We start from the raw sequence: 57,671 nt of genomic DNA, 5'->3' as shown, positions 1-57,671 counted from the left end.
AGCAACTTTCAAAGCATGGGTCGATTTGATTGGACGTGCGGGCGTGACATTCAAATACACAGAAACAGGGCCTGTCGGACTGATGGAAGGCAAGCGTGCTATTATTGCATTGGCTTCAGGTGGTACACCGTCGGGAAGTGAGATTGATTTTGTCACACCATATGTGCGTCACATTCTGGGCTTTATCGGCATAACAGACGTTACGTTTATAATTGCGGACGCAATGGGCCAGCAGGCGGAAGAAAAAATTGCAGCAGCAATGGCGTCAATTAAACAGATTTAAAAAGGAAAATTGTGATGAGTACTCTAAATCTTATTCCTCAAGATGCTTTTACATTACGTCCGGCAGCCGAACGCGGACATGTAAATATGGGCTGGTTGCGTTCAGCTCATTCCTTTAGCTTTGGAAGCTATTTTGATCGTGCCCACATGCATTTTGAATCCCTTCGCGTGATCAATGATGACTATATTGAAGGTGGAAAAGGATTTGGAGAGCATCCGCATCAGAATGCAGAAATTTTCTCATATGTTCTTCAAGGTGCTTTGGCGCACAAGGACAGCATATGAAGACGGTGGCCAGCCTCGATATGAAACCCTAGACCTAACGAAAGAAGATAAGGACGGTAAATTGAAACTGTTTCTTTCAAAGGATGGCCGTCATGGTTCTATTCAGATGAAAGCAAATGCTGATGTTTATGCGGCTAATCTTGATGGAGATCAGTCAGTTCAGTTTGAAATTTCAGACGGGCATAAAGCTTGGGTTCAAGTTGCGCTGGGTGAAGTTGAAGTGAATGGTATGCGTTTGCAGCAAGGTGACGGTCTAGCAATTCCGACGGATGGATTGCTTGAGTTCACCAATGGAAAAGAAGCTGATTTTGTCTTCTTTGATTTTGAAGCAGAGCCATTCAACTAAGCTGTGGAATGAGAATAAAAATAAGAGTGAGCCTTCCGTAGGGGAGGCTCACTTTTGTGTGATTTGGAGATGAAATTTCGGCTTATCATTTGTAAAGCTGAGCAATGGACATAAGTATAGTGCATACAATTCCTCGGTTTCTAAATCCTCGGATGGCCAAACACTTATAGAATTTCACCAATGGACATATGCTCATGACAGACAAGCAAACATATACACCACCTGCCGTTTGGACTTGGGAACAGGGTAATGGCGGAAAATTTGCGAATATAAATCGTCCAATTTCTGGAGCGACACACGAAAAAGAACTGCCCATCGGTCAGCATCCTTTTCAATTATATTCATTAGCAACGCCTAATGGTGTGAAAGTGACTGTGATGTTTGAAGAGCTTCTAGCGCTTGGCCATAAAGGTGCGGAATATGATGGTTGGATCATTGATATTTCCGAGGGTGACCAATTCTCATCTGGTTTTGTTGAGGTGAATCCAAATTCGAAAATCCCAGCTTTGATGGATCGCAGCGGTGTAGAGCCAGTTCGCGTTTTTGAATCTGGTTCTATTCTGGTGCATCTAGCCGAAAAATTTGGTGAGTTTTTACCAAAAGACGGTGCAAAACGCACGGAAGTCATGAATTGGCTGTTTTGGCAAATGGGGTCTGCGCCTTATTTGGGCGGCGGATTCGGGCATTTTTACGCATATGCACCCGAGAAATTTGAATATCCGATCAATCGTTTTTCTATGGAAGTGAAACGAGAGCTGGATGTTCTGGATAAGGCGCTTGAGAAAAGCAAATTTATTGCGGGTGATGAATATACGATTGCAGATATCGCTATCTGGCCGTGGTATGGGGCGCTTGCCCTTGGTCATTTATATGAAGCGGCTGAATTTTTGTCAGTGCATGAATATAAAAATCTTCAACGTTGGGCCAAAGAAATTTCCGAACGTCCGGCTGTAATCCGTGGTCGCCGTGTAAACCGCGTATGGGGCGAAGAAAGCAAGCAGCTTAAGGAGCGTCACTCTGCAGCTGATTTGGATTAACTCAAACCAGTGCCACTCGCTGATCTAGTTTGCCACCAGTTTTGAGATCCTCACTTCGACGCCGTTCAAAACGGCGTTGCCGGAGAGTGGGTCTTTGGTCGCTGGATCGGTGAGGTCGTTGATTGAGACACCTGGTTTTTCACCGGCGACAGAGAGTTTAGTGCCTTCTCGTGCGTGGCCGTAACCATGGGGAATTGACACCACGCCGCGCATGACATCGGTTGTGACTTCGGCAATTATTTCTACGCTTCCAACATGGTTTTGCACGCGAACCATATCGCCGGTTTCCACATCATATTTCACAGCGTCGTCTGGATGTATCATCAAAGTACAACGATCTGGTCCTTTAAGGAGGCGATGACTATTGTGCAGCCAGCTATTATTGCTGCGCACGTGCCTGCGGCCAATCAATGTGAGGTCTGGAATATTTGTGGTCACAAGTTCGTGCTTGAAACGTTCCAAATCTGTTAGGCATTCTTCAGGGGCGCAGTGAATTTTCTTGTCAGGTGTTTGTAATCGCTCTGGAAGTTGAGAATAGAGCGCACCTAGATCAACACCGTTGGGACTGTTTTCCAATTGCTCTAAAGTAAGGTCATAAGAAGAGGCTTTGAGCATGGCCGCCAATGCGTCTCTTGGAGTAATAATTGGTGGTGGTTCTTTCCCTGTTGCTGTGCTGATTGCAGCAGAGAGGCCGGCAACGATTTCCCAGTCTTCGCGTTCATCGTCTTGTCTAGGCAAAAGAGCGGGGGAGTAAGCTGCAAAATTACGGACTGCCATTGGAGCGAGCAATAATGGATAATGGTCGTTTTCTAATGGTCCACATGGCGGCAATATATAATCGGCATGTCGCGATGTTTCTGTAACATACATGTCGACACAGACCAGCATGTCTAATGATTCTAAAGCGGCATCCAATTGTCGTCCACCGGGGGCTGAGATGACTGGATTACCTGCAATTGTGAAGAGGGCACCAATTTGGCCTGCGCCTTTTGTGGTGATTTCCTGAGCGAGTTCGACGGTCGGAAGTTCACCCAAGACCTCAGGGCTGTTGCTCACGCGTGTGCTATAGCGTCCGTAGGAACCATTGCCTGCATTTTCAACTGGATCAATTGCGGGCTTACCAAACATCATGCCGCCTTCACGGTCGAGATTGCCAGTCGCAATATTGAGCAATTGGATCAGCCATTGATTGACCGTGCCAAATGTCTGTACCGAAACACCCATCCGGCCATACACAATCGCTGGTTTGCCGCTGCCCAGCTCAGCTGCAATGTCGTTAAGTGTTTCAACGCTTACGCCGCAATGTTTGGAGAGGACGTTTAGATCATATTTTCTGATTTCGTCCCATGCTTTATCCCAGCCATTATCTAGCATTGGAGCTAGCCTTTCTGGGTTCACAAGGTCTGCATTATCTAGTGCTAGAAGTAATCCAAGGAAAAACGCGGTATCACTGCCCGGACGGATAAAATGATGCTCATTGGAAATTTTCGCGGTTTCGGTTTTTCTGGGATCAATAACCACGAGCTTCCCGCCGCGTTTTTGCATGCGTTGAATACGTTTTTTTACATTGGGCACCGTCCACAAACTGCCATTGGATGCCAATGGATTGCCGCCAACGATCAGCATGTATTGACTGCGATCAATATCAGCAACGGGGAAAAGGGCGTTATGCCCATAGACCCATCTTTGCGCGATCATGTGCGGAAGCTGGTCTAGGGTGGAGGCCGAATATATGCCGCGTACACCAAGGCTTTTTATGAAATTTCTTATCTGAGTTGTTTTGCTGTAATCATGCGTTCCGGGGTTTCCTAGATAAACAGCTGGTATTTTTTCGCTTGATACAATATTGGCAAAACGTTCTGCAATTTCAGTGAACGCTGTGTCCCAATCAATTTCTTCCCAGCCATTTTCAGTCTTTTTGAGAGGGTGATGTAACCTATCTGGATCGTCTTGAATGTCTGGAATAGCCGTTGCCTTGGGGCAGATATAGCCCTCGCTCAAAACGTGATCGGGATTGCCTTTGATGGATACAACCCGACGCTCATCAAGTTCGACAAGGATGCCGCAATTTGCTTCACAAATGTGGCATGTGCGTGCGTGAATTGTTGTCATGATGTGGCCTCGGGTTGGATCTGGTGCGGGTGTTTAGTCGATTGTTACGACGACTTTACCGATTGCCTTTCGGTCTACGAGCCATTGAATGGCATCGCCGCCCTTTTCCAGCGGCCAAGTTTTGCCAACTTTAGGGTTGATCTTACCTTCTCCCCAGAGGCGCATAAGTTCATTGACGTTTGCTAGGTTTTTTTCTGGTGAGCGTGCTGTAAAGGCACCCCAGAAAACACCGCGAATATCACACCCTTTTAAAAGCGTAAGGTTGAGAGGCGGTGATGGAATACCAGCAGCAAAACCTATAACGAGGTAACGCCCTTCCCAAGCGCAGGCACGCAGAGCTGGTTCACAATAATCACCGCCAACAGGGTCATAAATGACGTCTGCTCCATTGCTTCCAAGAACATCTTTAAATTGCTTGGCGAGTTCTTTGGACTGCGCTTTATCAAATGGCTGGCGGGCGTAAACGATTGTGTCATCTGCGCCAGCATCTTTGGCGGCTTGCGCTTTATCTTCACTGGAAACAGCGGCTACGACACGCGCACCCATAGCTTTACCCAGTTCGATTGCGGCGAGGCCAACACCTCCAGCTGCGCCAAGAACAAGTAGCGTTTCACCTGGTTTCAAGTTTCCGCGGTCTGCAAGTGCATGATATGTTGTTCCATACACGAGCAATAGAGCAGATGCTTGATTGAAATCTTTGTCAGCAGGTAGTGGAAAAGCCAGATTTTCTGGAACACTTATGTATTCAGCAAATCCGCCATGGGGAACTGTTGCGACGACACGGTCACCAACTTCCCAGCCAGATGTATTCTCTCCCACTTTTTCAACAACACCGGCGATTTCACTGCCGGGTGCAAAAGGGCGAGGTGGTTTAAATTGGTATCTGTCTTCGATGACGAGAGAGTCTGGAAAGTTCACGCCACAAGCATGGATACGCACAACTAATTCATTCGCAGCAGCGTCTGGTTTTGGTAATTCAACGAGCTCCAGCGAGTCTGGACCGCCGGGTGTTTTTGATACGAGTGCTTTCATTGGACGTTTCCTCTTTTTGTCCCGCAGCGTGTATGATGGCGCGTTTTTATTTGGAAATTTTGTGCGCCACCACATTGCACGCAATGTTGCCCTAAGGTGATAAGGCTGTATTGATAGTGCCTTGTTTTGGAAAGTTATTGATACTCTTCTTGTTAGCCCGCAGGCTGGCATAATTTGTACATATGTTCAATATGTGTTTTTGTAGAAGGGTTTTTTAGAGTTGTATTCTCGGGAGTTCGTCTGTGTTAGAAGAAAAAAAAGCTCAGTTAACGATATCTCGATCTGCAAAAATGCGTCGTAAATTACGTGATGCTGTCATCTTGGATATAGCCGAGTTTGGATTGTCACGTACAACGCATAGAAGTGTTGCTAAGCGGGCCAATGTCTCGTTAGCGTCGACAACATATTATTATGAAACCAAGATGGATATGATCAAGGACGCGTCTTACGTGCTTGCGAAGAAAAATCTTGAAAGTATGAAAGCTGTCCCAAAACGTAGATTATCGGACCCGCAATTTGCGGTCACATTTCGAGATTTTTGTGTTCGTTCCATTGCTGCTGGGGTCGCAAAGAAATTCAGAACCCCCACCATTGCTTGGCAAGAAATAATGATCGAAGCGGCGCGCAATGATGATTTAAGGTCTGTAGCTATAGAATGGTTTGACGGGCTTGAAGCGATTTGGTTGAAGCTTGCCAATGAATTTCCCGGCGAATTTAGTGAGTCTTTGATCCGTTCAGCATTAGATTCGACAATTGGACAGATTTTTCTTGCTCAACAATTTGGGTTCAACTCTGGTGATATTTATAACATTCTGGATAAGAATAATAATGTTGCAGAATGTATAAAAAACAAGAAATATAACAATCAATTACTTGATGATCCATCACTTGAGAAGGATGGGAAAAAAGCGCAAGCAACTCGTGCTAAAATTTTAGATGCTGCGATTGGGCTGATCGAAGATTATGGCGTTTCAGGGGTCACACACCGAGCGATAGCGGCGCGTGCAGGGTTGGCTCCAACTGCTCCAGTTTATTATTTTAAAAATTTGGAAAGCCTATTGCAAGCAACACAAGTACAGATTTTTGCACGTGCAAAAGCGCGGTACAGACATGTAATGGCGGGGATAGACTATGATGCCCTGAAGATTGATCAGCTTGCAGATCTGACAAGTGCAGTTTTTATGCGCGAAGTCACGGAGTTCAAATCTGTCAATCTTGCCGAATTATCTGTGTTTATGGATTTTCAGCGAAATCCTGCGCTTGGGCCGGTAATGCGGGATGTGAGCCTTGATCAGTATCTAGCTTGGGATCGCCTACTGAAGAGGATAGGCTATGGTGCAAGATCAATGGATGCTTATCTGATCTATGGCCTTTTTATTGGAAAAAAGCTTAGAATTCTGGCGACTGGCGTACAGACACATGACCTAGGGAGAGTTCGTCAGGAGTTTTGTGAGGATATAACCGCCATGATAGATGGGAAATATCTGATATAAGATTTTTCAGTAGTACGTTTGTTAAAAAAAATTTGACTTTGGGTGTGTCTCTGTAGAATAAATGTGTTGAATTGATAGTTCTGATTGTCAGTTTTTGATCAACTTCTAGCAGGAGAGCGCGTATGGATTGGCATAATAAAGTTGCAATTGTCACGGGCGGAAGTCGCGGAATAGGCAAAGCCTACGCTGAAGCGCTTCATGCTGCTGGAGCAAAAGTTGCTGTTGCAGATCTTGTCCAATCCGAAGCAGATGCCGTTGGCAAAGCCTGTGGCGGGTTTGGTGCGAGTGTGAATGTTGCTGATGAGGGTGAAGTTGCTTCTTTCATCACTGAAGTGACGAAACAGCTTGGCCCAGTCGACATATATGTTTCCAATGCTGGTATAGGATCTTCTGATGGACCGCTTTTTGGAGCAGCATCTGCTCCTAATTCGTCTTGGGAAAAATCTTGGCAAGTGAATGTTATGGCGTCGGTTTATGCTGCTCGCCATGTGGTTCCTGATATGGTCAAGCGTGGTGGTGGTAGTTTTGTTATCGTTGCGTCGGCTGCTGGTTTACTCGCTCAGTTGGGATGTACGTCCTACACAGTGACAAAGCACGCGGCTGTCGCCTTCGCGGAAAGTCTGGCTGTTGCGCATGGTGATGACGGGATATCAGTGGCCTGTGTCTGCCCTCAAGCTGTGAATACGCGCATGATTGAAGATGCAAAAGAAAGTCTTCTATCTGTTGGCGGCGTGGTTGAGCCAAAAATTGTCGCAGAGATGACCTTAACTGCCTTGGACGACGGGAAGTTCTTTGTGTTTCCGCATGAAGAAGTCGCCGAATATATCAAAGGCAAAGCCGCTGAACCAGACCGCTGGTTGGGTGGGATGCGCAAACTACGACGCGGTTTGATGGCAAAGAATAATAGGCCCATGTAGGCCAAAATACATTCGATAATAATAAATAAGGGAGGATGCTTAAAATGGCACGGCAGGATTTAACAGGAAAAGTCGCACTTATCGCGGGAGCTAGTCGCGGTATTGGTGAAGAAACGGCCAAAGCATTTGCAGAGCAAGGCGCGATGGTTATCGTAACCAGCCGTAAGCTAGATGCTTGTACTGAAGTTGCCGAAAAGATTATTGCCGCCGGCGGTAAGGCGCGTGCAATGACGCTCCACCTTGGAGAATTAGCTCATCATGACGCTGTGATCGCTTCTATTGAAAAAGAGGAGGGGCGCCTGGATATTTTGGTCAATAATGGCGCAACGAACCCGCATTTTGGTCCTGCAATTGAAACGCCTGTGGATGCGTGGAGCAAGACAATCGATGTGAACCTGAAAGGCCCATATTATCTGACAGTGAAAGCTGTTCCTTTGATGAAAAAATCTGGTGGCGGGTCGATTATCAATGTGGCGTCAGTAAACGGATTTAGACCGGGTATGGGGCAAGGTGTCTATTCAATGACAAAAGCTGGTATTATCAGCATGACGCAAGTATTTGCGCAGGAGCTTGGATCTGACGGCATCCGCGTGAATGCTTTGGCACCGGGCCTAACCCAGACAAAGATTGCATCGGCTTTGATGGCAGATGAAGAAGCGACCAAAGCCATTGTGAACAGAAACTTCTCGCTGAAACGTGTGGGTCAACCCGAGGATATGGCAGAAGCTATTCTCTACCTTGCATCAGATGAATCTTCTTATGTGACAGGACACACATTGGTTGTGGATGGTGGTTTGACACAGCGCGGTCCGCTATGAGCCAAGCAGCTGAAAACATAGGTTCTGAAGTTCGCGCAGAAGATGCTTTTGATGTGGATGCCGTTGACGGTGTTCTAAAGCAAGAAATAGAGGGCCTGAAAGGTCAGCCTCAGGTGACGCAGTTTTCTAGCGGGGCTTCCAATCTAACATTCATGCTTAGATACCCTGACCGTGATTTGGTTTTGCGGCGTCCTCCGCGCGGGGCAAAGCCTAAATCGGGTCATTCGATGATCCGTGAATATAGTGTGATGAAAGCACTTAAATCCGAATATCCTAAAGTGCCAGACGTATTGTATTACGCGCCACACGAAGACTCCATTATTGGTGCTGAATTCTATGTTATGGAAAAAGTGCCGGGGCGACTTGTTCTGGATGCTTTTCCCAAAGAATGGAATTGGGGCCCTCAGGAAGTGCGCAGTTTCTGTGAGCGTTTTTGGGATAAGCTGATCGAGCTACACGCTGTGGATCCCAAGAGTGTCGGGCTGGAAGATTTTGGTAAATCTGAAGGCTATGTTGAACGTCAAATTTTAGGATGGAATAAGCGTTATGAAAAAGCGCTTACACCCGATGCAGATCCATTTGAAGATGTGCGACAATGGTTAGAGGATAACCGACCTTCCACAGAGTCGGGCAGTGCGATTTTGCATGGTGATTTCCGGATCGATAATATGATCATGGATGAAAAAGAACCCCATGAAATCCGCGCAGTGCTTGATTGGGAAATTTCAGCGCTTGGTGATCCATTGATGGATTTGGGCGCAAGCCTCGCATATTGGGTTCAAGCAGACGATCCGATGGAATTGCAAGCATTGAAACGTCAGCCTTCTGATGTTGAAGGCATGATGACACGTCAAGAAATCGTCGATTATTACGCTAAGAAATCAGGCCGTAAGATTGATAATTATCTGTTTTATTATGCCTATGGACAGTTCCGTTTAGCTGGAATCGCGCAGCAAATTTATTACCGTTATTACCACAAACAAACGACGAATGAGCGGTATGCCGTCTTTGGTTTGGGGGCAAAAAATCTGGGTAATTATGTCCGCAAATTGATAGCTGAAAATACAAGATAAGTCCTGCAGCCAACGCTATGGCTGGAGACGATAATAATAGGAAAAGGGAAACGAGAATGACGAGTATGGATTTAGGCCCAAGCGAAAAAGTCAAACCACTTATCGCTGCGGTGCGGGAAATTGTTCGCGAAAAAGTTCTTCCTTTGGAAGTCGAATTTCATAATGAGGTGGGTAAAGCTGAAGGTGGTCGATTTGCACATACCGAGCGCCAGAAAGAAATTCTCGATGAGATTAAAAAGGAGCCTAAAGAACGTGGCCTCTGGAATTTCTGGCTAACAGGATCAGACCGAGGATATGGCCTATCTACTGTTGAATACGCTTATCTAGCTGAAGAAATGGGTTGGTCTCCCCAGCTTGGAGCGGAAGCTTTTAACTGTTCAGCGCCAGACACTGGGAATATGGAAGTTCTCGAACGCTATGGCAATGAAGAGCAGAAAAATGCTTGGCTTTCTGATCTGCTTCAAGGCAATATTCGTTCAGCCTATCTTATGACAGAACCAGATGTTGCGTCTTCAGATGCAACAGCATTGCAATTTGAAGCAAAGCTTGATGGTGATGAGTGGGTTTTAAACGGTGAGAAGCACTGGGCGTCAGGTGCCGGTGATCCGCGTTGCAGTGTTTATATTCTCATGGCGAAAACTGAAGATGATAGTGCTGGCCGTCACGGACGTCATTCAATGTTTGCAATTTCATCTGACCATGAAGGCATTGAGATTATCAGGCCCATGCAGGTCTTTGGTCATGATGATGCACCCCATGGCCACATGCATATCCGCTTTACAAATGTTCGCGTTCCTAAAGATGCGCTTTTGCTAGGCCGGGGCCGTGGTTTTGAAGTCAGCCAAGGTCGCTTAGGGCCGGGCCGTATTCACCATTGTATGCGTGCGATTGGTCAAGCGGAACGTGCGCTTGAATTACTTTGTAAACGCGCCACATCTCGTGAAGCATTTGGGCGTCCATTGCACAAGCTTGGTGCCAATTATGACATTATCGCCGAAGCACGCATTTCTATCGAGCAAGCACGTTTGCTTTGTCTGAAAGCGGCTTGGATGATGGATCAAGGAGATGCAAAAGCGGCTGGTATTTGGATTAGTCAGATTAAAGTTCAAGCGCCGCGTATGGCATTGAAAGTTATTGATGAAGCAATGCAGATGCATGGTGGCTTGGGTATCTCACAAGATACACCGTTGGCAGAGATGTATACGGGTGTGAGAACACTTCGTTTTGCTGATGGTCCAGATGCAGTGCACCGTATGGTCATCGCGCGGGATGAATTGAAAAAATATACGAATAGATAGGTAGGTATCTGGAACAGGTGTCACGTCCTGTTCCAATTGCCTGTTTTTAAAAGAAATTGTGAAAAGGGAACATAGCAATGGATCTGGCATTCACGAAAGAGAACGAAGAGTTCCGTCAAGAAATCAGAGATTTTCTTGATGAAAACTGGCCCGAAGAGAAACGCACGGGTGAAGTGACTGAGTTTGGCCGTGATGAATACGTCGCTTGGCATAAAAAACTGGCTGCTAAAGGTTGGGTAGCCCCATCTTGGCCCAAAGAATATGGCGGTCCGGGTTGGACACCAACGCAGAAATATATCTTTGCAGAAGAGATGGCGAAAGCGGAAACATTTAATGTGCTGCCGTTTAATATCGGGATGGTTGGTCCTGTTATTTATACCTTCGCTAATGAAGAGCAGAAAAAGCGTTTTCTTCCTGCGACACTAAACTGTGACATCTGGTGGTGTCAGGGTTATTCTGAGCCTGGCTCTGGATCTGACCTCGCATCTCTGCGTACTAAAGCTGTACGTGATGGTGATCATTATGTTGTTAACGGCTCTAAGACATGGACAACATTAGCTCAGCACGCTGACTGGATTTTTTGTCTTGTAAAAACAGACTCTGAAGCCAAGGCTCAGGAAAGTATTTCTTTCCTTCTGATCGACATGAAAACGCCGGGCATTACGGTTCGTCCAATCATTACAATGGGCGGTGACCATGAAGTCAATGAAGTCTTCCTTGAAGATGTGCGTGTGCCGGTGGAGAACCTGATCGGTGAAGAGAATAAAGGTTGGACTTACGCAAAATTCTTATTGATGCATGAACGTTCGGGTATTGCAGGAACACATGTGTGTAAGAAAGCCTTATCTCGTTTACGTGAAGTGGCCAGCGATAAAAGCCTTTATGGTGATGCGCCCATCTTAATGGATGACGCAGAGTTTCGCCGAAAAGTGTCTGAGATCGAGATGGATCTTATGGCGCTTGAATATACCGAGCTACGCGCACTTGCAGGTGAAGAAGCGGGTAAGGGACCGGGTGCTGAAAGCTCGATCTTGAAAATTCGCGGAACAGAATTACAGCAACGTATTTCTCACCTTGCTGTGGAAGTGGCGGGCTATTACGCCATGCCATTCCAGCGTGGTCTGACGGGTAATGAAACACCTTCTGGTCCAGAGCACACTGTTGATGCAGCTGCGGGATATTTCAATAAACGTAAGACCTCCATTTATGGGGGATCAAATGAGATCCAGCGCAACATTATCGCTAAAGCAATTTTGGGGCTCTAGGGCATAGATTCGAGGAAAGATTATGGATTTTTTGTTCACTGAAGAACAGGACATGTTCAGAGATTCAATCTCGCGTTATGTCCGTGAAAAATATGACTTTGAAACACGTCAAAAGATTATTGCGTCCACTGATGGGTGGAGCAAAGAGGTCTGGGCTGATTTCGCAGAAATGGGTCTTTTAAGCGTACCATTTGCAGAAGAATATGATGGTCTTGGCGGCGGTGCTGTCGATATTATGGTCATTATGGAAGAGCTTGGCAAAGGTAATATCGTTGAACCTTTTCTGCCAACTGTCGTACTAGGCGGTGGCGTGTTGTCTGAAGTTGGCGGCGATCAAGCCAAAACACTTATCCCGCAAATTGCGACAGGCGAGTTGATTGTTGGTTTTGGTGTTGCCGAACCGCGTAGCCGCTTTGATCTGTTTCATGTTGAAGCAAGCGCCAAAAAAGATGGTGACTCATACGTTCTTAATGGACGCAAAGCTGTTGTTTTGGGCGCACCAATTGCTGACAAGCTTATCTTGTCATTGCGCACAGGCGGTAATACGCGCGATGAGGATGGTATCAGCCTATTTGTTGTTGATGCAAAAGCAGAAGGTGTGACAATTGAAAGCTATTCCACAATTGACGGTCACCGTGCTGGGGATGTCATTTTGGAAGATGTGAAAGTGACAGCTGCTGATTTGCTTGGCGAAGAAGGAAAAGCCCTTCCTATCATCGAGAAAGTCACAGATCAGGGTATTTCCGCGATTGCTGCAGAGGCCATGGGTGTTTGCCGTAAAATGACGGAACTTACCACAGCTTACACGCGTGAGCGTAAGCAATTTGGTACGGCCATTTCAAATTTTCAAGTTCTGCAACACCGTATGGTGGATATGCTGATCCACACCGAAGAGATGATTTCCATGGCGTATCTTGGTGCGCTCAAACTGGATGAACACCCAGATGAACGCAAAAAAATTCTGTCAGCTGTGAAAGTGCAATTGGGCAAAAGCGTTAAATTCTGTGGTGAATCCGCAATCCAGCTTCATGGTGGAATGGGGATGACAGAAGAAATGGCGGTTGCGCACTATTTCATGCACGGCACGATGCTGGATGTGATGTTTGGAAATGCAGATCATCACCGCAAAAGATATGAAAGCCTCATGTAAGGCTAGGGGAGAGAGACATGACAAGTTTAGCTGAATTACAGTCCAAAGTTGGTGAAACACTTGGGACATCTGACTGGATTGAAATTGGACAAGATCGCATCAACACATTTGCGGATGTCACTGAAGATCACCAATTCATACATTTGGATGCAGAAGCTGCTGCCAAAACACCCTTTGGCGGAACGATTGCTCACGGTTTCCTAACACTCTCACTCATGAGCAAAATGAGTGAGGATGCAATGCCTGTGCTGGATGGGATCGCAATGGCCGTGAATTACGGGTCAGATAAAGTTCGCTTTATCCACCCAGTGCCATCAGGCAGTCGCATACGGGGACATTTCAAACTTTTGAATGTGGATGTGAAAAACCCAAAGCAAATTCTCATAAAAGCTGAAGGCACAGTCGAAATTGAAAACATCGAAAAGCCGGCAATGATTGTCGAAATGCTGACGATGCAATTTTTGAAATAATAGAAAAATATAACGGGAAATATACGCCATGAGTAATCTGGATTTTACAGGCAAAGTTGCCATCATCACCGGAGCCGGTAATGGTCTAGGCAAAAGCCACGCACTAGAGCTTGCACGTCGCGGTGCGAAAGTTGTGGTCAATGATCTTGGTGGTGCAAGAGACGGAACGGGTGGTTCTTTGTCTGCAGCAGAAGAAGTCGTGAAGGCAATCGAAGCTGCTGGTGGCGAAGCCATCGCCAACGGTGCCAATGTAACGAAGATGGACGAAGTTGAAGCCATGGTAGCAAGCGCCATGGACAAATGGGGGCGTGTCGACATCCTCATCAATAATGCTGGTATCTTGCGTGATAAAAGCTTCTCTAAAATGACAATGGATGATTACCGTCTTGTTATTGATGTGCATTTAATGGGTAGCGCAAACTGTTCAAAAGCAGTTTGGGAGATCATGAAAGAACAAAAACACGGACGTATCATGATGACCTCATCGCCATCAGGTCTCTATGGTATTTTTGGTCAGGCAAACTATTCGGCAGCAAAAGCCGGTGTTGTTGGTTTGATGAATGCGCTCACACTGGAAGGCCGCAAATACGACATTCGCGTTAACGCTTTGGCACCAACTGCTGCCACGCGTATGACAATGGATATCGGTATTCCTGAAGCATTGTTGGAGCAAATGCAGCCGGAATCAATCACAGCTGGTGTTGTGTATCTTGTGAGTGAAGATGCGCCGTCTAAATGTATCTTGTCTGCTGCTGGTGGCGGTTTTGCGCGTGCCTATATGGTTGAAACTCAGGGCATTTATTTAAAACCTAATGAACAAACAGCTGAGAATGTTGCAGCTCAATTTGATGCCATCAGCGCCAAAGACAATATTCAATATTACGAAGACACTAACGGTCCAATCGCAAACTTTATGGGGCAGGCGCAAGCCGCTCAAAAATCATAAAATACATAAATATACGGGAGATAAATTATGAGAGAAGCAGTTATTGTTTCCACGGCGAGAACGCCAATTGGACGCGCTTATAAAGGGGCGTTCAACAATACACCTTCGCCAACGCTTGCGGGGCATGCAATCAAAAATGCCGTCGAACGTGCGGGTATTGACGGTGCTGAAGTGGAAGATGTTGTTTTTGGTGCAGCGCTTCAACAAGGCGTGCAGGGCGGCAATATTGCGCGCAACGCCACATTACGCTCAGGCCTACCTGTGACTGTGTCTGCGCAAAGCCTTGACCGTCAATGTGCGTCTGGCATGATGGCCATTGCAACAGCAGCTAAGCAGGTTGTGCTTGATGGTATGGATGTGGCTATTGGCGGCGGTGTTGAATCCATCTCTATGGTTCAAACGCCAGAATTGCGCATGAAAGCAGACCCAGAATTGCTGGCCATGCACCCCAAAGCGTATATCTCAATGATCGAAACTGCCGAAATCGTCAGCGCGCGTTATGGTATTTCCCGTGAAGCACAAGACGAGTATGCATTGCAATCACAGCAACGCACGGCTGCGGCTCAGGCTGCTGGCGCATTTGATCAAGAGATCGTGCCAATGGCATCGAAAATGCTGGTCAAAGATAAAGCGACTGGCGACATTTCAGAAAAAGCAGTGACCCTTGAAAAAGACGAAGGCAACCGTCCTGAAACAACACTAGAAGGTCTAAACAGCCTTAAGCCTGTTGTTGGGCCAGATGCTTTCATCACAGCGGGAAATGCGTCTCAATTGTCTGATGGTGCATCTGCATCTGTCATCATGGAAGCCAAGCTCGCTGAAAAGCGCGGCTTGTCTCCTTTGGGTATCTATCGCGGCATGGCTGTCGCAGGTCTTGAGCCTGATGAAATGGGTATTGGTCCAGTGTTTGCCATTCCTAAGCTTTTAAAAGCTAATGGCCTGACAATGGATGATATTGGGCTATGGGAACTCAACGAAGCATTTGCATGTCAGGTTATCTATTGCCGTGACAAGCTTGGCATTCCTGATGAACTACTAAATGTGAATGGCGGCGCGATTTCGGTGGGTCACCCATATGGAATGTCTGGTGCCCGCATGACAGGACACGCGCTTATCGAAGGTAAGAAGCGCGGCGCAAAATATGTTGTCTGCACAATGTGTGTTGGCGGCGGAATGGGCGCAGCCGGCCTCTTTGAAGTTGCCTAATAAACATTAGGACACAGAATGATATTGTTGGATGTCTTCAGAAGTCCAACAATATCCGCGGCAGCTATTATTGGGAGTAGCTGCCGCATTTTTTGTAGTTTGGGGAGGGGGCTAGCCAATAAACAGTCCTCAATTAATGTTTTGAGAGAAAATTTCAGCCGAACCTGTGGTGTCGATTAGCTAGCTGCTTCTAGGCCAAGCCAAAGGGAATACAAGATATAGGTGGACAGTAAAACAGCTCCCTCTATCCGAGTAATTCTCCAACGTGTGACTGCAATGATTAAGAGTAATATAGTCACAGCAAGCATCACATAAATGTCTATCGAAGCGATTGTCTTTGGCACTTGTATAGGTTTGATCAAGGCTGTTGAACCAAGAATAAACAAGATATTGAAAATGTTGCTACCAACGATATTGCCAAAAGCTATGTCCGATTGTCCGCGTTTAGCAGCAGCAATTGTTGTGACAAGTTCTGGCAGCGACGTTCCAACGGCAACAATTGTCAAACCAATGACAGCTTCAGAAACGCCGAAGTTTGAAGCAATATTGATTGCACCCGAAACTAGAAATTTCGCGCCAAAAATTGTCATGGTTAAACCAGCAATTACGAATAAGATATTTATCCATAGCTTGCCTTGAGGTGGGCTTTCTTGATCACTGATAGCCGGTGAAGGTGTCGCGGTTTGTGAACTGCGTTCTTGTACCACTGTATAAATCACATAGCTTAATAATGCGGCTATGAAGATTGCACCAATCAATGGGCTTAGTTGGCCATATTGGATCGCAGCAAAGCACATCAATGTCGAGATCAGCAGTACTATTCCATCTCGCCGAAACGCGATCTTATCTATTGCCAATGGTGCAAGTACAGCAGCGAAACCGAGTATGAGTAAAGTGTTGGCGATATTGCTGCCGACGACATTCCCTACAGCTATGCCTGGAGAGCCTGCAAAGGCAGCTTGAATGCTAGTCACGAGTTCGGGTGTTGATGTACCAAACCCAACCAAAGTTAACCCTATAACCAGAGGCGACAAGCCAATAAGGCGCGCCAGTTCAACTGCCCCTCGTACAAGAAGGTCACCACCAATGACTAGCGCCGCCAAACCGATAAGAATAAGAAAAGCAGTGTCCATAGATGTGGCCTATTTAACCTGAACGAGAGGCTTTCATTGCTTCTAGCATTTTGCCCATTTCTGCGTGGACCATGTTTACAGCTTTTAGAGGGCGGATCATCACTTTAAATTCTGTGATTAAGCCGTCTTCATTCCATTCAATCATATCAATGCCATTGACGTGAATGCCATTCATTTCGGTTTCAAATTCTAAAACAGCTTTATCGCCGCAATCAAATGTGCGCGTATATTTGAATGTGTCATTGCCTATCGTCTGACCAGCGGCCATGAGATAAGCCATTGTGATCATCTTGCCTTTTTGCGGTGTGTGTACCACGGGGCTGATCATCACAGCATCATCATGTAGCAGCGCGCTTAACCCTGCGGGGGAGTGGTCTTTCTCGATCCACTCCATCCAGCGTGTCATGTTGGTTTGCTCTGTCATTACTTGCTCCTAGATTATGGCTGCAAGGCGTACACCTTGATCAATGGCACGTTTTGCATCCAGTTCAGCAGCAACATCTGCGCCGCCAATAAGGTGAGATTTTGTTTTTAGAGTGTCCTGAAGTTCATTAAGTGAAGTCTGACCAGCACATAAAACAATGTTGTCGACATCCAGAATTTTCGGTTGTCCATCTATTGTGATGTGCAAGCCTGCGTCATCTATTTTTTCATAAGAACAACCCGGTATCATTTTAACACCTTTGGCATTTAAACCAGCGCGGTGAACCCAGCCGGATGTTTTACCCAATCCTTTTCCAACCGATGTTGTTTTACGTTGAAGCAGATAAACCTCACGTGGTGATGCTTCTGGTTCTGGGGTCACACCTTCAATTCCCGAGCGCGCTTTTAAAGACATATCAACGCCCCATTCCTTCATGAAGGTTGGGATGTCTGTACTCGGGGATGATTTTCCATGTGTGAGATATTCTGACACATCAAAACCGATCCCACCTGCACCAATAACCGCGACTTTTTTGCCAACCGGTTTTTTATCTTTGAGCACATCAATATAAGAAAGAACACTCGGGTGGTCGATGCCTTCAATATCTGGTGTCCGCGGTAAAATACCGGTGGCGATAATCACCTCATCAAAATCCATAGCGTCAAGGTCAGCAGCAGAAACACGCGTGTTGAGTTTTAGTTTGATGCCTTTCAGCTCGATCATTTTGTTGAAATATCGGATCGTTTCATAAAATTCTTCTTTGCCGGGAATTTGTTTGGCAATATTGAATTGGCCACCAATCTCTCCGGCGCTATCGAAAATTGTCACATCATGTCCGCGCTCAGCGGCAATGTTGGCAAATCCAAGCCCTGCAGGGCCAGCACCGACAACCGCAATCTTTTTGGGTTTGTCTGTCGGTTCAATCACGATTTCTGTTTCATAACATGCACGCGGGTTCACCAGACAGCTGGATATTTTCATCTGGAAAGTATGGTCCAGACATGCCTGATTACATCCAATACACGTGTTGATTTCATCACTTTTGCCTTGGGCCGCTTTCAGCATGAAAAACGGATCAGCAAGGAAAGGGCGTGCCATTGAGATCATATCAGCATCGCCGCGTTCTAATACTTCTTCGGCAACTTCTGGCGTGTTTATCCGGTTGGAAGTTATCAACGGGATATTCAAATGCTCTTTGAAGCGCGCTGTGACCCATGTGAAAGCTGCGCGGGGCACTTTGGTGACGATCGTCGGTATGCGCGCCTCATGCCAGCCAATACCCGTATTGATAATTGTCGCACCGGCTGCTTCGATCGCTTTTCCTAATTCTAACGCTTCTTCAAATGTGCTGCCGCCTTCCACCAGATCAAGCATAGAAAGTCGATAGATGATTATGAAATTCTCACCAACACTGGCACGCGTGCGCTTAACTGTTTCAACAGCAAGTCGCATGCGGTTTTCATATGAACCACCCCAAGCATCGGTTCTTTGGTTGGTGCGAGCGGCAAGAAATTGGTTCAGAAAATAGCCTTCTGAGCCCATAATCTCCACACCGTCATAGTTGGCGACCTGCGCATATTTGGCTGTTGTCACAATGTCATTGATTTGCTTTTCGATGCCTTCGTCGTCCAATTCATGTGGGACAAATGGATTGATCGGTGCCTTAATGGCAGAAGGTGCGACAGAGGCTGAATTGTATGCGTATCGTCCAGTATGCAGGATTTGCAGACAGATTTTTCCACCCTCAGCATGAACCGCATCAGTTATCGGTGTGTGGTGTTTTGCGTCTTCTTCACTATGAAGAAATTTGTCTGTCGGGATTGCTGCCCCTTCAAAGTTTGGACCATAACCACCTGTAACTATTAGGGAAACACCGCCTCTGGCACGCTCGGCAAAGAAGGCTGCCTGACGCTCAATGCCATTAGGGGCTTCTTCCAGCCCGGTGTGCATAGAGCCCATAATCATGCGGTTTTTTAAAGTTGTGAAACCAAGGTCAAGTGGTTCAAATAGTTTAGGAAAAGCGGTGTTTGTCATCCTATAAATCCTGTGGTGGCCGGCTGGGATTGTGTGTAGGTAATTTTAAATCGATTATTTAGAGGGTTTCAGAAAGCTCGTATTTATGGGTGCTGGATCTTCGAAATTTGGGTCGGTTTTGGTCATACGCGCCTGTACAGCCTGCATTATGTCAGACGGTTTCCAATATCCTGCCTGCGCCACAGTTGCCCATTCTAGGGCGTCCTCAGTCGAGTGATCACGAGCATAAGTGATGGAACGTTTACTTCCCGCAATGGCAATAGGTGCTTTTTTAGAGATGATATCTGCCATCTCCATTGCACGATTTAATGTTGCGTCTTTGTCGGCGCACACATCATTGATGAGGCCTACATCCTTGGAATCTTTAGCGTTTAAAGTTGAACCAAGATAAGCTAGTTCTCTCACAACACGTTCAGGAATGAGTTTTGGTAGACGTTGCAGACTGCCTACATCGGCCATCATACCAATGTTGATTTCTTCAATACGAAAATAAGCATCTTCACTTGCGACAACCAAATCACAAGCTGCAATAAAATCCAAACCAGCGCCGATACAGGCTCCTTGGACAGCAGCAATAACAGGAAAACGCGCTTTCTCTACCGAGGAAAGCGTGTCTTGAAGGTAGCGCACCATGTGTGAGAAGGCTTCACGTTCTTCTGGGGTGTCTGTTTTAGCTATGCCAGAAGAAAAAGCACTTAACTCCATACCTGCGCAAAAATTCTTTCCCTCAGCAGAGACAACAAGAACACGGGTTTCACCAGCCTCATTTAATTTGCGGATAGTGTCTCCAAAAGAGCTCCAGAATTCTTGTCCCATGGCGTTGGAGACCTCAGGGCGCGTAAAAGTGATATGAGAAATACCATTTTGTGTGGTTAGTGAATACGCCGGCATGTTGAGCCTCCCTTTATTGTTTTTCAAAGTTATGCGCCTTGTTTTGTGCAATCTCAAGATGACCTAAGGGCCGGTTTTGTTGCTTTAGGGGGTATAAAATAGATGTTTGTGTCCATGCCGTTGCGGAAATTTAGAGAGAGTGAAACCACAAATTAGCGAACCGTCGTTTTGTTTATAGAAAAAACGAAAATCTAGTTCATTAGGGCTTGCGGCTAACCCTGCGAGAGCAGGTTAGACTAAGGACTTTAAAAACTGAAAAATACGCATCTAGGGAGTAGCATTGTGGAATTTGATGAACTGATACGTTCGCGGCGTAGTATCCGTGGTTTCAAGAATATGCCTGTTCCAAAGGATGTGATTATCGATATTATGGAAGTGGCCAGATATGCGCCGTCTTCAATGAATACTCAGCCTTGGAATGTTTATGCCATTTCTGGTGATATACTGGATAAAATTCGAGAGGGTAATTCCTCTCAAATGCTGGCTGGTGTTCCGCCTAAAAGAGATTTTCCTATCAAAGAAGCATATGAAGGGGATCACCGTCAGCGTCAGATTGACGTTGCTATTCAGTTGTTTGAAGCAATGGGAATTGAACGACATGATAAAGAGAGACGTCAAGACTGGGTTATGCGGGGCTTTCGTCAATTTGATGCGCCCGTATCCCTAGCGCTGACATATGATAAATATCTCGAACCAGCCGCGATCAGCCAATTTGATTTAGGTGCATTTTCTCATGCAATTGTATTGGCGGCCTGGGAAAGAGGTATTGGTGCGGTTATCAACGGGCAGGGGATTATGCAGTCCGAAGTGGTCCATAAGCATGCTGGCATACCGGATAATCAGGCAATAATGACATGTATCGCCCTTGGGTATCCTGATTATGACTTCCCGGCCAATAGCGTTAAATCAACACGCGCGGACGTTGATACATTTTTGAACTTTGTTGGATTTGGGAGTGATTCAGAATGACCAAAATTACACAACTTCAAGTCAATCGAAGTGATTACCATGCCACACGCGTCGTGGAGCAAGACATCGCAGATTTGATGGCTGAAGAAATATTGGTTTCCATCAGAAAGTTTGCGCTTACATCGAATAATGTGAGCTATGCTGTATCTGGTGATATGATTGGATACTGGAATTATTACCCCGCTGAAGCACCATTTGGAAATGTACCTGTTTGGGGGATTGCAGAGGTCATTCAGTCTCGAAGTCCTGACATAAAAATTGGTGAACGTTTGTGGGGATTTTTCCCAATGGCGAGTGCCACCAAGTTGAAAGTTGGTTTTGTTGCGGATGATAATTTTATGGATGCAACCGAATATAGAAGCCAATTGCCAGCACTCTATAATCAATACAGGCGTACAACGAATGAACCTGAATTCCTTAGTAAATTAGAAGATGAAAGGTGTTTGTTATTTCCCCTTTTTATAACGTCTTACCTGATCTATGACTATCTGAAAGATAACGATTTTTTTGGCGCGAAACAGGTTATCATTGGTTCTGTATCTTCAAAAACAGGCTTTGGTGTTGCCAAGTTGATTCACGAAGACGCTGAAGCGCAAGTCGAAGTTGTCGGAATGACATCGCAACACAATGTTGGCTTTGTGGAGCAATTAGCATGTTGTGATCAAATTGTCGTTTACGGCAATGAAAATCAGATCAATCCAAATTTAAACACGGCATATGTGGATATGTCGGGAAATGGTCCTTTGACACAAACGCTTCATCATCATTTTAAGGAGCGGATGGTAGATAGTTGCCTAGTGGGTGCGACCCATTGGAAAGAAGATCGTAAACTGGACCCTGCTTTGCCCGGCGCGCGGCCAACATTTTTCTTTGCGCCGGCTCAAATAAGCAAGCGCAATAAAGAATGGGGTGTCGGTGTTGTGTTTGAAAAAGCTACAATAGCAGCTGCTCGAATGGCTCACGACATTAAAGATGACATTGCAATAGAGCGCATAGCTGGTCCTGAAAGCGCAGCTCAAATATGGAAAGATATGTTGGATAATAAAGTCGCGCCAAACAGAGGTGTTATGGTGTCTTTTAGTGATTAGAACACTGCCAATCAATGGCGTTGAAGTTTAGTCTTCAACGCTTTTCCCTGAAGCCAACTGAGAAGCGGAGATTCAGGAAAAGCTGCATTGCCTTTTAGTAGATATCAGAGTAGATACGCTGGAGTGATAACGCAATCATTCTATGCTTTTTGTCAACCGCACTACGAAACGAAGGTAAAAATATGTCCAGCCCCTCCGTGAATAATCGTGATATGGCGAATGCCATTCGAGCCCTTTCTACTGATGCGATAGAGCAAGCCGGCATAGGGCATCTGGGATTGCCGCTTGGCATGGCTGATGCAGCTACGGTGCTTTTTTCCCAGTTTTTGAAATTTGATGCATCCAAACCTGATTGGGCAGATCGTGACCGGTTCATTTTGTCCGCTGGGCATGGATCAATGCTTATATATTCTCTGCTTCATCTTACGGGCTACCCGTCTGTATCCATGGATGAAATTAGAAATTTTCGCCAATTAGGATCTAAGACACCAGGGCATCCAGAAAATTTCGTCACCGAAGGCGTGGAAACAACAACAGGGCCGTTGGGACAGGGTATTGCGACTGCAGTAGGGTTTGCTGTGGCCGAACGCAGTATGAATGCAAGATATGGTGATGATCTGGTGGATCACTATACCTATGTGATTGCGGGTGATGGTTGCCTGATGGAAGGTATTTCTCAGGAAGCGATTGCACTGGCGGGGCATTTGAAACTTGGCAAGTTGATCGTGTTGTTTGATGACAATGCTGTGACCATTGATGGTGGAACAGATGTGGCTGATTCAACAGATCAGTGTGCCCGTTTTGCAGCTTCTAAATGGCATGTTCAAGCAATTGACGGACATGATCCTGAGGCAGTGGCAGCGGCGCTAACGGCAGCAAAAGCAAACACTGATCAACCCAGCATGATTGCGTGTAAAACCACAATTGGTTTTGGTGCACCGACATTTGCTGGACAAGGTAAAGCGCATGGCGGCCCATACCCTGCCGATGAGACTGCGGCTCTGCGTGAAAATCTTGGTTTACCTAAAGAACGCTTCACTGTTGTGCCGGAGGTATTAGAAGCTTGGCGCGCTGTTGGCGTGAGAGCTTCAGATGAACGTGCGGGGTGGGAGGCATCGCTTGCTGCTTCGGGAAAGGCTGATGAATTTACCCGTGCGATGGATGGTCGTTTGCCTGCCGGTGTTGATGAGGCTGTAAACGCACACAAGAAAGCCGTGTCTGAGGCAAACAAGTCTGACGCGACACGTAAATGGTCTGGTGCAGCGTTGGAAGTTTTGACGGGTATAATACCAGAAATGATTGGTGGCTCAGCAGATCTGACAGGTTCAAACAATACACGCACATCACACACAAGCGCTCTGAATTCATCCGATTGGGCGGGGCGCTATATGCATTACGGTGTGCGTGAGCACGGTATGGCGGCTGCAATGAATGGTATGGCGCTTCACGGCGGTGTGCTTCCATACTCTGGAACATTCATGGCTTTTGCTGATTACTCTCGAGGCGCTATTCGGTTGGGCGCGTTGATGGAGGCATCGGTGGTTCATGTGATGACGCATGACTCAATCGGTCTTGGTGAGGATGGCCCGACACACCAACCAGTGGAGCATGTCGCGTCATTGCGGGCGATGCCAAACCTTTATGTTTTCCGTCCATGTGACGGTGTGGAAACGATGGAAGCATGGCAAGTTGCACTAGGTCTTAGACAATCTCCTTCAATTATGACGTTAACGCGTCAAGGTGTCGTGCCAGCGCGTATTGAGCACACGGATGAAAACCTAGTAGCGAAAGGTGGATACATACTACGTGAAGCCGAAGGTGAGGCGCAGATTGTGCTTATCGGAACAGGTTCTGAAGTTGGTTTGGCGCTTGAAGCACAAGAGTTGTTGAAAGCCAAAGGCGTCGCAGCGCGCGTTGTTTCAATGCCGTGTATGGATTTGTTCTTCGAGCAAAGTGAAGCCTATCAATCAGAAGTGTTGGGCGGAAGCCTGCCCAAAGTCGCCACTGAAGCCGGTGTGCGTTTTGGTTGGGATGCCATTATAGGAACCGAAGGCGGTTTCGTTGGAATGACTGGGTTTGGAGCATCCGCGCCGGCTGAAGATTTATACAAGCATTTTAATATCACGAGCGAAGCGGTCGTTGAAGAAGCATTAAAGCGCGTTTAGATCGATTAGATTATCTGTTTAAACAAAGTCAGCTCACTAAAATGAGCTGACTTTTTCATGTTGGCCGATCAGCAAGCTTCGTCATTAGTGCTTTGATTTAGAACTCTGCAACTCCAAGCTGGATATTCTTTCTCTAGAAGTTCAGCAGGCCACACGCCATACCAAGAATAGCCTGTGCGGCGTTCATGGTGAATGTCTTCGTATTTTGCGACCCGAACGCTATCCCTGTTTGCAAGAACTATTGTGTTATCTGATAGGTCATAAAAACGTGCCCACAGCGTACCTGCATTGTCGCCTTTAACGAGGACTCTATCAAAATTAGCCGTGTGGTATTTGTATTCTATTGGCGTTTCGAGCTGAATGGTTTCTATTTTCGTATCCGCAATAGCAGATTGTTGAAGCCATTCTATTCCGCCTTGAATGCTTTGTATGACATCTGTGTCTGGTTCTTTAATCGTCATTAAATACCTTAAGATATCAACGGTTTCCTGTGTTACCATCGCAGGTAATTCAAAGCTGCGCCCTTGCGCGGGTGCCAGCGTAACGGGATCATATTGGCCTGCCCAACCTAGACGTTTGCCGTTTTGCTTTATTTGAAGGCTAAGTAGGCAGCTGTCTCCGGCTTTTCTTGCTTCATGGGCACGTTGTTTCGTTGCATTATCTAAATTTTGAAAGGGCGGTTGAGCTTCTGAAATTTCTCGAAGAAGAAGCATCGGTCCAGAGAAGACTTCATCTGCAATTGTTATGTGGCCGTGATAGCTATTGCTCGATGGGTTGGAATGAGGCCATCCCCCGCATGATGCGATTTGTTGAGAGAGAAGATAGTCTAGCCCTTTTAATGCTGCTTCTTTATAGCGCTCATCGTTCACTTGTTCATAGGCTGACATTAAATATCGGATTTGAGTGTAAATGTTCCGGTTGTCAAAACTAGCAAAAGGATCTGATTTTTCAGCTAAATATTGGTTTGTTGACTCTGCATCAAGAATACGGAGCGGATCTTGGTTCTGTTTCCAGCCGCCATGATCGCGTTGCATAATCAACATGTTGTCCGCGATTAGAGTGATTTCTTTAGGGTCGTGTCTTGGATAATCTGAACCGCGCTTGCTTTGCCAATGATTTATAGCATCTTCAAATTCCAATATGGAGATTGGGGTGGTTTCTGTATTTTCTTGAGCGCATTGGTTCAGAAACAGACAAGCAGTTGCCGTAATTAATAGAGGGGCAAATTTCTTAGGAAGTTGCTTGATGTGATGTGAAATTCGCATATGAAATATCGCCCCTAAATTATTACATTAATGTAATAAATTCATATGCGGATTTATTTTAATTGCAACAAAAAAGGCCTGACACGTAATGCATCAGGCCTTTCAAAGTGTGTCTAAATTAGATTTAAACTTTGATACCAGCCTCTGCAGCATCTTTCACAAACTGATCCAAACCAGCTTGTGTAAGAGGGTGTTTTACGAGTGCTTTGATAACGCCTGCTGGCGCAGTACCAACATCTGCACCTACAAGAGCACATTCTTTAACATGCATTGGGCCGCGAATAGATGCAGCTAGGATTTCTGTATCGAAACCATAATTGTCATATATTGCGCGGATCTCTTGAATGAGTTCCATGCCGTCAACGTGAATGTCATCTAGGCGGCCAATAAATGGTGAAATGTAAGTTGCACCAGCTTTAGCAGCTAGAAGAGCTTGGTTTGCTGAGAAACAAAGTGTGACGTTTGTTTTGATACCTTCTTTTGAGAAAGTCTGACATGCAGCCAGGCCATCCAAAGTTAAAGGGAGTTTCACAACGATATTGTCGGCGATCTGAGCAAGTTTACGGCCTTCCGCTAGCATGCCCTCTGTATCCAAAGCAATAACCTCAGCAGATACTGGGCCATCAGTTACAGAACAGATTTCTGTGATCACTTCAACAAAGTCACGACCGGATTTCTTGATCAATGAAGGGTTTGTCGTCACACCATCAATAAGACCATAGGATTCAAGTTCCCGGATTTCGTCAACGTTTGCTGTATCTACGAAAAATTTCATGAGAATGTTCCGATTTATTTGATGCTTAGGTTGATCAGGTTTTCAAGATATTCCTGACGACCTGAATTGTGCTTACCGTTAATGCCTTCTGTCTTAACGTGATCAGCGATATCAGCAAGGGAAGTTTCTTTAGAAAGGATCATTTTTCCAAGATCACCTTCCCAACCTTTATAGCGGTTGGCTTTGAAGGCTTCAATTTCGCCTTTTTCAATAATGTCGGCTGCGGCTAATAGTGCGCGTGCCAGACAGTCTGCTCCACCAATGTGACCGTGGAAAAGATCAACAGCATCGGAGCTTTGGCGACGCACTTTAGCATCAAAGTTGAAACCACCTGTATCGAGGCCACCAGAAGGCAATAATTCGATGAGAGCCAATGTGATGTCTTTGATGTCGACGTTAAATTGGTCTGTGTCCCATCCGTTCTGGTAGTTACCTGAGTTGATGTCGATTGACCCCATTACACCAAGTGACACTGCGGTTGCTATTTCGTGTGCAAATGAGTGACCAGCGAGTGTGGCGTGGTTTGGTTCGATGTTAACGTGAACTTCTTTTTCAAGACCATAACGTTGTAGGAAACCGAACACTGTCGCAGTGTCGAAATCATATTGGTGATAAGTTGGTTCGTGTGGTTTTGGTTCGATCAGGATTTTACCTTTGAAACCAATTTTGTGCTTGTATTCAACGACTTTATTTAGCAGTGCACCAAAATTATCAAGCTCTGTGCTCAAGCGTGTGTTGAGAAGTGTGTCATAGCCTTCGCGACCACCCCAAAGAACATAGTTTTCACCACCAAGTTTGAAAGTCGCATCCATACATTCGCGGACTTGGCGAATAGCTGTTGCAGTGACTTCCGGGTCTGGGTTTGTTAGTCCACCGCCCATATAGCGGCGGTGAGAGAATAGGTTGGCTGTTCCCCAAAGAAGTTTAACGCCAGTTTCATCTTGCTTTTGCTGAAGACGGTCAACTGCCCGGGCCAATTCGTTTGAAAGCTCGTCTGGTGTTTCGAGGTGGCCAGCAACATCTACATCGTGGAAACAATAATATGGAAGGCCAAGCTTGGCGAAGAATTCAAAGGCAACATCCATTTTGATGTCAGTTGCTTCTTGAACTGAAGATGCGTTGTGCCAAGAGCGTTCGAAAGTGCCCTGACCAAATGGGTCAGCACCATCCCAGCAGAATGAGTGCCAGTAACACACTGCCATACGCAAGTGCTCGGCCATTGTTTTACCAAGGACGACTTGATCTTTGTTGTAGTAACGGAACGCAAATGGGTTGTTTGTTTCCGTACCTTCGTATTTTACGGCGTCTACGCCTTCAAAATATGTTGTCATGATTAGTTTCCTTCAAATTCGGAAATGAGGTTCTTGTAGAGTGATTGGAATTTTTCAAATTTAGCGTTGAGGATAGCAACGTCTTGATCGCGTGGGTTGACGATATCTACAACATGAGGTGCGCTGAACATGTCGTTTATATCACCGCCTTCAACACCGTAACGGGCTAGACGAGCTGCCCCCAAAGCTGGACCGGTCGCAGCACCGTCGCGATAGACCAAAGGTCTGCCTATTGCGGCGGAAAGAATGCGGCCCCAATATAAAGAGAGTGAGCCGCCGCCAATAACGGATATCGAATTAACTTCGGCTTTGGATTCTTGAAGCGCTTTGAAGCCTTCTGCCATACCAAATGCGACACCTTCCAAAACTGATTGCGCAAGCGTGGCGGCATCTGTGTCGTGACCGATGCCAAAGAGAACACCTTTTGCATTGGGATTATTGTGCGGCGTGCGTTCACCCGACAAATAGGGGAGGAAATGCTCACTTGTGCCTAGTTTATTGCGCTCTTCAGCTTTTGATACAAAGTTTCCAACATCACTATTGCCAGTTAGTTTTGCAGCCCAATCAAGGCAGCTTGCTGCGCTTAGCATGACTGACATTAAATGCCAGCGATCTGGAAGTGCATGACAAAAAGCGTGAACGGCGCGTTCAGGGTAGGGGCGGAACTCATTCGTGGCAAGGAAGATGACCCCAGAGGTGCCTAAGGAGAGTAGCGCCTCTCCATCGTTTACAACGCCAACTCCGGCAGCACCAGCAGCATTGTCGCCACCACCGGCGATAACGGGAACACGCTCCATGCCCCATGCTTCAGCAAGTTCTTGGCGTAATTTACCTGTGACTTCATGGCCTTCATACAGGCGAGGCATATTGTTGGTCGACAAGCCACAAGGACCAAGCAGGTCTTCTGACCAGCGGCGTGCAGCAATGTCCACCCATAGTGTTCCGGCCGCATCAGAAAGATCTGTAGCTTTCTCGCCGGTCATACGCAGGCGGACATAATCTTTGGGTAGAAGTACAGTTTTAATTTTAGCGAATGTTTCTGGTTCATTGCGTTGAAGCCAGAGAAGTTTTGGGGCTGTGAAGCCCGGCATAACTAGATTTCCACCGATTGTATGAAAGTCTGGTTGCTCTTGTGTAAGGATGTCACATTCTTCTTGGCAGCGTCCGTCATTCCACAAAATGGCAGGGCGAAGTACTTTGTCATCTGCATCAAGAACAGTGGCACCATGCATCTGGCCAGATAGACCAATTGCTTTGATTTTGTGGCGAATATCCACATCTAATTTGGCGACTGCCATATTGGTAGATGTCCACCAGTCGGCAGGGTTTTGTTCAGACCATAATGGTTTGGGACGGGAAATGGGAAGATCAACAGAAGCTTGGGCAATCGGAGTGCCTGTCTCGTCAATCACGACGGTTTTTACACTTGATGTACCAATGTCTATGCCAAGAAACATTATATCAATTCACTCCACTATTTCATGTCCCGTTAAGCGGGCTCTTCCTGATTTTTCTTCTTAAATTCGAGGTGAAATCCACATGTGGGAATGGACGGGCTTCGGTTGAATAAAAGAAAATTGCAAGGAAGTGATAGCGTTATCATTCAAAAACAGCAAGTCAATTTTTATACATGTGATGAAGTTTGTGAAAGTCCTTCGTTATCATGATCGGTTCCGGGCCGAAATCTGTACAAAAGCTGATGCAAACAGCTCACGTATTTTGAAAATTAAAAAAATTGACATGCACAATGTGGCTCTTCACTGTGGGGTGTAATTTGTATTGAATGTGAGAAATGCCGACATGAAAACTGCCAAGCGGAATAATAATTCCCCAGTTACTCTCATTGATGTTGCAAAACATGCAGGCGTTTCTCCGATGACGGTTTCACGTGTTCTCAATAACTTTCCCAAAGTGAGAGTATCTACAAAAGAGAAGGTATTGGCGGCTGTTTCCGAGCTAAAATATTCGCCAAATCAAGCGGCTAGGAATTTGGTAAGTGGGCGAGCACGACGCATATGTTTGTTGTATGCAAACCCGTCTTCTGCCTATTTGGAAAAACTAATGTTGGGCGCGCTCGAAACTCTTGGGAATTATGGGTATCAACTTATCGTCAAAAATGTCTCTCAAGATATAACAGCTGAACAATTGAAAGAGATCCTTACCAATGCTTGGGATGGAGTGATTATTCCGCCGCCTATAAGTGATATGGTGGGCATTCGAAAAATGTTGACTGAAGCTGAGATGCCTGCAGTTTTTTTAGGAAGTATGGCTGGAACGCGCGAAGCTTTTGAAATCGGAATAAATGATTTTCAAGCATCGATAGAAATGACTAAGTATCTAATTTCTTTGGGGCATACGCGAATAGGATTTGTTCGCGGGCACCCAAGTCATAGTACGAGTTCCGCGCGCGAAGATGGCTATAAAAAAGTGCTGCAAGATGCTGGCATAGATATTCAGGATGAATTGCTGGCACAGGGATATTTTACCTATAAATCTGGGCTAGAAGCAGGATTAAAATTGCTGAAAGTCCAAATGCCACCAACTGCGATCTTCGCATCAAATGATGATATGGCTGCTGGGGTATTGGGAGCAGCGGCTTCGCTTGGTGTGAAAGTGCCGAATGATCTCTCGGTAGTAGGGTTTGATGACTCGCCTATCGCAACGACCATTTGGCCAAACCTTACAACAGTCGGCCAGCCTTTGGTGGAAATGGCTGGCAAAGCAGTAGAAATATTACACAATGTATTAGAGGCAGAGCAGGAGAATTCTCCGCCTAAAAAACTTGTTTTCTTACAGCACTCACTGATTGAGCGAGACTCAACTTCTGTTGTTCAAAATGATATGAAACAGAGTGATTGAGATGCGCTAGAGAAGCCGCAAGAGAATTGCTAAGGAAAGAAAAATTCTTTTAAAACAATGATCTTAAATTGAATTCGCTGTCTTCAGCTTGCTCAGGCGATATTGGTGTGTCTGTTGCCAATAGCTTTTTACCAATCATAAATGATGGGGCATCATTGAGGGCGTCGAGTGCTAAAAGCTTATTTTCTTTGAAATACCAAACAGAGAATGATTTGTTTTGTGGTTTCCCACGTATAATCAGCGTGTCAAAACCTTGCATCAAACCAACAGTTTGCAATTTGACGTCATATTGATCAGACCAGAACCAAGGCAAAGGATTGTGTATGCTGTCTCCACCAAGCATGTTTGTAGCGACGACTTTTGCTTGCTCTATGGCATTGGGCACAGATTCCAAGCGCATGCGTTTTTCATAACGCGGATAGGGGAAGTTGGCGCAATCACCTGCTGCCCAGATATTTGGGTCTGATGTTTGGGCGTATTTATCGACAATAATCCCGTTATCTATTTCTAAACCAGCGTCTTGGGCGAGCTTGGTTTCAGGAACCGCGCCTATTCCGACAAGAACTGAACCACATGCCAGTTCAGTTCCGTTGTTTAGCTTTATACTATTGATTTTATTGTCTTTAATTATAAAATTTTCAACCATTGTATCTAGCATTAACTCAACTCCAGCACTTCTGTGGAGGTCCTGATAGAAGTTAGAAACAGGCTCACTTGCGACCCGTGCTAAAACGCGGTCGGCGAGTTCTAAGACAGTAACATCGCGGCCGGCGGTGCGGGCGACGGCGGCCACTTCAAGGCCGATATAGCCTGCGCCGATAACGACAATGCGCTCTTGAGAAGATAATGTTGGTGCAAGGCGGCGAGAGTCTTCAAGCGTTCGAAGATAATGAACATTTGAAAGATGGGCGTGATCAAAGGGGAGTTTACGCGGCGGCGCACCTGTCGCGAGCAAAAGCTTTGTGTAGGATAGAAAATTGCCATTTTCTAATTCAACAGTTTTTGCGTCTTTGTTTATTTGAGTAGCTTTGACGCCCGATATCACAGTAACGTTTTGTTTTTGATAGAAATCTTCTGGACGGAAATAAAGGCGCTCTTCGTCCATTTCGCCTTTAAGGAATGCCTTGGATAGGGGGGGGCGTTGATAAGGTAGCTGCTTTTCCGCGCTAACGAGTGTGATTTCGCCTTCAAAACCTGATTGACGAAGTGAAATGATAGCTTGAGCGCCGGCTTGTCCGCCACCAATAATAATAATTTTTTCCATCGAAAACGCTCTCTAATTCACTATCATTTACGCTATTTTTGTTCTTGGCTTCTCTATCATGAAAAGCGGTAGAAATGCCAATACTTGGGGTGAAATGTTCAAAAAAAGTGCTGACATTCTGTGCGTTTGCTAACGCGTGAATACCAAGTTTCTGTCGCAGTAGTGACGTTTTTATGTTGGCGTCATGTGATGCTGGTGTTGATCTGGCGGGTACAAGGGAAATCCTGTGTAAAAGGGATGTGTTTTCTCATTAGTCTTTGGTAGAGCTATGGCACCAATGCGTTAAAGCGTCCTGATCCATGTTTGGTTTTCCAAATCAAATAAACAAGAGAACCGGTACAATGACAGATATAGAAAACCTAAACGATCTGCTGGTGATTGGTGGCGGTATAAACGGGGTTGGAATTGCGCGAGATGCGGCCGGTCGCGGTTTGAAAGTTGTATTGGTTGAGAAAGATGATCTTGGACAACACACGTCTTCTTCCAGTACAAAATTAATACATGGCGGGCTTCGATATTTAGAGCATTATGATTTTAGGCTTGTCGCTAAGGCGTTGCGTGAAAGAGAGGTGCTGTTAAAAGCTGCACCTCATATTATCTGGCCAATGCGTTTTGTTCTACCACATCAAAAAGGGCAGCGCCCGGCGTGGCTCGTGCGATTAGGATTGTTTCTGTATGACCATATTGGTGGCAGGAAAATGCTCCCCGGAACGAAGGTTTTGAGGCGAAAATCGACGCACAAATTTGATGCGCTGAAACCTGAATATAAATTTGCATTTGAATATTCTGATTGCTGGGTGGATGACGCCAGATTGGTTGTTCTCAATGCTATGTCTGCGAGTGAAAAGGGGGCAGACATACGCACACAAACTAGATGCGTTAACTTGCACCGTTTCCAAGATTTTTGGGAAGCGGACCTGAAAAACGCAAATGGTGAAATTGAGACAGTTCGCGCGAAAGTGATTGTGAATGCGGCCGGCCCTTGGGTTGATGAATTAAGCAGTATGGCTGTGAGTGGAGAAAATGCGTCTCATGTTAGATTGGTGAAGGGGTCTCATATAATCACCAATAAGCGTTTTGAAGGGGCGTTTAGCTACTTCTTTCAAAATGGTGACGGGCGCATCATGTTCGCCATTCCTTATCAGAATGCCAGTATGACTTTGATCGGTACAACCGATGAATTATACCTTGGTGACAAGGATAATGTGGAAATATCTGAAGGTGAGATAGATTATCTTTTAGATGCTGCAAATGAATATTTTAAAATGGCCGTTCAGCGGAGCGATATTCTATCGACCTATTCAGGCGTGCGCCCGCTATATGATGATAAAACGGAAAACGTATCCAAGGTGACGCGAGATTATGTGCTTTCCTATGATGATAAAGCGGGAGCGCCGATACTGTCTGTGTATGGCGGGAAGATAACGACATATCGGACTTTGGCAGAAGCGGCGATGAAGGATTTATCAACTGTCTTGCCAGAGATGGGGGATAGCTGGACCAAGTCTGTTAGTCTGCCGGGAGGCGACATACATGAAGCTGATTTTGACGCCTATCTTGCGCAAATGGAAGCAGAATATGCTTGGCTTGAACAGTCTGTATTAAAACGATTATTGCGCGCTTACGGCACGCGGGTTCACAATATTTTAGACGGCGCAACATCAATCAATATGATGGGAAAAATGTTTGCGAGCGGCGTATCAGAGCGCGAATTGAATTATGTGATCGAAAATGAGTTTGTGCGTCAGGCAGATGATTTTCTTAAGCGTAGAAGTAAGCTGGAGCTTGTTCTGAGCGATGAGGAAATTCAGGAAATAAAGAATTGGTTTCAAAATAAAAAAGTACCCGAACATCAGATTTAGATTCAATGCGGGCACAGATAAATCAGGGGTAGGAAAGATGGATTCAGGTCAGGTCATACTTGCGATTGATTGCGGGACAACGTCATGCCGGACATTGGCATTTGATCATGACGGTCAGATCCTAGCGACTGAACAATTAGCCTTGAAGCAATATTTTCCTGAAGATGGCTGGGTTGAGCATGACGCTGTAGAAATATGGCTGAACACACTTAAAACGATCAGAGCTACCATTCAAACTTGCAAAGATATCAATCAGCTTCCCGTCGCAATCGGGATTACAAATCAACGCGAAACTGTCGTCGTTTGGGATCGTAAAACGGGTGCGCCAATTCATAAAGCGCTAGTCTGGCAAGATCGCCGTACAGCTGAGCTTTGTAAAAAACTAACGCAAGATGGCAAAGGTGAGCGCGTTCAAAACGCAACTGGATTATTGCTCGATCCTTATTTTTCCGCGTCCAAGATTGCGTGGATATTGGACAATGTGCCGGGCGCGCGTGCACGCGCGGATAAGGGCGAACTCGTTTGTGGTACGGTCGATTCTTATGTCATCTGGAATTTAACAGGCGGCAAGTCGCATCTAACAGATGAGACAAATGCATCCCGTACGAGTTTGTATAATATTCATGATGGCAAATGGGATGAGGAAATGTTGGAAATTTTCAATGTCCCTAAATCCCTTTTGCCGGATGTTTTACCTAGCGTAGCTGATTTTGGCACCGCTGCCGCTGACATTATTGGCATAAACCTGCCTATTTGCGGCGTGGCGGGAGATCAGCAAGCTGCCTCTTTCGGGCAAGGGTGTTTTGAGGCTGGCATGTCTAAAGCGACATATGGAACAGGGTGTTTTGCGCTGGTCAATACCGGAAACACGCCCGTTAAATCAAGCCATAAACTCCTTACGACTATCGCATGTCGTAGTGGAGGGGATGTTCAATATGCGATTGAAGGATCGATCTTTATTGCGGGGGCTGTCGTCCAGTGGATGAAGGAACGAATGGAGCTGGTGGAAGCCAGCGGCGAGACAGAAGAATTGGCCGCAGCCTTAGAAAGCAATAAAGGGGTCTATCTGGTTCCTGCATTTACCGGATTAGGCGCGCCTTATTGGGATAGTGAGGCGAGAGGGGCTATTTTTGGATTAAGACGTGAGACCGGCAAACGGACAATTGTACGCGCCGGTTTGGAATCTGTTGCCTATCAAACGCGTGATCTTGTTTCGGCGCTCAATGCGGATGGGTATGAATTAAATTCACTGCGGGTTGATGGCGGTATGTCTCAAAACAATTGGCTTATGCAATTTTTAAGTGATGTTTTGAACATTCCTGTTGAGCGCTCTTCGACAATAGAATCCACAGCATTGGGCGTTGCGATGCTGGCAGGGTTATATATTGGCTTTTGGAAAGATGAGCAGGATCTGAAAAAATGCCTTGGAACAACAAAAGCATTTTTACCCAAAATGGATGATGAGATCAGACAACAGCAATTAGCCGGATGGGATATTGCTGTTAAATCGGTGCGCTATCATGCCGAGCTATCGCGAGGATAAATCCTTGCAATAGCCGGCAATTATAGCGCTAATACTGATGAAGTCTGGTTTGTTGAGTTTAAAGGTTCTGAGCTTTAAATGTACAAGCAATTTCAACTTTGTTTTGGAAGCGAGCGATTGCAGCTTGTCCAACTTTCACTGAGTGAACACCCGTTACAGCACCCGTTGTGATGAGCATGCCTTTTTTCAAAGGACGGCCACGTTTCGCCGTGTTTTCTAGCAAGGCACGTAGGGATTCTACAGGTGTTCCGGGGATACCTGCCGCGTTACCTGTTCCGATAACTTCTCCTTCTATGAGCGTATCGAAAGTCCATTTTTCACAGTCTAGTGATTTCCAATCTTCGATTGGTTCACCAACGATTAGGCCGTAATTATTGCCCAAATCTGTGATCGTTACGAGGGGACCATTGTCGTTAATGCCCGTGAAAGGACTAGAGGCAACCTCAATACCAACATATGCATTTGCAATATAGTCGATTGCTTCTTGTGTGGTCCATTCTGTTTTGTCAGCAGGTGTGTCGGCAGCAACTTCAAAAATGATTTCGCTTTCTACGGCTGCAAAGCCTTTTGAGAAGACGGGAGCTGATGTGACTTCGTTTTTATCGTGATAAATTTTCGATTCGAAAATTGGACCGAACAGTCTGTCAGTGCCGTATTTTTCAACGTCGTCACCAACGATTCTTCCGATTTTCCAGCCGACGATTTTTTCTTCGACCATGTCGATTGCAGTGTCTTGATACGCGTATGCTGTTTCAAGGTCCGTCGCGATTGGTGTCGGAAATTGTTCGATAAAACCAGTTCTTTGTCTCGCGTCAACAATCGCATGAGCTGGGTTTTGTGTTGATTGAGTGCTCGACATATTGAGTTTTCCCAAAAATAAAAAAATTAATTGGACATCGAAGGAAACCGGTGTCATTTATATTTTGTAATACATATAAAAACCGAAATGTGAACACTAAAACTGAAAAAAATGGTTTTTCACGTTTTTCATTTGGGGGCGTTAGGCAGAGGAAAGTATGGATATTATGATTAAATATAGCGCGATAGTTGCGACACTTTTTGTGAGCGTGGGGTGTGCTCAACTCCCTGGTGTTGCTCAGACGGTAGGGCCGGTAGCGGACGCGCCAGTTGAGCGTACAAAGATGTCGACGACACCGCAGTATTTTTTTCCAGAAAATATTGATCTAGTCACCGATGGTGGTCGCGGCGGAAAAGTTATCAAAGTTACATCTTTAGATAATGAAGGTCCGGGCACTCTACGTGAAGCAATAGAGGCAGAAGGGCCGCGAATCATCGTTTTTGAAGTTGGCGGTGTTATTGATCTGGATCGCCAATCACTCGTTATTCGTAATTCTGATGTGACGATAGCGGGGCAAACTGCACCGTCTCCAGGTATTTCAGTTATAAGAAGCGGCATTGTTGTTGCTGCGGATGACGTGATTATCCAGCACATTCGCGTGCGTCCGGGTGATGCGGACTATTTTGAAGAGAAATGGGATACCGATTCTATTACGACAAGCTCGGTATCTGGCGTGATTGTTGATCACTGTACGCTCACATGGTCGACCGATGAAAATCTGTCTGCATCAGGGCCGCGTTTCACAGGTGAGACACCTGATGAGTGGCGTGAAGGTGCATCACACGATATTCTCTACAGTCACAATTTGATTGCTGAAGGACTATCCAACGCAACTCATGCTAAATTTGAGCACTCTAAAGGCTCTTTGATCCACGATAATACTTCAAACATCCTGATCTATGGAAATGTGTACGCTCATAATTATGAGAGAAGTCCTTTGTTCAAGGGCGGGGTGCATGGTGCGATCGTCAACAACTTGATTTACAACCCGGGTCAGCGCGCTATCCATTATAACCTTCAGGGGCTTGAATGGGGTGACGAAGAATTCCAAACAGGGCAGATGGATGTAGTCGGCAATGTGTTACGTGCTGGGCCATCTACAGACGGTGCTGTTCCTCTTGTGCTAATGGGCGGTGATGGTGACCTTAAGCTTCACATGGAAGACAATATTGCTGTTGACCATTATGGGAAGGAATTGCCTAAGCTTGGTCGTTATTCTATGGGTGAGGGTGAGCTTCACGAAGTTGCAGACATGCAGCAAAGTATAGAAGGTTTGGATGTGATTCCTGCGCGTCACGTTGAAGGATATGTACTTGCTAGCTCTGGTGCGCGTCCTTGGGATCGTGATAAACATGATGTGCGCGTCCTAGCAGATGTTGCTGAAGGTCGTGGTAAAATCATCGACAGCCAGAACGAAATTGGTGGATATCCACAGCAAGAACCAACTTTCCGTGCTTTTGATTCTAGCCTTTGGGATATGAAAACAATGAAGCCAGTGAGTGAAAAAGCTCTTGATTCAGGGCAAAAATCAAAAGGAACTTAAGCAATTACACAACATCAAGCTGTTGATATTAAAATTGCTTGCAAGTTAATCACCATAACTTCACACTGTGGGGCCATGAAAACCCTTTCAGCTTTTACAGTAGTGAAGTTATGAGTTCTGATGATCCTGAAGAGTTTGACTCTTCCATTCCGAATGAGGAAATTTCTCTTTCGAAACTTGCGGCTTCAAAAGATCGTTCTAGAAGTACGATCAATGATGTTGCACGGTTGGCGCAAGTTTCGAAAAAGACGGTTTCACGCGTTATAAATGGGTCTCCATCTGTACGCGAGGAAACGCGAGTACGCGTTAAACAAATCATTAAAGAAATAGGTTTTACCCCTGACCCTCAGGCGCGCGCTTTAGCTATGCGTAAATCCATGCTGATTGGTATGGTGTATGATAACCCTAGTCCGCAATATTTGGTCAATATGCAGCGCGGTATTCTGGAAGGGTTGGTAGATACAGACTATTTGCTGGTGCTTATTGTTTGTGAGCGGGGCGATCTTTCTTATCGAGAAAAAGTAGAAAATTTCGTTATTCAGCAACGACCAATGGGGCTTATCCTCACGCCGTCTGTATCTGAAGATGATAATCTGGCTGAAATACTCCGCGAACATGATTGTGATTATGTGCGGATCGCTTCGGTAGATGTGGATGAGCCATCACGTATGATTCGGTCGTTGGATTTTGATGGAGCCGCTGATGCGGGACGGCACTTGGCGCAGTTGGGGCACAAGCGGATAGGGCATATTCATGGTCCTAAAACATTCTTCTCTCAAAAAGAGCGTATCGGTGGATTGAGAGCCGGTTTGGCTGAGTTTGATGTGATGCTTAGTGATGATCTTGTGGTTGAAGGTGCCTATACGTATGATTCAGGGAAAGAATGCATGGCCAAATTGCTGAACGCTGAGAATATCCCTACTGCCGTGTTTTTAGGAAATGATGAAATGGCTATGGGTGCGTATAGTGCTGCGCGAGAAGTCGGTCTGCGCATTCCAGATGATATTTCCATTGTTGGTTATGATGATACGCCAATGGCAAAACGCATGTGGCCTCCTATGACGACGGTCAAAAGTCCGATTCGCGCCACGGGTAAGGCAGCAGCTGAATTGTTGCGGAAGAAGGCGGCGAAAATTGCCATTCGTGAGTTGGAAACATTTCGCCCCGAGATCGTTATACGGGGATCTACCTGCCCGCCGAAATAAACACAAAACCGGGTTGCGAAGACAAAATTTAGCTGTTATGACACCGGTTACCTAATCAATTAATTTTGTCGGTCCTTTGTTTTGGGGTGCCGCAAAGTTTCGGAGGAATTTCCTATGAAAATCGCACTCATTATTGAAAACAGTCAGGCCGCAAAGAGCGATATCGTTTATGATGCGCTTAAATCAGTCGCCGAGCCTCTTGGAAATGAAGTGTTTCATTACGGCATGTACGGACCAGAAGATGATGCTTCTTTGACGTATGTTATGAACGGTCTATTGGCAGGTATTCTTTTGAATTCAAAAGCTGCGGATTTTGTTGTAACTGGTTGTGGTACAGGTATGGGCTCAATGCTCGCATGTAACACTATGCCGGGCGTCGTTTGTGGTCTTGTGATGGATCCAACAGAAGCGTTCCTTTTTGGTCAAATCAATGATGGAAACGCGATTTCTATGCCTTACGCAAAAGGCTTTGGTTGGGCAGCTGAGTTGAACCTGCAAGATTGCTATCGTAAACTTTTCGAAGTTGAGCGCGGTGTAGGCTATCCGAAAGAGCGTGCTGCGATTATGGCGAAGAACCGCAACATTTTCAAAGACATGAAAGCGGCTGCAACAAATGACATGGTAACTGTTCTTAAGAATGTAGACCAAGATCTTTTGAAGGCTGCTATTGCTGGAGAGCGTTTCCAAGAATACTTCTTTGAAAACGCACAAGATGAAGCCATCGTCGATTACATCAAAAGCGTATTGGCAGCATAATGTCTCACCCATTTGATCTTACTGGAAAAACAGCAATTGTGACTGGGGCCAATACTGGCCTTGGTCAAGGGATGGCTGTGGCGTTGGCTGAGGCCGGTGCTAATCTAACATTGGTTGGTCGTTCAGCTCCTAGCGAGACTGTTGAGCTTGTAGAAAAGCTTGGTCGTAAAGCGCATGTTGTTATGGCTGACCTTGGTAGTCTTGATCCAATTGAGAAAATTGTGGGCGAGACAAAGGAAGTGTTTGGCGGCATTGATATTCTTGTAAATAATGCAGGGATTATCAAACGTAATGACTCAATTGATTTCACACCTGAAGACTGGGATAGCGTGATGAACATTAATGTTCGCACTCTTTTCTTTTTGAGTCAGGCTGTTGCGCGTTCTATGATTGCTGCTGAAAAAGGCGGGAAAATCATCAATATCGCTTCCATGTTGTCTTATCAGGGTGGCATTCGTGTTCCATCTTACACAACATCTAAAAGTGGTGTGATGGGGCTGACGCGTATTCTCGCTAATGAGTGGGCGCAGCACGGTATAAATGTGAATGCGATTGCACCGGGCTATTTTGCGACAAATAATACAGCAGCTCTTCAGGCTGATGAGAAGCGTAATACTGAAATTCTCGGACGTATTCCGTCAGGTCGTTGGGGTAAACCTTCTGATCTTGGTGGTGCGGCGGTTTTCCTCGCGTCAGCGGCGTCTGATTACGTTCAGGGAATTACGCTTCCGGTCGATGGTGGCTGGTTAGCGCGTTAATAAAAAGCATGTTTTGACAAGTCTTTGTCAAATGAGTGTGTCCAGAGTGGGGCGTTTTGTGAACGCCCCATCTTAAAATGTATATCGAGGGAGCGGAGCCAGTATTGGTCTCTCGCTCGCTCAGTTTGGTGATTATGTGTGTGCTGATTTTGGTTTTGATCTGGCATCCAATTTTCAGCGATTTAATATAACGAATATATCAGAAGTCGAGCAGACAATGGGAAGTGGTTCGCTGGATATAAAGCGATAAATATCGTTCGGCAAACGTGTCTCAATAAGCAGTCTGAAATCGACCTTTAAAAAGGAGAGGGACGCTTATGACTATCGAGAATAATGGAATTTTTTCGCGACGCACGGTTTTGCAAAGTATTGCTGCAGCGACACCATTGATCGCTGTGGGGTGTGCGTCAGCACAGGCTGGCGCGGCGTTTGGTGGCGGATCTGATCCAGTTGTGCAGACTCAGTATGGGCCAGTAATGGGATCCCGTCAGAACAATGTTTATACCTTTAAAGGAATAAGGTATGGGGCAGATACTTCCCAAACACGCTTTGCCAAGCCAAACCCTCCAGCAGAATGGAAAACTATTCTACCTGCTCATGAGTATGGTGCTGCTGCGCCTCAGAAAAATCAAAATCTGAAGCAGAGCGAAGATTGTCTGTTTTTAAATGTTTGGACGCCGGATGTCTCGGGTCGCGCTAAGCGTCCCGTGATGGTGTATTTGCATGGTGGTGCATACAATACAGGTTCTGGCTCCGATGAACTTTATGATGGAACAAACCTTGTGACCAAAGGTGATGTGGTTGTTATCACGATCAATCACCGTTTGAATGCTTTTGGCTATTTATCACTTACGAATTTAATGGGGGGATCCTATCTAGATTCTGGCAATGCGGGGCAGTGGGATATTGTGCTCGCATTGGAGTGGGTGAAAGCCAATATTACCGCGTTTGGGGGTGATCCTGATCGCGTAATGTTGTTTGGTCAGTCTGGTGGTGGTGCAAAGATTGCGACTTTGATGGCAACGCCAGCTGCAAAAGGATTGTTTCACTCTGCTGCGACAATGAGCGGCCAACAGGTCACAGCTTCAGGGCCAATTAACGCGGAAAAAAGAGCGCGCGCTTACCTGCAAAATGTGGGTGTTGGTGTTGGTGATGTTGAGGCATTAGCAGCATTGTCGACTGAGCGTCTTGTTGAGGGTATTCAATCTCAAGACCCAATTGATCCTGAGAAAGGATTGTATTTTGGACCTGTGCTTGATGAGCGTATGTTGACGCGCCACCCATTTTGGCCTGATGCGCCAAGTCAGTCATCTCATATTCCGATGATATTAGGTAATGCACATGATGAGACTCGTATTTTTATAGGTCGCAAATCGCCGGAGACGTTTGATATGTCTTGGGAAGATCTCCCGAAATGGCTGCCTAAGCATATGCGATGCGATATATCTGCAGATGAAGTTGTGCGCGTTTATAGAAAAGCCTATCCTGATTATAGTGCTACGGATGTGTTTTATGCTGCAACGACAGCTGGTCGCTCTTGGCGTGGGCAGGTAGAAGAGGCGGATGTGCGCGCCAAAGAAAAAGGGCCGACTTGGGTCTACCAATTTGATCTTGGCTCACCTGATGATGGTGGGAAATGGGGCGCAACGCATACGATAGATATTGCCGCTGCTTTTAATAATCTCGATAAAAAAGGTGCGTTTTTGGGGCAGGGACCGGACGCTGTTCGGGTAGCTGATCAGCTGTCTAGCTCATTTATCTCGCTGGCGAGAAATGGTACGCCCAATAGCGATAACTTACCGGAATGGTCGAGGTATGAAGTTCCTGAAAGAAATACTATGGTATTTGGAAAAACGACGGAACTTGTATCTGATCCGCGTAAAGTTGAGCGTGAACTTTTTGCAAAAGTACCATTTATTCAATGGGGTAGTTGAGCGCTGTGTTAAATTTCAATATTGAAAATGATAAGGGGAGTTGAGTATATGAAACGTGTTGTTCTAACGGGTGTGATGGGTGTGGCATTGTTGAGTGCGGCCTGTGAAGGGGCAGTTGAAACTGAAACCCCAGTTGCTCAATCATCTGATGTTGTTGAAGAAGTCACAGTTGATGATTTGGCTGAGAAGATGGTTTCTGCTGTAGAGATCACTGATCTAGCTGCTGCTGATATTCCGGTGGATATTGTTAATCTCGTCACGATTGCGTCTCCCGGTTTGCAAATTAGTGAAGCGCAAAAAAAGGTTCGTGATGGACGCACATATTTTGATGTTGAGGGCGAAACAGCCGACGGCGAAGAAATTGAGTTTGATGTCCTAATGACAGAAAACGGGCCCGAAATTGTTGAGATCCAACGTGATTTAGCATGGAGTGAGGTGCCTGAAATTGCTTCACAAGCTGCATTAGAAGTTGGTGATGTTAATCCGGTGCGGGTTATCGAAAGCAAACAGCCAGACGGTTCGATTATTTATGAATTATTTGCTGAAGGTCAGCCTGGTGATCCTGCAATGGAAGTGCGCGTAGTTGATGGTGTTGCAGAAGTGCTTGCCGAACGTTGGCCGCACTAAGTAGTTTTTGGGTCGGCAGAATCTGACGTTGAAATCATGTGGTTTTAACGTCAGATCGTCGTCTGGCTTTTAATATCTAATTTATCAGTATGATAAAGCGATATTCTTTCGTATAAAGCTATTGCGCATTTTATGACACCGGTTACCATCTGGCTTTGTTGTCAAGCGTATTTTGGGCTTTAACGAACGAATGAGAATGAAGGAAAGCGGTTTGAGTGGGGCGAATTATCCAAATCCAGTAAGAAGTGCACGGTTAGCGCTTCTGGAAAATGTGGTTGGGGTATTTTCGAACACCGCCCAGAATGAGGGGGGTGGTAACCTTGACCGTTTAGCGCGTGTTTTTCGCGCGCATATTGTTGAGTTAGTGGCTGAAAAATGTGTTAGTGCTATGATGTGTACCAAAATATCAAATCGATTTCAATATGTGGAACAATAATGTCATGAGTCCCTCTAACGCAGCACGTCTGAACCCTGAAAACATCTCTAAACTTTCTTCGGGTGTGAGATGTTATGATTATGATCGAGATAGTTTGCCTGTTCGCGTTGTGCATTTTGGTGCTGGCGCTTTTCACCGCGCGCATCAATTAGATTATTTCGACAGATTAAATGCAATAGATCCTAATTGGGGTGTGTGTAGTGCATCTTTGCGCAGTGCCAAAGTCAAGGATGCGTTGGAGCCTCAAGATGGGCTATATACATTGGTTGTTCTGGATGATGTGATTGAGTATCGCATTATTGGTACACTCAAAAGTGTGGTGCTAGCAAAAGATCCTGAATTTATAGAGCGTCTAACTGCGCCCGAAACTTTGGTCGTCACATTGACGATAACAGAGAAGGGATATTGCGTTACAGCCGATGGGCAGCTTGATGTTGAGAATCCTGATATTAAGCGCGACCTTGCCACGCCAAGTAGCCCTGTTTCAGCTATTGGTTGGCTGGCGCTATGTTTGAGCATCAGAATGGAGCGGGGTCTCAACGGATTGAATATAGTCAGTTGTGACAATCTTTCAGGTAATGGTGAAAAGCTTCGCGCGGCTGTTTTGGGTTATGTTCAACATACAAATCCTGACCTTGTGAGCTGGATTGAATCCAATTGCTTTTTTCCAAATACAATGGTCGACTCTATTACGCCAGCTACGGACGAAAGTTTGCTTGGCCGCGTGCAGGACGCTATTGGTCTAAATGATGAATGGCCAATTCAAAGAGAAGCTTTTACATCTTGGATTATTGAGCGCAACGTTTCAGAAGATTTTCCTGACCTTGCCAAAGTAGGCGTGACTTTCACATCGGACGTTGCTGCACATGAGAGTGCAAAACTGCGTTTGTTGAACGGCGCGCATTCATCGCTGGCTTATATTGGATTACTGTGCGGGCATGAGACTGTTTATAAGGGCATGTCCGATCCAGAAGTGATGACATTCATTGCAAGCTTGATGCGAGATGAAATCGCGCCTTCAGTGAACGTTCCTGAAGGTATGGATATCGAGGCGTATATCAATTCACTGATTTCTAGATTTCAAAATCCAGAGATTGAACATTTGCTATCTCAAATAGCGTGGGATGGCTCGCAAAAATTACCCTTCCGGTTGTTTCAGACTGTTCAAGATAACATTGGGGCAGGGCGGTCCATATCCAAATTGTGTATGGGTATTTGTGCTTGGATGGAATTTGTACGACGTCAAGCGATCTCGGGTACTCAATTGGTTGATCCTAAAGACAAAGAATTACGTGCATTAGCACTTGCATCTGATGGTAAAAATTACGCCGAAAAATTCATTCGGGAGTCGGGCGTCTTCCCCGCGTCTTTGAGAGAAAACACAATCTTTCTGGAAAATATAAATAATAGCTATGCGTCGCTTGCAGGCTTTAAGAAAAATATCCTAACCAGGGTGGAGTTAAATGACTAAAGAGAAAACTGGTCTCTCGATAGATCGACGAAATATGCTCGTCGGTCTGGGGGGCATGGCCGCATTGTCTGGGTGTTCATTTGAACGCAAGACCCTCATTTCCGCTGATGCTCATCCAGCTGACTATCCAACTGTGCGTGCTGTTGAAGAAATGGCTCGACTGCTGAATGAATATACAAAAGGCGAAATGAAAGTTAAAAGTTTCGCTGGGGGGCAGCTTGGTTCAGAGCGCGATACGCTGGAGATAACATCTTTTGGCGGTATTGATTTTAACCGTGTGAACCTTGCACCGCTCAACGCAATCGAGCCGCTTACTGGTATCGCGTCACTACCATTTCTGTTTAAGACAACACAGCACATGCGTGACACGCTTGATGGTGAAATTGGTGATGCTATTTTGGCTTCATTGGAGCCTCATGGTTTGATTGGATTGTGTTTTTACGATTCTGGTGAGCGGTGTTTCTATAATACACGAAAGCCAATTCGAACCCCTGATGATATGAAGGGGATGAAGATACGGGTTCAAAACTCTGACCTTTATGTCTCTATGATCAAAGCGTTGGGTGCCGACGCGACTCCGATGGCGCTTGGTGAAGTTTATCAATCTCTCATTCAGGGTGTGATAGATGGTGCCGAGAACAATTGGCCGTCTTACGAGAATGGTCGCCACTTTGAAGCGGCTCCGTTTTACTCTTTGACGCGACATGTGATGACGCCGGAAATCCTTGTTATGTCTGCAAGCCGTTGGAACAAATTGTCCTCAGAAAACCAAGCTCACGTTAAAAAAGCAGCTAAGGAAAGCGTTGGTTTTATGCGTAAGCTTTGGGATGTGCGTGTGATTGAGGCGAAGGAACGTGTGTTGGCGGCAGGTGTTCAAGCCAATGAAGTTGACGATATCACGCAATTTAGCGCTCTGATGAGACCTGTTTGGGACAAGTTTGTCAAAACAGATCAGCAAAAAGAGCTGATGCATGCTGCGATAGAATTGGGCAATTCTTATGATTGAGCTTTTATCGAAATTTACACACAGAATGGCTGATTTGCTTGTGAATCTAGCCGGTGCCGGACTGATATTAATGACGGCAATTGTTGGGTGGCAGGTGTTTGGCCGGTTTGTATTGAATGCAAGCCCGTCATGGTCTGAACAAGCCTCTCTAGTGCTTATGATCTGGTATGTTTGTTTTGCCGCTGCGGCCGGTGTGCGTGAGGGTTTTCATATCCGTATCGTCGCGCTTGAAGAAGCTGTGCCGCCAAAACTCAAGCATGGCATGAAACTAATCAATGAAATTGTTGTAGGTTTTTGTGGAATTGCAATGTGCATTTGGGGCGGGGAGCTTGTTCTAAAAACATGGTCGCATGTCATCCCTTCTTTGGGACTATCGCGCGGTCTTGCCTATTTAGGTCTCCCAATTGCGGGTTTTTTGATTGCGCTGTTCTCTCTTGAGCGAATATTTGAAGAATTACACGGCGATGATGTCGAGAATGAAGAGGATCCAAGATGGAACTGATTGTACTTGTTGGGGCGCTGGTCTTTTTTCTTGCTATTGGGGTCCCTGTAGCGTTTTCATTGCTTGCTGCTTCAATGGCAGCGTTTTTTGTGCTCGACATTCCTATGCTTGTTGTTTTTCAACGCATGGCTGCGGGTGTAAGTGTGTTTACACTAATGGCAATTCCATTCTTCATATTTGCGGGCGATCTTATGTATCGCTCGGGAATTGCTGAGCGATTAGTTAAGGTAGCTGAGGCTGCTTTGGGGCGTTCCCGAGGCGGGTTAGGGCAGGTGACAGTTGGGGCATCTGCAATGTTTGGAGCAGTCTCTGGGTCTGCGATTGCAAGCGCTTCGGCTATGGGCTCAACGCTTGTTCCTTTGATGGAAAAGAAGGGCTATGACAGCGATTACGCTGTGAATGTAACAGTCACATCAGCTATTGTTGGTCTTCTTATTCCGCCTTCTCACAACATGATTATCTATTCGGCTGCTAGCGGTATTGGCGTTTCGATTGGTGACATGTTCTTAGCGGGTATTGTGCCGGGTATTTTGACTGCTGCATTACTTATGTTTGTTGCGTGGAGGGTGGCAGTTAAAAGAGGTTATGAAAAGGGTAGCTTCCCCGGAATGCGCGCTTTTCTGATGGCTGCAGTCATCGCAATTCCTGGTCTAATGGCTGCGATAATTATAATGGGCGGAATTCTTAGCGGGATTTTCACTGCAACGGAATCTTCTGCTATCGCTGTAATATACACCATTATAATTGGAACGTTTGTTTATCGATCTCTTGGTTGGGATTTGTTTATTAAGGCAGCAACCCAGTCCGTGAAGATTACGGCGATGGTCTTGATGATTATTGGTGCGGCGACTGCGTTTAGTTATGCGCTTGCTATTTTGGAAGTGCCAACACAATTAGCAAATCTGATTACGACGGCGGTTGATAATCCGATTATCATCCTATTGCTCATCAACGTCATTTTATTGTTGCTTGGAACATTCATGGATATGTCGCCATTGATTGTGATCATGACGCCAATCTTGCTTCCTGTGGTTCAGAAAATTGGCGTTGATCCAGTGCATTTTGGTATCATTATGATGTTGAACCTTGGAATTGGGCTTGTCACGCCGCCAGTTGGTTCGGTTTTGTTTGTAGGAGCTGCTGTCGGTAAAATACCAGTTGAGCGAGCTGTGAAAACGATCTGGCCATTCTATGGTGCTTTGTTATTTGCGCTGATGGTTATCACTTTTGTTCCCGCCGTTTCTTTGGCGCTTCCAAATGCGTTTAAGTAAGGAATCTGGTATGAAGTGTTTGTTACACACTGCCGGTATAATGAGTGTAGCTTTGTTAAGCCAAAGCTGCACGACTGTGACTGTTGCGGCAAACGAGACTTTGCCGGCGATGGTTATCGTAGATGAGAATGATGTCGTTATAGACCAGCCTCCGCCTCATGGTGCGATCGGCATGAGTACGGCTTACCGTATTAGTGATGTTGCGCCTAAAAGAAATATGGAATTTCGCAAGCGTAGCCTTCATGTTGGGGCTCAAATAGGCGAGCATATTATCAGTCATGATGAAGTTTATTACGTCGTGTCTGGCAATGGTGTTGTCATAAGTGACGGAGAAGAAGCTGCTTTGTCCGAAGGTATGGCTGCATATCTCTATACCGGTGCAAATGTCGGCATTCGTCAGGTTGGGGACGAGCCGCTTATGTTGATTATTTCATATCCGCTCGCAGCGCGCAAAGAATAGAGGAATACATGTCTTTGAGAAACTTGGGACTAATTGGTATTTTAATATTAGCAACTATTCAGACGGGATGTGTATCTCTTCAGAATAGAGAGAACCAAGTTTCTCGCAGCGCGTTTCCTGAAGAATTGCTGGTTGAAGTGGACCGCCAACCAGATTTGGAAATACCATTATGGCCTGAAGGTGCGCCGGGTTCAAATGAAGCAACAGATGCGCTTTCTCAGCATTATGTTGAAAGAGAAAATCAATATAAATTACCCGACCGTGCCGCTCTTGAAGTGACAGATCCAACGATCAAGTTGTTTCAGGCTGAAAACCCCAATGGTAGTGTTCTGCTCATAATACCGGGAGGGGGATATAATCATGTTGTGGTTGAGAAAGAAGGATATGAGGGCGCTCGTCTCTTCAATAAATTAGGTGTTACTGTTTATGTGATGACTTATCGTTTGCCGCATCAAGGTTGGGGTGATGGGCCAGACACACCATTGCAAGATGCACAACGTGCTGTTCGATTAATACGTTCACGTGCGCTTGTCGATGATATTGATCCTGAACGTATTGCGGTTATGGGGTTCTCAGCAGGTGGTCATGTTGCTGGTTCTTTGCTGACTCGGTACAATGCTGATGTTTATGATGGCATAGACGCAATTGATGATTTGTCAGCAAAGCCAGATCTGGGTGCTCTTATTTATCCAGTGATATCAATGGATAAAGCTATTACGCATACAGGATCACGCGAGAAGTTGATTGGCGAATCTCCCAATTTGGAGCAAGTGCAGAAATATTCGGTAGAATTGAATTTGGAAGATTTACCTCCTCCGACATTCATCATGCACGCTGCTGATGATAGAGCTGTACCAGTTGAAAATTCACTGCGTATGTACAGTGCCTTGCTAAAAAATGGTGTGCAATCAGAATTACATGTCTTTTCTACGGGGGGGCATGGTTTTGGTGTTCGGGGGCTTAAAGATAAGCCGCAAGCTGCTTGGCCGGAGTTGTTTTTTAACTTCGGTTTACATGTTGGCACTTTTGAAAAATGAAATTTGTGGTTTTATAAGATCATAAATTGAGTGTGAATAAAAAAGCACACCAGACAAAATATACGGGCATTCAATATCTTTATGTAAAAAACTAAGCTTGACACCGGTGGCATTTTAAATGACACCGGTAGCATAACTAAATTCCGTGGGAGGATATAATGGACGATAATCGTAAATTTGGAATTCTGGCTGGCGTATCAATGATTGCGTTCAGCGTAGGTATGGGACCAGCCTGGGCTCAAGAGACTGCAGAAGCAGCAGCACCAGAAGTGACTGAGCAACGTACGCTTGATACTATTGTTGTGACTGGATTTCGTCAGTCATTGAGTGAAGCGCTAGATGTTAAGCGTAACACAACAGGATCAGTAGATGCGATTTTGGCGGAAGACATTGCTGATTTTCCAGACCAGAACCTTGCTGAATCATTGCAACGTATCCCCGGTGTTGCAATCACACGCGAAAGCGGTGAGGGGCGCGAGATTACTGTACGTGGTCTAGGTGGAGAATACACACGTGTTCGTGTGAATGGTATGGAAGCTATCGCCGGTACTGGTGGAGCATCAACTAACACAGGCCGTGGTTTCGACTTCAACGTTTTTGCTTCTGAGCTGTTTAACCAGATCGTTGTATACAAAACAGCATCAGCTGAGCTGGATGAAGGGTCTCTTGGTGCGGTCGTTGACTTGAGTACTGGTCACCCATTGGATTATGAAGAAGGTTTGACAGGGGCAGTAAATGTTCAAGGTCAATATAGCCCGCTTTCAGAAGCTGTAACACCACGCCTTTCAGGTCTTCTATCATATAAAGATCCTAATGGTGTTTGGGGTGTTTCTGGATCTGTAGCGTATTCAAAAACAGAAACAGTGAATGAAGGTCAGAACACTGTTCGTTGGCAAAAAGCTCGTTTCCAATCCGTTGGCGGCGTAGATTGTGTTGCTGACCCAAATGACACTGGATGTGCAACTGTAACTGATGCTTTCCACCCGCGTATTCCGCGTTATGGGCAAACAGATATTACTGGTGAACGTCTTGGTTTGACAGGAAGTTTCCAATGGGCACCAACTGATGCAGTTAAGCTGACTATTGATGGTCTATATTCCGAGCTTGACGGTACACGTGAGCAGCGTTTTGCTGAAGTTCTGTTCCGTGGTAATGAAGGTGGAATGGACGTACTGGATTACACTTATGATGCAAGTACGAACAATCTAACAAGCATGACAGTGAACAATGCATTCGTGCGTAACGAATTGTTCGCTCAAGGTTGGAATACGAAGTTTAATCAAGTTTCGGCCCGTTTGGAGCACGAATTCACAGACACTCTACGTGGTGATTTGTTGATTGGTACATCTAAGTCAGAGCTGACTGTGCCGTATGAAACAACTTTCATGATCGACAATACGTCTTACGACAATTTCTTCTATGACTATAGCAATGACGAGTTTCCGGTCATCGCATTTAACGGTCAAGACGTAACTGACCCTGACACATTCTACTTGAATGAATTCCGTAACCGTCCGGCTGCTGTGAACCACGGCTTCGACACAATTTCTTATTCTTTAGAAAAAGATGTTGCTGATTCATACACATTGTCTGGTGGTTTGACTTACAAAAAGTTCTCGTTTGACCGTTATGGCGCTCGTGCTGATACAAGCGCATGTGCATCTGGATTGGTTGATTGTAGCATTGATGGCGTAAATGGTCTTGATGTAACAAGCGCAAACACTGACCTCTACACATTTGGTGGTGATGTTGGTGATGGATCAACAATTACATGGTTGGTGCCAAACCTTGATGCATGGGCTGATGAGACAGGTATATATAACATTGAGCCGACTCCGCGCGTTTCAGACATCTATGAAGTAGAAGAAGAAGATCTTGGTGCATTTGTTAAATTTGCAGCAGATGTAGAGCTTGGTGGTCGCGGACTGCGCTACGACATTGGTGTGCGCTATGCTGAAACTAAGCAAACTTCTACAGGTACTGTAAGCGGAAGTAATGTTGTTATTGAACGTGAGCCATACTCAGATGTGCTACCGTCAATTAACATTGCTTATGATTTGACTGATGACATTGTTCTTCGTGCGGCTGCGGCTAAAGTTATGACACGTCCGGGTCTTGGTAACCTTACACCAAACTCAAGCGTTGATAGCTTTAACTATAAGGTTTCTGGTAAGAACCCATTCTTGAACCCAACACGTGCTACAAACTTTGATATTTCTGCTGAATGGTATTTTGCAGAAGATGCATTGTTCTCAATTGCTGTGTTCCACAAGGATATTGAAAGCTTCCCAATTAGCACAGAAGTCACAGGTACTTTTGCGTCAACTGGTTTGCCTTTAGATGTGTTGCAACCAACATCTCCAACTGCAGAAAACCCAGAAGGTGGGCCATTGGAATCTTGTAACCCAGCAAATGGTGGGTCTGGATGTTGGACAATCTCAACATTGGGTGATGGACCAGGTGCTAAAATTTCTGGTGCAGAATTTAGCTTCCAAGTTCCTTTCTCAACGTTTACAGAGCTAGCATTTGTGTCCGACATGGGATTTGTTGGAAACTACACAATGGTTGATAGTGATGTTGACTACACATTCGGTTCTGAAGTGATTTCTGAGCGTCTTTTGGGTATGTCTAAATCTTCATACAACGCGACAGTGTACTATGAAAATGACAAGCTATCTGCTCGTATTGCTGCGGCTTACCGTGATGATTACATCACAAGCACGAGTGGTAACTCAAACGTATTTGAAGGTTATGCGCCTTCATTGCGCGTCGACTTCTCATCTTCATATAGCTTGACTGAGAGCCTTGGTCTTAGCTTCGAAGCGCTGAATCTGACTGATGAGTACACAGATCGTTTCACTGACCTCGAAAATGATCGTCGTTACGAATATGAGCACACAGGTCGTGTATTCATGGTCGGCGCGAAGTATAAATTCTAGTTGAAGCCATTTTTAATGGCTTTGCAGATGACTCAAAATCTCCCGTGAACTGAGTCCTAAACTTGACCCGAAGTCTTTGAAAGGCTTCGGGTTTTTTAGAATAGGGTGAGGTTTTGAAAAGATTCGATTTTTTTGAAAATTAATTACCGCCTTAGAGGGGTTTGAATTATGAAAGATATTTCGAGACGGCAAGGGTTGGCGTTGTTGGGGCTTGGAGCTGCAGCTGCCTGCAGTAAAGCTTCTGAAAATTCCATAGAAAGTTTGCCGCATAATAAAGAGTCTTCAAAAGCCGAGCCGCGTGTTTGGGGAAAAGGCTATGAAGGGCAAAGAATCGCTGATCGCGGAGATGGCACTTTCCTAAATCCAATATTTGCGGGGGATCACCCAGATCCAGCTATATTGAAAGATGGCGATACATATTATGTCACGTTTTCATCATTTGAAGCTTATCCAGGGCTTCTGATCTATCGCTCATATGACCTTGTAAACTGGGAACCACTTAAACCAGCCTTGAGCAAATATATTGGTTCGGTGTGGGCACCTGATCTGATCAAGCATGGTGATAGATTTTATATGTATATTCCGGCTCGCACGTCGGACTACAAATCAAATTATGTGATATGGGCTGATGATATTGAGGGGCCTTGGTCTGATCCGGTGGATCTGAAGCTTCATGACCATATAGATCCAGGGCATATTGTTGGAGAAGATTCTAAACGTTATTTGTTTTTATCCAATGGCGACATGATTCAGCTTTCTGATGATGGATTGTCAACTGTGGGAGAGGTCAAGCACATATATGACCCATGGATGTACCCTCAAGAATGGGATGTAGAGTGTTTCTGTCCTGAAGGTCCTAAAATGCTGCGCAAAGGGGACTGGTTTTATATGCTAACAGCTGTTGGTGGAACCGCAGGCCCGCCTACAAGTCACATGGTAATCTCAGCGCGTTCTAAATCGGTATTTGGTCCGTGGGAACATGCGCCAAACAATCCACAAGTGCGGACTAAATCAAGGGATGAACAATGGTGGTCGCGTGGGCATGCGTCTTTAGTTGAAGGACCTGAAGGCAAATGGTGGTTGATTTCTCACGGTTATGAAAATGGCTATTGGACGCATGGTCGTCAGGCCCTGCTTGAGCCTGTGAAGTGGCGAGATGACGATTGGTGGGAATCAGAAGGAGGGGATCTGTCATCTTCTTTTCCTGTGCCTAAATCAGATAAAAAAGTTAAGCACGGAATGCCTTTCAGCGATGATTTTGCTGGACCCGGTTTAGCCCCGCAATGGGCATTTTTTAAACCTAGCCCAGACGAATATGACCGTTTATCAATTGGTTCTGGGACGCTGGCTATGAAGGCTAAAGGTTTGGAACCAAAGGATAGTTCTCCTTTGTGTTTTAAAGCCGGAGATTTAGCTTACCAAATAGATATTGAAGTCGAGCGTGACCCCGGCGCACGAGGCGGATTGCTGGCATTTTACAATGAGAATATTTATGCCGGTTTAGCCTTTGATGATGAAGGTTTCATTTTTCATAGATATGGAATGGAGCGCAGACGCCCTAGAGACATTCCTAAAGGTGTGGAGCACTTATTTTTGCGAATGAAGTATGACCATCATATTCTGACTTATTACTATAGCTTTGATAATGAAAGCTGGAATAAATTTGAAGTACAGATGGAAGTGTCTGGTTATCACCACAATGTAGGATATGGTTTTTTGAGTCTAACGCCAGGTATCTATGCTGCACGTGATGGCGAAGTTCGCTTTTCAAACATGAAGTACAAGGCACTCAATAGATAAACCTTGTAGACACTATTGTATTGTAAGTCTTGCGCTTCACACGCGTAAGACTTACACAATGGCAGTTGGAAAGCTGAATTTTATATTTTCAACAGAGAGTAAAAAGAATGCAAGGACGACGAATGACTGAGGCGCAAAACAGTGTTAGTCGTCGTTTGACTATTGTTGATGTGGCGAGAGAAGCAAATGTCTCGGTGAAGACAGTTTCCAGAGTCCTCAATGATCAAAAAGGTGTTGGCGAGACAACGCGTCAGCGGGTTCGTGATATCATGAATTCGATGGGATATCAGATCAACAAGGCGGCTAGGGATCTGAGATTGAATCGGCCCACACTCGTAGCCTTGGTCTTGGACAATCCTACCACCCACATGAGTGCGTATAATGCTGATTTGCAGATCGGCGCGATGCGGGCTTGTAATAAAATGGGATATTATCTCATCGTGGATGACTTTGGTTCGCAAGAATGTATTTTTGAAGAAATACTTGAAAACCCTGATCTTGCTGGAATGATTATCGCACCAAGTCTGGCTGATAATTTCAATATGCTGAATACTCTGGATAAGAGGGGGATTCCATATGTCCGTATTGCACCTCAAAGTGAAATTGATAGGTCGTGCTCCGTATTGATAGATGATAAATCAGCTGCTTATGAGCTTGGTGAGCATCTATTGGAGTTAGGGCATACAAGAATAGGGATTATCAAGGGACACCCTCAACATCGTGTCAGTGAAATTCGATATCAGGGTGTTGTGGAGGCCTTCTCTTCAGTTGGGATTTCTATAGACCCTAAACTTGTTTTGCAGAGTTTCTTTGATTTTAAATCAGGTATGGAAGCCGCAGCTAAATTATTGTGCCTGCCTGATAGGCCTACGGCTATTGTCGCAGCAAATGATGATGTTGCAGCCGCAGTTGTGGCTGTCGCGGCAAAAAAAGGCATCAAAGTTCCAGAACAGTTATCTGTCGTTGGATTTGATAATTCTCCTATATCTCAATCTATTTATCCCTCTCTAACAACCGTCAATCAGCCGGTTATTGATATGTCCAGAATAGCAGCCGAGTTGCTCATTACGGGTGCATTATCAGGAGAAGAACAGACGCGACGCGTTGAATTGGATTATGAGGTTGTATTCAGAGATTCGACATCTCAACTGCGTAATTGATCCAAGAATTCCTTCCTGCGTAATCTTTTTGTTGCCGCATTTCAAAAAATGGCTATAGTCCTCAATGAGACAACGATGGACGTAAATCTGCAGCAGCGAATTTATATGTTCGCGATACTGGGTTGAACGTCAAAGTTTCAAATGGGTCTAAGGCGAGTGCAATTGTGCAAATCGTCTAGGTAAATGAGAAATTATGACCGCGCTTACTGCATCTATTTTGGATGAAGTAGGGGATTAGAAGTCAAAAACTCATTTTTACTTGGTTTAAGGCCGACCATTGTATTGAGGGTGAGGAATGAGTGTAGTTAGCGAACAAAAGTTGAGCGTTACTGAAAAAGTGGGTTATGCGACGGGAGACCTTGCCGCGAATCTTGTTTTTCAAACTTTGATGACATTTTTAGCGTTTTTTTATACCGATATTTATAAATTACCGACAGCAACTGCAACCATGCTCATATCGACAGTGGGAATTGGTGCTGCTTTGATTATTAATCCGGTTATGGGGTTTATTGCTGATCGGACCAATACAAAATGGGGGAAGTTTCGTCCTTGGATTTTGTGGACAGCCATTCCATTCGGTGTGATTGCCATTTTGACATTCTCAACTCCTGATTTCGGGCCGCAGGGGAAGGTTATATACGCTTTTGCGACCTATACTCTTTTGTTGGTCGTCTACGCTGCGAATAATCTTCCTTATTCAGCGCTGAGCGGTGTCCTCACGGGCAGCATGTCTGAACGCAATAGTTTGTCATCTTACAGATTTGTGGCTGTGATGCTGGCGCAATTTATTGTTCAGGTCTTCATGTATCCAATTGTTGAAATCGTCGGTGGTGGGGATCAGGCAGCAGGCTTTGGAAAGGTTATGACCTCCCTTGCAATATTGGGGTCTTGTTTGTTGCTCGTGACTTTCTTCACCACTAAGGAAAGAATTGTTCCTAAAGCTGATCAGGTTTCCAGCGTCTTTCAAGATGTTAAAGACATGGCATCCAATCGGCCTTGGGTCATCATTCTTGCTCTTACTACGATGATTTTTCTCGGGCTTGCCCTCAAAGGTGGGATGTATATCTACTTTTTTGAAAATTATATGAATGAAAAATCTATGGGGGATTTCTTCCAAGGTTTGGGGTTCTCTAATATTGAAAATCCAAGTGCATATGCTTTTGGTATTTTTAATGGCGGCGGCATCATCATGATGATTGTCGGAATATTATTCTCAAAATATTTGGCTGATCGGTTTGGTAAAAAAGCGACTTTTGGCGGGGCTTTATTTGTTGCAACTTTGTTTGTGATGGCAATTTATCTTGTACCTTCAGAAGCTGTTCTAATGGTTTTCATCGTTCAGATATTACACGGTTTCTTCTATGGGATCACGGTGCCAATCTTGTGGGCGATGGTGGCAGATGTGGCAGATTTCTCAGAGTGGAGAACAGGCCGACGTGCAACTGCGATTGTGTTTTCTGCAATGATGATCGGATTGAAGCTTGGTTTGACTTTTGGGCAGACGGTGCTGACAGCGACGTTAGGCTTGTATGGCTATGATGCGACGCTAGCGGTTCAAAGTCCCGAAACAATTCAAGGAATTAGGTTTGGAGTCAGTGTGTTAGCTTCAGTTCCTTTCCTCCTAGGGTGCGGTTTGTTGCTGATATATGAGATAGATAAAAATATGGAAAAGACAATTGAGCGTGAGTTGGCAGAACGGCGCCAAGCTTAAGTTGGCTGTTTTTGTAATTTAAATCCGAAGGCAAATTAAAATGAAATTTCATCTCGTCACAGCGTCTATTCTTTCGCTCTTCTTGGTTGCGTGTTCTGAAAAATCACCTTCTGTCACAACAGATGCGAGACCTTTAGAGCAGGCACAAACATCGTTGAAAGATGCTTATATTGATGCGTTTCTGATTGGAGCTGCATTAAATGAAGATCAAATCTATGAGCGTGATTCTGAGGTTGATGATATAATTACATCGCAGTTTAATTCCATTGTTGCTGAAAACTGCATGAAAGCAGAAAATATTCATCCTGAAGAGGACGATTTCTTATGGGAAGAAGCTGACGCTTTTATTGCTTTTGGCTTGAAAAATGAGATGAGCATTATTGGTCATACATTGGCTTGGCATTCTCAAACACCAGACTGGTTATTCGTTGATGAAAATGGTGAAGACGTCAGTCGTGACGTTTTGCTTGAGCGTATGCAAAACCACATCACTACGATTATGCAGCGCTATAAAGGTAAGGTGAAAGGGTGGGATGTTGTCAATGAAGCTATTCTTGATGACGGTTCCATGCGGGAAAGCAAATTCTATGAAATCATAGGGCCGGATTGGGTGGAGCAAATGTTCATTTTTGCCAATCAGGCAGATCCAGATGCTGAGCTGTATTACAATGATTATTCTATGGCCATTCCAGAAAAGCGTGAAGGAGCATATGCGCTTGTGAAGGGGATGCAGGACAAAGGCATTCGTGTCGACGGCATTGGTATGCAAGGGCATATCAATTTGGATGGACCGACGTTGGAAGCCTTTGAAGAAAGTCTGTTGCGATTTGCAGAACTTGGTCAGGTTATGATCACTGAATTGG

General features: G+C 45.4%; 49 protein-coding genes (2 of these 49 cut by a window edge). 37 read left to right on the top strand and 12 right to left on the bottom strand.

Annotated elements, in window-relative coordinates; genetic code table 11:
• The 4 genes from AC5EF3_RS13235 to yghU all read left to right on the top strand — a co-directional run.
• Positions 1-283: the end of an FMN-dependent NADH-azoreductase gene (locus AC5EF3_RS13235; RefSeq protein ID WP_015828672.1), read on the top strand. The gene continues 308 nt to the left of window position 1, outside the view; the window shows 283 of its 591 coding nt (coding positions 309-591); its start codon lies off the left edge, out of view; the stop codon is at positions 281-283.
• 14 nt (positions 284-297) lie between these two features.
• The gene (locus tag AC5EF3_RS13230) at positions 298-567 is read left to right on the top strand and encodes a pirin family protein (RefSeq protein ID WP_493548380.1); all 270 of its coding nucleotides are present in this window, start codon (positions 298-300) and stop codon (positions 565-567) included.
• A gap of 61 nt (positions 568-628) precedes the next feature.
• On the top strand, positions 629-913 hold the full coding sequence (locus tag AC5EF3_RS13225) for a pirin family protein (RefSeq protein WP_493548379.1): 285 nt from the start codon (positions 629-631) through the stop codon (positions 911-913).
• A 194-nt stretch (positions 914-1,107) separates the two neighbouring features.
• The gene (yghU, locus tag AC5EF3_RS13220) at positions 1,108-1,950 is read left to right on the top strand and encodes a glutathione-dependent disulfide-bond oxidoreductase (RefSeq protein WP_493548378.1); all 843 of its coding nucleotides are present in this window, start codon (positions 1,108-1,110) and stop codon (positions 1,948-1,950) included.
• A 24-nt stretch (positions 1,951-1,974) separates the two neighbouring features.
• Here the strand turns inward: yghU and AC5EF3_RS13215 are convergent, their stop codons facing one another.
• A complete protein-coding gene (locus tag AC5EF3_RS13215; protein ID WP_493548377.1) occupies positions 1,975-4,062 on the bottom strand; it encodes a molybdopterin oxidoreductase family protein in 2,088 nt (695 codons plus the stop codon).
• Between the two features lie 33 nt (positions 4,063-4,095).
• Positions 4,096-5,094, bottom strand: coding sequence for an NADPH:quinone oxidoreductase family protein (locus AC5EF3_RS13210; protein ID WP_015828668.1), 999 nt, complete (start codon positions 5,092-5,094; stop codon positions 4,096-4,098).
• A gap of 242 nt (positions 5,095-5,336) precedes the next feature.
• On the opposite strand from AC5EF3_RS13210, the gene AC5EF3_RS13205 reads away from it, so the two are divergent.
• The 10 genes from AC5EF3_RS13205 to AC5EF3_RS13160 all read left to right on the top strand — a co-directional run bounded on the left by AC5EF3_RS13205 (position 5,337) and on the right by AC5EF3_RS13160 (position 15,730).
• Positions 5,337-6,587: a TetR/AcrR family transcriptional regulator gene (locus AC5EF3_RS13205; protein ID WP_493548376.1), complete on the top strand. Its 1,251-nt coding sequence runs from the start codon at positions 5,337-5,339 to the stop codon at positions 6,585-6,587.
• 122 nt (positions 6,588-6,709) lie between these two features.
• Positions 6,710-7,504 (top strand): SDR family NAD(P)-dependent oxidoreductase, encoded by a 795-nt coding sequence (locus tag AC5EF3_RS13200; protein WP_493548375.1) that lies wholly within the window; start codon positions 6,710-6,712, stop codon positions 7,502-7,504.
• A gap of 44 nt (positions 7,505-7,548) precedes the next feature.
• A complete protein-coding gene (locus AC5EF3_RS13195) occupies positions 7,549-8,322 on the top strand; it encodes a glucose 1-dehydrogenase (RefSeq protein ID WP_493548374.1) in 774 nt (257 codons plus the stop codon).
• Positions 8,319-9,395 carry a phosphotransferase family protein gene (locus AC5EF3_RS13190; RefSeq protein ID WP_493548373.1) on the top strand — a complete coding sequence of 359 codons (1,077 nt, stop codon included), beginning with the start codon at positions 8,319-8,321 and terminating at the stop codon, positions 9,393-9,395. The genes AC5EF3_RS13195 and AC5EF3_RS13190 overlap by 4 nt, the downstream gene beginning before the upstream one ends.
• Positions 9,396-9,451: 56 nt before the next feature.
• Entirely contained in the window at positions 9,452-10,693 is a 1,242-nt protein-coding gene (locus tag AC5EF3_RS13185; protein ID WP_493548372.1) for an acyl-CoA dehydrogenase family protein, read from the top strand.
• Between the two features lie 77 nt (positions 10,694-10,770).
• The gene (locus AC5EF3_RS13180) at positions 10,771-11,958 is read left to right on the top strand and encodes an acyl-CoA dehydrogenase family protein (protein WP_493548371.1); all 1,188 of its coding nucleotides are present in this window, start codon (positions 10,771-10,773) and stop codon (positions 11,956-11,958) included.
• A gap of 22 nt (positions 11,959-11,980) precedes the next feature.
• Positions 11,981-13,108 (top strand): acyl-CoA dehydrogenase family protein, encoded by a 1,128-nt coding sequence (locus AC5EF3_RS13175; RefSeq protein ID WP_493548370.1) that lies wholly within the window; start codon positions 11,981-11,983, stop codon positions 13,106-13,108.
• A 17-nt stretch (positions 13,109-13,125) separates the two neighbouring features.
• Entirely contained in the window at positions 13,126-13,578 is a 453-nt protein-coding gene (locus AC5EF3_RS13170; protein ID WP_493548369.1) for a MaoC family dehydratase, read from the top strand.
• A gap of 28 nt (positions 13,579-13,606) precedes the next feature.
• A complete protein-coding gene (locus AC5EF3_RS13165; RefSeq protein ID WP_493548368.1) occupies positions 13,607-14,524 on the top strand; it encodes an SDR family NAD(P)-dependent oxidoreductase in 918 nt (305 codons plus the stop codon).
• Between the two features lie 27 nt (positions 14,525-14,551).
• Positions 14,552-15,730, top strand: coding sequence for an acetyl-CoA C-acyltransferase (locus AC5EF3_RS13160; protein ID WP_015828658.1), 1,179 nt, complete (start codon positions 14,552-14,554; stop codon positions 15,728-15,730).
• Positions 15,731-15,906: 176 nt separating this feature from the next.
• Here the strand turns inward: AC5EF3_RS13160 and AC5EF3_RS13155 are convergent, their stop codons facing one another.
• From AC5EF3_RS13155 to AC5EF3_RS13140, 4 genes are read right to left on the bottom strand one after another with little or no spacing between them, the layout of a single operon-like run.
• Positions 15,907-16,863, bottom strand: coding sequence for a calcium/sodium antiporter (locus tag AC5EF3_RS13155; RefSeq protein WP_493548367.1), 957 nt, complete (start codon positions 16,861-16,863; stop codon positions 15,907-15,909).
• A gap of 13 nt (positions 16,864-16,876) precedes the next feature.
• Positions 16,877-17,287, bottom strand: coding sequence for a nuclear transport factor 2 family protein (locus AC5EF3_RS13150; RefSeq protein ID WP_015828656.1), 411 nt, complete (start codon positions 17,285-17,287; stop codon positions 16,877-16,879).
• A gap of 9 nt (positions 17,288-17,296) precedes the next feature.
• Positions 17,297-19,321 carry an oxidoreductase gene (locus AC5EF3_RS13145; RefSeq protein ID WP_493548366.1) on the bottom strand — a complete coding sequence of 675 codons (2,025 nt, stop codon included), beginning with the start codon at positions 19,319-19,321 and terminating at the stop codon, positions 17,297-17,299.
• Positions 19,322-19,375: 54 nt separating this feature from the next.
• Positions 19,376-20,212: an enoyl-CoA hydratase-related protein gene (locus AC5EF3_RS13140; RefSeq protein WP_493548365.1), complete on the bottom strand. Its 837-nt coding sequence runs from the start codon at positions 20,210-20,212 to the stop codon at positions 19,376-19,378.
• Between the two features lie 282 nt (positions 20,213-20,494).
• Between AC5EF3_RS13140 and AC5EF3_RS13135 the strand changes: the two genes are divergently transcribed.
• The 3 genes from AC5EF3_RS13135 (at position 20,495) to tkt (ending at position 24,434) form a co-directional block, all read left to right on the top strand.
• Positions 20,495-21,181, top strand: a complete 687-nt coding sequence (locus tag AC5EF3_RS13135; protein ID WP_015828653.1) for a nitroreductase — start codon at positions 20,495-20,497, stop codon at positions 21,179-21,181.
• Positions 21,178-22,269, top strand: a complete 1,092-nt coding sequence (locus AC5EF3_RS13130; RefSeq protein WP_493548364.1) for a DUF2855 family protein — start codon at positions 21,178-21,180, stop codon at positions 22,267-22,269. Before AC5EF3_RS13135 ends, AC5EF3_RS13130 begins: the two co-directional genes overlap by 4 nt.
• 182 nt (positions 22,270-22,451) lie before the next feature.
• Positions 22,452-24,434 carry a transketolase gene (tkt, locus tag AC5EF3_RS13125; protein ID WP_493548363.1) on the top strand — a complete coding sequence of 661 codons (1,983 nt, stop codon included), beginning with the start codon at positions 22,452-22,454 and terminating at the stop codon, positions 24,432-24,434.
• A gap of 68 nt (positions 24,435-24,502) precedes the next feature.
• Here the strand turns inward: tkt and pelA are convergent, their stop codons facing one another.
• From pelA to xylB, 4 genes are all read right to left on the bottom strand, one after another.
• Positions 24,503-25,699, bottom strand: coding sequence for a pectate lyase (pelA, locus tag AC5EF3_RS13120; protein ID WP_493548362.1), 1,197 nt, complete (start codon positions 25,697-25,699; stop codon positions 24,503-24,505).
• A gap of 124 nt (positions 25,700-25,823) precedes the next feature.
• Positions 25,824-26,474: a fructose-6-phosphate aldolase gene (gene fsa / locus AC5EF3_RS13115; protein WP_015828649.1), complete on the bottom strand. Its 651-nt coding sequence runs from the start codon at positions 26,472-26,474 to the stop codon at positions 25,824-25,826.
• Positions 26,475-26,488: 14 nt separating this feature from the next.
• Positions 26,489-27,805, bottom strand: coding sequence for a xylose isomerase (xylA, locus tag AC5EF3_RS13110; protein ID WP_015828648.1), 1,317 nt, complete (start codon positions 27,803-27,805; stop codon positions 26,489-26,491).
• A gap of 2 nt (positions 27,806-27,807) precedes the next feature.
• The gene (gene xylB / locus AC5EF3_RS13105) at positions 27,808-29,262 is read right to left on the bottom strand and encodes a xylulokinase (protein ID WP_493548361.1); all 1,455 of its coding nucleotides are present in this window, start codon (positions 29,260-29,262) and stop codon (positions 27,808-27,810) included.
• Between the two features lie 343 nt (positions 29,263-29,605).
• Between xylB and AC5EF3_RS13100 the strand changes: the two genes are divergently transcribed.
• Positions 29,606-30,664 (top strand): LacI family DNA-binding transcriptional regulator, encoded by a 1,059-nt coding sequence (locus tag AC5EF3_RS13100; RefSeq protein WP_493548360.1) that lies wholly within the window; start codon positions 29,606-29,608, stop codon positions 30,662-30,664.
• A gap of 49 nt (positions 30,665-30,713) precedes the next feature.
• Here the strand turns inward: AC5EF3_RS13100 and AC5EF3_RS13095 are convergent, their stop codons facing one another.
• The gene (locus AC5EF3_RS13095) at positions 30,714-31,928 is read right to left on the bottom strand and encodes an NAD(P)/FAD-dependent oxidoreductase (RefSeq protein WP_493548359.1); all 1,215 of its coding nucleotides are present in this window, start codon (positions 31,926-31,928) and stop codon (positions 30,714-30,716) included.
• 341 nt (positions 31,929-32,269) lie between these two features.
• Here AC5EF3_RS13095 and AC5EF3_RS13090 point away from each other — a divergent pair, with 341 nt between their 5' ends.
• Together AC5EF3_RS13090 and glpK are read left to right on the top strand one after the other, a co-directional pair.
• The gene (locus AC5EF3_RS13090) at positions 32,270-33,790 is read left to right on the top strand and encodes a glycerol-3-phosphate dehydrogenase (protein WP_493548358.1); all 1,521 of its coding nucleotides are present in this window, start codon (positions 32,270-32,272) and stop codon (positions 33,788-33,790) included.
• Between the two features lie 37 nt (positions 33,791-33,827).
• Positions 33,828-35,333, top strand: coding sequence for a glycerol kinase GlpK (glpK, locus tag AC5EF3_RS13085; protein ID WP_493548357.1), 1,506 nt, complete (start codon positions 33,828-33,830; stop codon positions 35,331-35,333).
• A gap of 58 nt (positions 35,334-35,391) precedes the next feature.
• Here the strand turns inward: glpK and AC5EF3_RS13080 are convergent, their stop codons facing one another.
• Positions 35,392-36,192 carry a 2-keto-4-pentenoate hydratase gene (locus tag AC5EF3_RS13080; RefSeq protein ID WP_493548356.1) on the bottom strand — a complete coding sequence of 267 codons (801 nt, stop codon included), beginning with the start codon at positions 36,190-36,192 and terminating at the stop codon, positions 35,392-35,394.
• A gap of 166 nt (positions 36,193-36,358) precedes the next feature.
• On the opposite strand from AC5EF3_RS13080, the gene AC5EF3_RS13075 reads away from it, so the two are divergent.
• From AC5EF3_RS13075 to AC5EF3_RS12995, 17 genes are all read left to right on the top strand, one after another.
• Positions 36,359-37,735 carry a pectate lyase family protein gene (locus AC5EF3_RS13075; protein ID WP_149037430.1) on the top strand — a complete coding sequence of 459 codons (1,377 nt, stop codon included), beginning with the start codon at positions 36,359-36,361 and terminating at the stop codon, positions 37,733-37,735.
• A 110-nt stretch (positions 37,736-37,845) separates the two neighbouring features.
• Positions 37,846-38,940 (top strand): LacI family DNA-binding transcriptional regulator, encoded by a 1,095-nt coding sequence (locus tag AC5EF3_RS13070; RefSeq protein WP_493548355.1) that lies wholly within the window; start codon positions 37,846-37,848, stop codon positions 38,938-38,940.
• A gap of 114 nt (positions 38,941-39,054) precedes the next feature.
• Positions 39,055-39,696 carry an RpiB/LacA/LacB family sugar-phosphate isomerase gene (locus tag AC5EF3_RS13065; protein WP_015828639.1) on the top strand — a complete coding sequence of 214 codons (642 nt, stop codon included), beginning with the start codon at positions 39,055-39,057 and terminating at the stop codon, positions 39,694-39,696.
• Positions 39,696-40,454 carry a 2-dehydro-3-deoxy-D-gluconate 5-dehydrogenase KduD gene (kduD, locus tag AC5EF3_RS13060; RefSeq protein WP_493548354.1) on the top strand — a complete coding sequence of 253 codons (759 nt, stop codon included), beginning with the start codon at positions 39,696-39,698 and terminating at the stop codon, positions 40,452-40,454. Before AC5EF3_RS13065 ends, kduD begins: the two co-directional genes overlap by 1 nt.
• Positions 40,455-40,771: 317 nt before the next feature.
• Positions 40,772-42,388: a carboxylesterase/lipase family protein gene (locus tag AC5EF3_RS13055; protein ID WP_493548353.1), complete on the top strand. Its 1,617-nt coding sequence runs from the start codon at positions 40,772-40,774 to the stop codon at positions 42,386-42,388.
• A gap of 48 nt (positions 42,389-42,436) precedes the next feature.
• Positions 42,437-43,015 (top strand): hypothetical protein, encoded by a 579-nt coding sequence (locus AC5EF3_RS13050; RefSeq protein WP_493548352.1) that lies wholly within the window; start codon positions 42,437-42,439, stop codon positions 43,013-43,015.
• A 440-nt stretch (positions 43,016-43,455) separates the two neighbouring features.
• Positions 43,456-44,922 carry a mannitol dehydrogenase family protein gene (locus AC5EF3_RS13045; RefSeq protein WP_493548351.1) on the top strand — a complete coding sequence of 489 codons (1,467 nt, stop codon included), beginning with the start codon at positions 43,456-43,458 and terminating at the stop codon, positions 44,920-44,922.
• Entirely contained in the window at positions 44,915-45,928 is a 1,014-nt protein-coding gene (locus tag AC5EF3_RS13040) for a TRAP transporter substrate-binding protein (protein ID WP_493548350.1), read from the top strand. The genes AC5EF3_RS13045 and AC5EF3_RS13040 overlap by 8 nt, the downstream gene beginning before the upstream one ends.
• Positions 45,921-46,430, top strand: a complete 510-nt coding sequence (locus AC5EF3_RS13035) for a TRAP transporter small permease (protein WP_015828632.1) — start codon at positions 45,921-45,923, stop codon at positions 46,428-46,430. Before AC5EF3_RS13040 ends, AC5EF3_RS13035 begins: the two co-directional genes overlap by 8 nt.
• Positions 46,421-47,701, top strand: coding sequence for a TRAP transporter large permease (locus AC5EF3_RS13030; RefSeq protein WP_015828631.1), 1,281 nt, complete (start codon positions 46,421-46,423; stop codon positions 47,699-47,701). The genes AC5EF3_RS13035 and AC5EF3_RS13030 overlap by 10 nt, the downstream gene beginning before the upstream one ends.
• A 109-nt stretch (positions 47,702-47,810) precedes the next feature.
• Complete coding sequence (locus AC5EF3_RS13025) at positions 47,811-48,161, top strand: cupin domain-containing protein (RefSeq protein ID WP_049763224.1); 351 nt, start codon at positions 47,811-47,813, stop codon at positions 48,159-48,161.
• Between the two features lie 8 nt (positions 48,162-48,169).
• Entirely contained in the window at positions 48,170-49,198 is a 1,029-nt protein-coding gene (locus AC5EF3_RS13020; protein ID WP_493548349.1) for an alpha/beta hydrolase, read from the top strand.
• A 158-nt stretch (positions 49,199-49,356) separates the two neighbouring features.
• On the top strand, positions 49,357-52,137 hold the full coding sequence (locus AC5EF3_RS13015; RefSeq protein ID WP_493548348.1) for a TonB-dependent receptor: 2,781 nt from the start codon (positions 49,357-49,359) through the stop codon (positions 52,135-52,137).
• A gap of 168 nt (positions 52,138-52,305) precedes the next feature.
• A complete protein-coding gene (locus AC5EF3_RS13010) occupies positions 52,306-53,937 on the top strand; it encodes a family 43 glycosylhydrolase (RefSeq protein WP_493548347.1) in 1,632 nt (543 codons plus the stop codon).
• A gap of 122 nt (positions 53,938-54,059) precedes the next feature.
• The gene (locus AC5EF3_RS13005) at positions 54,060-55,097 is read left to right on the top strand and encodes a LacI family DNA-binding transcriptional regulator (RefSeq protein WP_015828626.1); all 1,038 of its coding nucleotides are present in this window, start codon (positions 54,060-54,062) and stop codon (positions 55,095-55,097) included.
• Positions 55,098-55,392: 295 nt separating this feature from the next.
• Entirely contained in the window at positions 55,393-56,808 is a 1,416-nt protein-coding gene (locus AC5EF3_RS13000; RefSeq protein WP_493548346.1) for an MFS transporter, read from the top strand.
• Positions 56,809-56,848: 40 nt separating this feature from the next.
• On the top strand, positions 56,849-57,671 hold the 5' portion of the coding sequence (locus AC5EF3_RS12995) for an endo-1,4-beta-xylanase (protein WP_493548345.1). 323 nt of this gene lie beyond the right edge of the window; only the first 823 of its 1,146 coding nucleotides appear in the window; its start codon is at positions 56,849-56,851; its stop codon lies off the right edge, out of view.

This window comes from Hirschia sp. (genome assembly GCF_058892565.1).
Note: the sequence above shows the minus strand (reverse complement) of the source record. Positions and strands in the feature narration are given on the sequence as shown.

Coding starts and splice junctions, on each gene's coding strand:
- AC5EF3_RS13230 (WP_493548380.1), top strand. CDS start 298: ATGAGTACTCTAAATCTTATTCCTCAAGATGCTTTTACATTACGTCCG.
- yghU (WP_493548378.1), top strand. CDS start 1,108: ATGACAGACAAGCAAACATATACACCACCTGCCGTTTGGACTTGGGAA.
- AC5EF3_RS13215 (WP_493548377.1), bottom strand. CDS start 4,062: ATGACAACAATTCACGCACGCACATGCCACATTTGTGAAGCAAATTGC.
- AC5EF3_RS13210 (WP_015828668.1), bottom strand. CDS start 5,094: ATGAAAGCACTCGTATCAAAAACACCCGGCGGTCCAGACTCGCTGGAG.
- AC5EF3_RS13200 (WP_493548375.1), top strand. CDS start 6,710: ATGGATTGGCATAATAAAGTTGCAATTGTCACGGGCGGAAGTCGCGGA.
- AC5EF3_RS13195 (WP_493548374.1), top strand. CDS start 7,549: ATGGCACGGCAGGATTTAACAGGAAAAGTCGCACTTATCGCGGGAGCT.
- AC5EF3_RS13190 (WP_493548373.1), top strand. CDS start 8,319: ATGAGCCAAGCAGCTGAAAACATAGGTTCTGAAGTTCGCGCAGAAGAT.
- AC5EF3_RS13185 (WP_493548372.1), top strand. CDS start 9,452: ATGACGAGTATGGATTTAGGCCCAAGCGAAAAAGTCAAACCACTTATC.
- AC5EF3_RS13180 (WP_493548371.1), top strand. CDS start 10,771: ATGGATCTGGCATTCACGAAAGAGAACGAAGAGTTCCGTCAAGAAATC.
- AC5EF3_RS13175 (WP_493548370.1), top strand. CDS start 11,981: ATGGATTTTTTGTTCACTGAAGAACAGGACATGTTCAGAGATTCAATC.
- AC5EF3_RS13170 (WP_493548369.1), top strand. CDS start 13,126: ATGACAAGTTTAGCTGAATTACAGTCCAAAGTTGGTGAAACACTTGGG.
- AC5EF3_RS13165 (WP_493548368.1), top strand. CDS start 13,607: ATGAGTAATCTGGATTTTACAGGCAAAGTTGCCATCATCACCGGAGCC.
- AC5EF3_RS13160 (WP_015828658.1), top strand. CDS start 14,552: ATGAGAGAAGCAGTTATTGTTTCCACGGCGAGAACGCCAATTGGACGC.
- AC5EF3_RS13155 (WP_493548367.1), bottom strand. CDS start 16,863: ATGGACACTGCTTTTCTTATTCTTATCGGTTTGGCGGCGCTAGTCATT.
- AC5EF3_RS13150 (WP_015828656.1), bottom strand. CDS start 17,287: ATGACAGAGCAAACCAACATGACACGCTGGATGGAGTGGATCGAGAAA.
- AC5EF3_RS13145 (WP_493548366.1), bottom strand. CDS start 19,321: ATGACAAACACCGCTTTTCCTAAACTATTTGAACCACTTGACCTTGGT.
- AC5EF3_RS13140 (WP_493548365.1), bottom strand. CDS start 20,212: ATGCCGGCGTATTCACTAACCACACAAAATGGTATTTCTCATATCACT.
- AC5EF3_RS13130 (WP_493548364.1), top strand. CDS start 21,178: ATGACCAAAATTACACAACTTCAAGTCAATCGAAGTGATTACCATGCC.
- tkt (WP_493548363.1), top strand. CDS start 22,452: ATGTCCAGCCCCTCCGTGAATAATCGTGATATGGCGAATGCCATTCGA.
- pelA (WP_493548362.1), bottom strand. CDS start 25,699: ATGCGAATTTCACATCACATCAAGCAACTTCCTAAGAAATTTGCCCCT.
- fsa (WP_015828649.1), bottom strand. CDS start 26,474: ATGAAATTTTTCGTAGATACAGCAAACGTTGACGAAATCCGGGAACTT.
- xylA (WP_015828648.1), bottom strand. CDS start 27,805: ATGACAACATATTTTGAAGGCGTAGACGCCGTAAAATACGAAGGTACG.
- xylB (WP_493548361.1), bottom strand. CDS start 29,262: ATGTTTCTTGGCATAGACATTGGTACATCAAGTGTAAAAACCGTCGTG.
- AC5EF3_RS13100 (WP_493548360.1), top strand. CDS start 29,606: ATGAAAACTGCCAAGCGGAATAATAATTCCCCAGTTACTCTCATTGAT.
- AC5EF3_RS13095 (WP_493548359.1), bottom strand. CDS start 31,928: ATGGAAAAAATTATTATTATTGGTGGCGGACAAGCCGGCGCTCAAGCT.
- AC5EF3_RS13090 (WP_493548358.1), top strand. CDS start 32,270: ATGACAGATATAGAAAACCTAAACGATCTGCTGGTGATTGGTGGCGGT.
- glpK (WP_493548357.1), top strand. CDS start 33,828: ATGGATTCAGGTCAGGTCATACTTGCGATTGATTGCGGGACAACGTCA.
- AC5EF3_RS13080 (WP_493548356.1), bottom strand. CDS start 36,192: ATGTCGAGCACTCAATCAACACAAAACCCAGCTCATGCGATTGTTGAC.
- AC5EF3_RS13075 (WP_149037430.1), top strand. CDS start 36,359: ATGATTAAATATAGCGCGATAGTTGCGACACTTTTTGTGAGCGTGGGG.
- AC5EF3_RS13070 (WP_493548355.1), top strand. CDS start 37,846: ATGAGTTCTGATGATCCTGAAGAGTTTGACTCTTCCATTCCGAATGAG.
- AC5EF3_RS13065 (WP_015828639.1), top strand. CDS start 39,055: ATGAAAATCGCACTCATTATTGAAAACAGTCAGGCCGCAAAGAGCGAT.
- kduD (WP_493548354.1), top strand. CDS start 39,696: ATGTCTCACCCATTTGATCTTACTGGAAAAACAGCAATTGTGACTGGG.
- AC5EF3_RS13055 (WP_493548353.1), top strand. CDS start 40,772: ATGACTATCGAGAATAATGGAATTTTTTCGCGACGCACGGTTTTGCAA.
- AC5EF3_RS13050 (WP_493548352.1), top strand. CDS start 42,437: ATGAAACGTGTTGTTCTAACGGGTGTGATGGGTGTGGCATTGTTGAGT.
- AC5EF3_RS13045 (WP_493548351.1), top strand. CDS start 43,456: ATGAGTCCCTCTAACGCAGCACGTCTGAACCCTGAAAACATCTCTAAA.
- AC5EF3_RS13040 (WP_493548350.1), top strand. CDS start 44,915: ATGACTAAAGAGAAAACTGGTCTCTCGATAGATCGACGAAATATGCTC.
- AC5EF3_RS13035 (WP_015828632.1), top strand. CDS start 45,921: ATGATTGAGCTTTTATCGAAATTTACACACAGAATGGCTGATTTGCTT.
- AC5EF3_RS13030 (WP_015828631.1), top strand. CDS start 46,421: ATGGAACTGATTGTACTTGTTGGGGCGCTGGTCTTTTTTCTTGCTATT.
- AC5EF3_RS13025 (WP_049763224.1), top strand. CDS start 47,811: ATGGTTATCGTAGATGAGAATGATGTCGTTATAGACCAGCCTCCGCCT.
- AC5EF3_RS13020 (WP_493548349.1), top strand. CDS start 48,170: ATGTCTTTGAGAAACTTGGGACTAATTGGTATTTTAATATTAGCAACT.
- AC5EF3_RS13015 (WP_493548348.1), top strand. CDS start 49,357: ATGGACGATAATCGTAAATTTGGAATTCTGGCTGGCGTATCAATGATT.
- AC5EF3_RS13010 (WP_493548347.1), top strand. CDS start 52,306: ATGAAAGATATTTCGAGACGGCAAGGGTTGGCGTTGTTGGGGCTTGGA.
- AC5EF3_RS13005 (WP_015828626.1), top strand. CDS start 54,060: ATGACTGAGGCGCAAAACAGTGTTAGTCGTCGTTTGACTATTGTTGAT.
- AC5EF3_RS13000 (WP_493548346.1), top strand. CDS start 55,393: ATGAGTGTAGTTAGCGAACAAAAGTTGAGCGTTACTGAAAAAGTGGGT.